The organism is Streptomyces sp. DT2A-34 (assembly GCF_030499515.1).
GTDB lineage: Bacteria > Actinomycetota > Actinomycetes > Streptomycetales > Streptomycetaceae > Streptomyces.
In genome coordinates this window covers 6695919-6752950 of sequence record NZ_JASTWJ010000001.1, presented here as the reverse complement: position 1 = coordinate 6752950, position 57032 = coordinate 6695919, and the positions used below count along the sequence as shown (strand labels likewise).

Genomic DNA, 57032 nt, shown 5'->3' with positions numbered 1-57032 from the left:
TGCCGAACTTGACCAGGTCCTCGGGCATGACGTCCTCGAACTGGTCCTTGGCCTCCAGCTCGCGCTTGGAGCGGATCGTCGCGCCGAAGCCGATGCCCTTGGCGCCGGCCCGGGACTCGATGATCTTCTCCAGACCGGCGAACGCGCCGCCCACGATGAACAGGACGTTCGTCGTGTCGATCTGGATGAACTCCTGGTGCGGGTGCTTGCGGCCGCCCTGCGGCGGGACCGAGGCCGTCGTGCCTTCCAGGATCTTCAGCAGGGCCTGCTGGACGCCCTCACCGCTGACGTCCCGGGTGATCGACGGGTTTTCACTCTTCCGCGCGACCTTGTCGATCTCGTCGATGTAGATGATCCCGGTCTCGGCTTTCTTGACGTCGTAGTCGGCCGCCTGGATCAGCTTCAGCAGGATGTTCTCGACGTCCTCGCCGACGTATCCCGCCTCCGTGAGCGCCGTCGCGTCGGCGATGGCGAACGGGACGTTCAGCATGCGGGCCAGGGTCTGCGCCAGCAGGGTCTTGCCGGAGCCCGTGGGGCCCAGCAGCAGGATGTTGGACTTCGCCAACTCGATGGCGTCCTCGCGGCTTTGACCGCCGCCGTTCTCGCCTGCCTGGACGCGCTTGTAGTGGTTGTAGACGGCGACGGAGAGGGCCTTCTTCGCCGCCTCCTGGCCGACCACGTACCCCTCGAGGAACTCGTAGATCTCGCGTGGTTTGGGCAGTTCCTCCCAGCGGACCTCACTGGTCTCCGCGAGTTCTTCCTCGATGATCTCGTTGCAGAGATCGATGCACTCGTCGCAGATGTACACACCAGGGCCTGCGATGAGCTTCTTGACCTGCTTCTGGCTCTTGCCGCAGAACGAGCACTTGAGCAGATCGCCGCCGTCACCGATGCGTGCCACGGTGTGCTTCCCCTTCGCCGTGGAGACGACTGGACGTTTTCGAATCCAGCGGCTCCTGGTGCTGCCTTATGTCCGACGGTACCTTGCCTGGCCCCCCGTTCGGGCCCCCCTTGGCGCGGTTCACTTTGACGTGCACCGTCCCAAACCGTGCCAAGGGGCAGCAGACACTACCGGTCCGCGTCAGCGAACGTCGGCGTTGTTCATCTTCCGGGTGGAGATGATCTGGTCGATCAGCCCGTACGAGAGCGCGTCCTCGGCCGTGAGGATCTTGTCGCGCTCGATGTCCTCGCGGATCTTCTCGATCGGCGTGGTGGAGTGCTTGGCCAGCATCTCCTCCAGCTGCGAGCGCATCCGCAGGATCTCGTTGGCGGCGATCTCCAGGTCGGAGACCTGACCGCGGCCCGTCTCGCTGTACGGCTGGTGGATCAGCACACGGGCGTTCGGCAGGGCCATGCGCTTGCCGGGCGTGCCGGCGGCCAGCAGGATGGCGGCGGCGGAGGCCGCCTGGCCCATGCAGACCGTCTGGATGTCCGGCTTCACGAACTGCATCGTGTCGTAGATGGCCGTGAGCGCGGTGAAGGAGCCGCCGGGGCTGTTGATGTAGACCGAGATGTCCCGGTCGGGGTCCATCGACTCCAGGCACAGCAGCTGCGCCATGACGTCGTTCGCGGAGGCGTCGTCGATCTGCACGCCGAGGAAGATCACGCGCTCCTCGAACAGCTTCGCGTACGGGTCGTACTCGCGGATGCCCTGCGAGGTGCGCTCGACGAAGCGCGGGATGACGTACCGGGACTCGGCCACGGGGCCCGCGTACTCGGCGCGCGTACGGTCGTACAGGCCGTTGGCGGGGAAGTCGTTCACTGTCTGTCTCCTAGGGGCTGAGGCGGTCGGCTGGGGGCTGTACTGGGGCCTCAGGCCCCGGTGCCGCCGCCGCCCGGCATACCGGCGGCCGTTTCCATCACGTCGTCGATGAGGCCGTACTCCTTGGCCTCGTGGGCGTCGAACCAGCGGTCGCGGTCCGAGTCCCGGGTGATCTGCTCGATCGTCTGACCGGTGTGCTGCGCCGTGAGCTCGGCCATGCGCTTCTTGGTGTGCAGCAGCCGCTCGGCGTGGATCTTGATGTCGGAGGCCGAGCCGGCCAGGCCCGCGGAGGGCTGGTGGATCAGGATCTCGGCGTTCGGCAGCGCGAAGCGCTTGCCGGGGGTGCCCGCGCTGAGCAGGAACTGGCCCATGGAGGCGGCGAGGCCCATGGCGATGGTCACCACGTCGTTCTTGATGTACTGCATGGTGTCGTAGATCGCCATACCGGCCGTGATCGAGCCGCCGGGGCTGTTGATGTAGAGGTAGATGTCCTTTTCCGGGTCAGCGGCAAGGAGCAGCAACTGCGCGGTGATCTTGTTCGCGATGTCGTCGTCGACCGGCTGGCCGAGGAAGATGATCCGCTCGTTGAGCAGCCGGTTGTAGACCTGGTCGCCGAGGCCACCACCGATGGAAGGCTCGCCGGCGGCGGAGGGCATCAGATTCGTCACGTATCCACCTGCTCGTCTTACGACGGCGCCGGGCCGTCTTACGTCTTCTGCGGGCAACGGGGGCTCCCCTGCCCTCATATTCATGGACCCTAACGCGGTGGCCCTGCGCTGCAATCCCGGTTCAGCGGGTGTTCGCTGTCAGCGCATGCGCTCCGCTGGGTGGGGCGGATTTCTCGCCGTAGCTCCGCTGGTCAGTGGGTGGCCGCGGGTTGTGTGTGGTTGCTCGCGCAGTTCCCCGCGCCCCTTAAGGGGCGCTGCACGCAGCCGTACGACAGAAGGGCCCGGGGGCGCTATGCGTCCCAGGGCCCTTCCTACGAGCTACAAAGTCCCGTGGGCTCAGCCCTCGGTCTTCTCCTCGGTGGCCTCGTCGGCGGCGCCCTCGGCGGCCTCGACCGTCTCCGTGGCCTGCTCGACCTCTTCCTCGTCGTCCAGGTCGATGACCTCGCCGTTGGTGTCCTTGACCGTGGCCTTCTCGACCACGACGGCCAGGGCCTTGCCGCGGGCGACCTCGCCGACCAGGAGCGGAACCTGGCCGCCCTCGACGACCGCCTGGGCGAACTGGTCGGGGGACATGCCGGAGGAAGCGGCGCGGCGCATGAGGTGCTCGGTGAGCTCCTCCTGGTTGACGTTCAGCTTCTCCTGCTTGACGAGCTCGTCGAGGACGAACTGCGTCTTGATGCCCTTGACCGCGGCTTCCTTGGTCTCGGCGTCGAACTCCTCCTCGGTCTTGCCCTGGATCTCCAGGTACTTCGCGAGGTCGAGGCCCATCTGGCCGAGCTGGTGGTGCTCGAGGTTGTGCTTACGGGTGTTGATCTCGTCCTCGAGCAGCTTCTCGGGGACGGGCACCTCGACGAGCTCCAGCAGCTTCTCCAGGACGCGCTCCTGGGCCTGCGTGGCCTGGTCGTACTGCTTCATGTTCTCGAGGCGCTTGCGGCTGTCCGCCTTGAGCTCGTCGAGGGTGTCGAACTCGGAGGCGAGCTGCGCGAAGTCGTCGTCCAGCTCCGGCAGTTCACGCGCGGCGACCTGGGTGACCTTGACGGTGACCTCGGCCTCCTTGCCGGCCGCCGAGCCGCCCTTGAGCTCGGAGGTGAAGGTGGCCTCAGCCCCGGCCTCCAGGCCCTTCACGGCGTCGTCGATGCCATCCAGCAGCTCGCCGGATCCGATGGTGTAGGAGACACCCTCGGCGACGCCGTCCTCCAGGACCTCGCCGTCGACCTTGGCCTGCAGGTCGATCGTGACGACGTCGCCGTCCTCGGCGGCGCGCTCGACCGGGGAGGTCGAGGCGAAGCGCTCGCGGAGCTGCTCGACCGACTTCTCGACGTCCTCGTCGGTGACCTCGACGGCGTCGACCTCGACCTCGATGCCGGAGTAGTCCGGGATCTCGATGGTCGGGCGGACGTCGACCTCGGCGGTGAAGTTCAGCGTCTCGCCGTCCTTCAGCTCGGTGATGTCGACCTCGGGCTGGCCCAGGACGTTGAGCTCGGCCTCGTTGACCGCCTCGGTGTAGAACTTCGGAAGCGCGTCGTTGACCGCCTCCTCCAGGACCGCACCGCGGCCGAACCGCTGGTCGATGACGCGGGCAGGGATCTTACCCTTGCGGAAGCCCTTCACCGTGACCTGCTGGTTGATCTTCTTGTACGCCGCGTCGAGGCTGTCCTTGAGCTCCTCGAAGGGCACCTCGACAGTGAGCCGAACCCGAGTCGGGTTCAGGGTCTCCACGGCGCTCTTCACGGTTCGGTCTCCTTGTGGCTGACTTCTTGGGTTCTGCCGGAGCCAGACTGGTCCGGCAAATTCGCCGCCCGGAGGACTTCGTGACTTCGTACGGAGAGACACACGGGCGTGCAGCTTGCATAGTAACGGCAGCGGCGACACGCCCCAAAGGCGATCAAGGGACGCGATCACCCGAGGTCGTCGCGCGAATGGCCGGTGTGGACCCGGTCGTGGTCGGGGTGGCGGGATTTGAACCCACGGCCTTCCGCTCCCAAAGCGGACGCGCTACCAAGCTGCGCCACACCCCGTGCTGGTGCGACACGTAGGGTACATGCCCGCAGGCAGTGGGTCCGCCGCATTTCGCCGACGCCGGCCGCGGGACCGGGCGTGCGGCAATGGGGTGTGCGTCGAAGGGGCGTGACCCGCTACGATGCCTGCAGTGCCGCGGTCACCTGATCTGCGGCGCGTCCTGTGCGGGCGTAGCTCAATGGTAGAGCCCTAGTCTTCCAAACTAGCTACGCGGGTTCGATTCCCGTCGCCCGCTCTGTACGGCTCAGGGCCAGGTCAGAGGGTTAGTCCCCGACCTGGCCCTGATCATTTCCCGGTGCCGGGTCTCACAGTGTGCGTACGTCCACGGTGTAGACGGAGCGGATGCCGTACGGGATGTAGAGGGCGTCGCCGACGAGGACCAGCGGGGCGGCGCCGGTGGAGCCGGTGAGATCGAGCAGGCCGCTGTCGTCTCGGCCCGGGCTGGTCGCGACGACTTTGCCGGTGCGCCGGTCGATGGTGGCGAGGCGGCCGCTGGGGGACGCCAGGTACAGGCGGGTGGCGGAAGCGGACGGGGCTCCCGACTTCTCCACCGTGGAGTCGGTCTTCCAGAGCTGGCGTCCCGTGCTCGGGTCGACCGCGCGGACACTGCCGCCCGGGAGGGTGAAGTACAGGGTGCCGCCCAAGAGGTGGACGGTCGCTTCCTCGGGCTGGGCCGGGGAGAGCCGTACGGTCGTCAGGACGTGCGACTTGGCGTTGATCAGGGTCACCGTGCGGTGGTCGCCGAGTGCGCTCGCCAGCACGAGGCGGCCGTCCGCCTGTCCGGCGAGGTCCTGATCGCCCTTTGCCTTTACGGTCCAGTTGGGCCGTCCGGTGGCCGGATCGAGTGGCGCGATGCTCGTGCCGGTGATTTCGGTGCCGGTGAAGTGCGCGCAGACCAGGTACGCGTGCCGCGCCACGCTGCGCAGCAGACAGGGCTGATTTTCCGGGTCGGACAGCGGACGCTTCCAGCGGACCTTGCCGTCGTCGGCGTCGAGGAGGGCGTAGTACTTCGACTCGTTGCCGTAGGTGGCGATGATGCCGGCGGGTATGGCGGTGGAGGCGCCGTGATCACTGCTCGGCTCTGTGGCCGCGTCGCCGTCGCCGGTGACGGTCTTCCAGATCACCTTGCCGGTCTCGGCGTCGAGGGCCTGGACCGTGTAGCGGGTCCGGGACAGCCCTTCAGTGCCGATGGGCCGGTCGTCGGCGCCGTAGACGTACACCCGGCCGCCGCGGGCGGCGATGATCGTGCCGGCGGAGCTTCCGCCGAGGTCGTCCGCCGTCTCGTCGATGGGCCGGGCCCAGGTGTTACGGCCGTCGGCGAGGGCGAAACGGGTCGCCATGACGTCGTCGCCGGCGCACACCAGGGACCTGCCGGTGGCGGCGCAGCGGTTGAACGGGTTGCTGGCGCCCACCGGCTCCTTGTCGACGCTCGGGTCCTTCGATGTCTTGCGCCAGTTCTGCCAGCCGGTCGGCAGGTTCCCGGGGTCGGCTTCGTCACCGCCCGTGACGGCGACCGTGGTCGCGGTGACGGCGGTGAGGAGGGCGGCGCCCAGTGCGGTGGCCAGCCACAGGCGCCGGCGGCGCTTCGGTCGTCGTACGGGAGGGGGCGTCTCCTGCGTCGCGGGGGTGGGATCCGGCCTCGGCTCGGGGACGTGGCCGTCGCGCAGCAGGCCCAGCAACTCGTCCGGTGTCGGGCGGGACTTGGGGTGCTTTTCCAGGCAGAGACGGACGAAGGGGAGCAAGTCGGGCGGTACGTCGTCGAGGTCCGGGGTGCCGTCGACGACGCGTACGGCGGTCTCGTAGGGGCTCGGGCTGTCGAACGGGCCGTGACCGGTGGCGGCGTACGCGACGACCGAGCCGAGGGAGAAGACGTCGGCGGCCGGACCCACGTCCTGGGGGGAGGAGAACTGTTCCGGGGACATGTAGGGCGGGGTGCCCATCACGCGGCCGGTCTGGGTGAGGACGTCCTGGGCCGCGAACTCGGCGGCGCGGGAGATGCCGAAGTCGATGACGCGGGGGCCGTCCTCGGCGAGCATCACATTGGCCGGTTTCAGGTCCCGGTGGACCATGCCGGCGCGGTGGATGTCCCGCAGGGCCTCGGCGAGGCCGGCGGCGAGTTCGCGCACCTTCGGCAGGGGCAGGGGGCCGTGGCGGCGGACGTGGGTGCCGAGGTCCTCGCCCGGGATGTAGAGCGTGGCCATCCAGGGGCGCGGCGCGTCGGCGTCCGCGTCCACGACGGGAGCGGTGAAGGCGCCACTGACCTGGCGGGCGGCGGCCACCTCGCGGCGGAAGCGGGTGCGGAACTCGTCGTCGTCGGCGTACTGCGCGTGCACGACCTTGAGGGCGAGGCGACGACCGGAGGCGGAGCGCGCCAGGTAGACCACGCCCATGCCACCGGAACCGAGACGGTCCTCGATCCGGTAGCCGCCCACCTCCGGCGGGTCCGTCTCGCGCAGCGCCATCCGTACGTTCCCCCGTTCCGGACCGTTCGACGATCACGAACGAGGGTATCCGTACCCTTCCAGGCGGCCCCACGGACCCTAGAACTGGATGGAGTTGATCGTCTCCGCTATCGAGTTGAGGAACCGCTGGATGTCGTCGGCCATGCCGGTCGAGGCCAGGAAGAAGCCGAACAGCACGGCGACGACGGCGGGGCCGGCCTTCAAGGATCCGCCACGGATCAACACCACCAAAATGATCGCCAACAGCAACACAACTGACAGCGAAATGGCCACAACAGATCACACCCTCGGTCGGTCCGCTCTCCCGGCCCGGGGATGCACCCCGCGCACCCCCGCCAGAACCATCGTGCCACCAACCGGGCTCCGCTATGCGGCACGTGACGTTTCGTTCGCCACACCTGTGCCGGATCCGTGCGGACCCTCGGCCCGCGCCGACCTCTCACGTTGTACCCGTACAGCATTTCGAGGGGACACTCGCGCAGGGAATTCGGCGGGATCGTTTCCATCAACACACAACGTGTTCGCGGGTATTTCGAATTCTCCGCACTCTGATCATTCCACCGGAGTCAGCTCCTGCCCATATGCACCCCTTAGTCCGGATGAATCCGGACAAGACGGGTGGCCAACAGGTGTCCGACAGGTGCACGTTCGTCGTACACACGCGGTCGAGCGCAATAACCAGGAATGACCTGGCGGGTTTTACGAAAACACACAGACAACGCTAGGGTGCCTCAGATGTTCCACGCTGCCTCGTCCCCCGCATGCGCAGCAAAGTCCTGGATCGCCTCCCCCGGCTTCCGGCGGGAGGGTCTGTGACGGACTCACTGCGACCGCACGGCTACAACAGAGCGCCACTCCCCCCGGCACAGTCACCGGCGGACGGAGTGCCCAGTCCGCGCTCGCCGCACAACAAGAAGGCTCAGGCGAACAACAGACCCGCGTCCAGCGGTGCCAAGCAGCGCGACGCGTTCTTCGACAACGCCAAGTACCTGGCGATCGTGCTCGTGGCCATAGGACACGCCTGGGAGCCGATCAAGGGCGACAGCCGGACCCTGGAGGCCGTGTACACCGTCGTGTACACCTTCCACATGCCGGCGTTCATCATCATCTCCGGCTTCTTCTCACGCAGCTTCGACGCCAGCCCCAGCCGGATGAAGCGGCTGATCACCGGCGTCGCCGTGCCGTACATCGTGTTCGAGACGGCGTATCCGCTCTTCAAGCGCTGGATCGACGAGGACCCGAGCCAGGAGATCAGCCTCCTGGACCCGTGGTACCTGACGTGGTTCCTGTGCGCGCTGTTCATCTGGCGGATGACCACCCCCATCTGGAAGATGGTGCGCTGGCCGCTGCCGATCGCCCTCGGCCTCGCCATGGCGGCGACGGTCACCCCGGAGATCGGCGACGACCTGGACCTGCAGCGGGTGCTGCAGTTCCTGCCGTACTTCGTGCTGGGCCTGATCATGAAGCCCGAGCACTTCCACATGGTGCGCACGCGCACGGTGCGGATCCTGTCCGTGCCGGTGGGCGCGGTGGCGCTGGCCTTCGGCTGGTGGGCGGTGCCGCGTATGAACACCGCGTGGTTCTACCACCGTGACGCGGCGCAGGAGCTGCACGCCCCGTGGTGGAGCGGGCCGGTCATGGTGCTGGCGATGTTCGGCTGCTCGCTGCTGCTGACGGCCTGCTTCTTCGCCTGGGTGCCGCGTCGGCACATGTGGTTCACGGCGCTCGGCGCGGGGACGCTGTACGGCTATCTGCTGCACGGGTTCTTCGTGAAGGCCGGGGACTACCAGGGCTGGTTCGAGGCCGCCTGGCTGCACCGGCCGCTCGGCGAGATCTTCGTTACCGTCTGCGCGGCTGTCGGTGTGACGCTGCTGTGCACCAAGCCGGTGCAGCGGGTGTTCCGGTTCGCGATGGAGCCCAAGATGGACTGGGCGTTCAAGCGGGACGCGGCGGAGGTGGCCCGGGAGCGCGAGAAGCGTGAGGGTGCGGCCAAGCGGGAGAAGGTCAACGCCTGAGCCGACGCTGAGAGTTCCCCTCGTGGGACGTCACTTGCCGATCAGACCGAGAAGTGCGCGCATCCGTGCGTACTTCTCGGTCAGTCGTTTGCGGGTGGCCTCGTCGAGGGCCGCGAGGCGGGCCGGGTTCGCGTTGTGCGCCAGGTCGGCCTCCTTCACCAGCAGGGCGCCCTCGGTGGCGAGGATGCGTGCGGCGTAGGCCTCGGGGGGTTCTCCGGTCCGCTTGGTTACCGCCAGCACGATGTCCTTCGTGCGGCGGCTCAGGGTGGCTTCTTCCAGCCACTGTTCGGTCAGCGCGTCGTCCTCCACTGCGTCGTGCAGCCAGGCCGCGGCGATCTGGTCGTTGTCGCCGCCGCGCGCGCGTACGCCTTCGGCGACGGCCTGGAGGTGTTCGGTGTACGGTCGTCCGGCCTTGTCGGTCTGGTGGGCGTGGGCGGCGCGGGCGATGGCCTCTACGGCGGTGAGGGGCAGCGGGGTTCGGTCAGGCTCGGTCACTCGTCCAGTGTCTCGCCCCCGCCGCCCCTACCCGTCCCATCCTCAAGGGGCGCTGCCCCTTCGACCCCGCCCCCTGGGGGCCTGCGGCCCCCAGACCCCCGCTTCGGCCCTGAACGGGCCTCGTCCTCAAACGCCGGACGGGCTGAGTGATGCAGGCCGACGCTGAGAAGCGACGGTCGGCGCAGCGAGGCCAAGCCCCCAGCGGGCGGGCGGGGGCTCGGGACAGCGCCGCCACATCCCCAAACGCCGGACGCGCTGAATGATGCCGACCGGCACTCAGAAGCGACAGCCGACGCCACGACGCCCAGCCCCCAGCGGGCGGATGAGGGCTCGGGACAGCGCCGCCACATCCCCAAACGCCGGACGCGCTGAATGATGCCGACCGGCACTCAGAAGCGACAGCCGACGCCACGACGCCCAGCCCCCAGCGGGCGGATGAGGGCTCGGGACAGTGCCGCCACATCCCCAAACGCCGGACGCGCTGAATGATGCCGACCGGCACTCAGAAGCGACAGCCGGCGCCGCAAGGCCGAGCCCCCAGCGGGCGGATGAGGGCTCGGGACGGGGCGGCCACATCCTCAAACGCCGGACGTGTCGGACGATGCCGGTCCGCGCCTGGAAGTGAAGCCCCCAGCCGGGTGGGGGCTCGGGGCGGTGTCGGATTGCTCGTCCTTGAACGCCGGGCAGGCTTGAGTGAGGCGGGTCAGCGTGGCGTCGTTGTCGTCGGGCCCTCGCGGCAGATCAGGAGGAGGGCCCTGTCGTCGTTGACGTCTCTCGCGACCGCCTCGATGAGGTGCCATGCGGCGCCGTGGAAGCCGCCGGCGACGTAGCGGTCGGCCTCGCCGGTGAGGCGGTCGATGCCCTCGACGATGTCGCGGTCGGACGTTTCGACCAGGCCGTCCGTGAACAGCATCAGCACGTCTCCGGAGCGGAGTGTGCCCTTCACGGGGTCGAACTGGGCGCCGTCGTACACGCCGAGGAGGGGGCCCTCGGCCGCCTTCTCCTCCCAGCGGCCGCTGCCCGCGCTCAGTTGCAGGCCCGGTGGGTGGCCCGCCGAGTAGAGCTCGTAGTCGCCCGAGTCCAGGTCCAGGACGAGGTGGATCGAGGTGGCGAAGCCCTCGTCCCAGTCCTGGCGGAGCAGGTAGCCGTTGGCCGCCGGGAGGAACGCGTGTGGGGGCAGGCTGCCCAGGAGGCCGCCGAAGGCTCCGGAGAGGAGAAGGGCGCGCGAGCCTGCGTCCATGCCCTTGCCCGACACGTCCGTCAGGACCACCTCCAGCGTGCGGCCGCCATTCGTGCGGGCCGCGACGACGAAGTCGCCCGAGAAGGACTGGCCGCCCGCCGGGCGCAGCGCCATCTCGCGGTGCCAGCCGTGCGGCAGGCTCGGGAGCTTGCTCTGGACGCGGATGCGTTCGCGCAGGTCGAAGAGCATCGTGCCGCCGCGCCGCCAGGGCACGCCCACACGGCTGCGGAACTGCGCGATGAGGAGGCCGAAGAAGCCACAGGCGGCTACGACGAGGACCACGCCCGGGGTGACGCGGGACGGGCCCTCCGTGTAGGGACCGAGCTGCACCGACTCCACGATCAGGGCGGTGGCCGCCGCGGCGTAGAGGCCCAGCAGGCTCGCCGGGCGCAGCAGCAGGCCGCCGGCGACGATGGGGAGGACCAGCGCGGCCGGGGAGAACCACACCGGGTTGGCCATCGTCACGGCGCAGATCAGCGGCACCGTGAGGAGCAGGCCGGCCAGTGCGATCCAGTCCGAGCCGTCGCCGCGGAAGTAGTCCACCGCGCTTCTGCGCACGCCGACGCGGGCCCGGTGCCACTGCATCTTCAACCGGGCCGTGAACGTCTCGGCCGCCGTGCGCCGCTCTCGTCCTGCTGCCATTAGTTCGGGACCCTATCCATCGGACCAGCTGCTTGGCACGGGAGGTCCCACTTGTCCCCCGTCCGAGGTTCAACTTCACAGTGAACTTCACAGAAAGCGGTCTCGCCGCCGTCAACGAGAAATTCCCTCGCTCGTCCCGCAATGCCCTGGTACGCATGGTTCATGGCGAAAGACAGTGCGAGCCACCCCGGGCAGTCCGGCCCTCCCGAGCTGCGGGTGTTGCGGCAGGACGAGTGGGATATCTGGTACGCCACGCTCATCCGCGCCTTCGGCGGTGTCCCGGAAGCGGCCGAGGAGCGGGAGTTGTGGAAGTCCCTCACCGAGTTCGACCGTTTCATCGGCGCCTGGGACGGGGACGCCTGCGTCGGCACGGCGGGGGCCTTCAGCTTCCGACTGACCGTGCCGGGGGGCGCGTCGGTGCCCGCGGCCGGCGTCACGATGGTGAGTGTCGCCGGCACGCACCGCCGGCGCGGTGTGCTGACCTCGATGATGCGGCGGCAGCTGGACGACGTGCGCGAGTGGGGCCGGCCGCTCGCCGTACTGACCGCCTCCGAGCCGGAGATCTACGGCCGGTTCGGGTACGGCGTCGGCACCCTGCACGTGAACGCCGAGATCGACACGACCCGCGTCCGGCTGTCCGTGCCGCCCGGCACCGATGACGTACGTCTGCGCTACGCCGTACCGGGCGACGTCCTCGACGTGTGCGAGGCGGTGTACGCGCGCAAGGTGGCCGACCGGCCGGGGATGCTCGCGCGGCTGCCCGGGTGGGAGCGGCTCGGGCTGCTCGACCCGGAGAGCGAGCGGGGCGGCGGGTCGCCGTTGCAGTGCGTGCTCGCGGAGCGGGACGGTGAGGTCGTCGGGTACGCGCGCTTCCACGTCAAGCCGGAGTGGGATGCCGGTGGGCCCAAGGGCTCCGTCCAGCTGCGGGACACGCAGGCCCTCGACCCTGCGGCGGAGGCCGCGCTGTGGCGGTTTCTGTTCGGGATCGACCTGACGTCCACGGTGAAGGCGTACGGGCGGCCGATGGACGAGGCGTGGCAGCACCAGGTGTCCGACATCCGGCGGTGTGCGCTCCGGGTGCGGGACTCGTTGCACGTACGGCTGGTGGACGTGGGGGCGGCGCTTCAGGCGCGGACGTATCAGGCGCCGGTGGACGTGGTGTTCGAGGTCGAGGACGCCTTTGTCCCTGGAACGCGGGGCGTTGGCGGCTGTCCGGGGATGCCAAGGGGGCGGCGTGCGAGCGTACGGCTGACGCGGCCGATCTCTCTTTGTCCGTACGGGAGTTGGGGGCGGCGTATCTCGGGGGCGTGAGCCTGGGCGCGTTGGGGGCCGCCGGGCGGGTGCGGGAGTTGCGGCAGGGGGCGCTGGCGGAGGCGGCGGTCGGGTTCGCGTCGGCTGTGGCGCCGTGGTTGCCGCACGGGTTCTGAGGCGGGGGTTCTGACGCGCGGGCGGCTTCCCTACGGGGTCTGGCAGGCCGGGCACCAGAAGAGGTTGCGGGCGGCGAGGTCGGCGGTGCGGACCTCGCCGCCACAGATGTGGCAGGGCAGGTTGGCCCTGCGGTAGACGTAGACCTCGCCGCCGTGGTCGTCGACGCGCGGTGGGCGGCCCATCGCCTCCGGGGTGTGCTCCGGGCGGACGGTGTCGATGCGGTTGTTGCGGACGCCCTCGTGCATGAGCTCGACGAGGTCGGTCCAGATCGCGTCCCACTGGGTGGGGGTGATGTCCTTGCCGGCGCGGTACGGGTCGATGCGGTGGCGGAAGAGGACCTCGGCGCGGTAGACGTTGCCGACGCCCCCGATGACCTTCTGGTCCATGAGGAGGGCGGCGATGGTGGTGCGGCTGCGGGAGATCCGCCGGTAGGCCAGGTGCGGGTCGGCGTCGCCTCGGAGGGGGTCGGGGCCGAGGCGGTCGTGTATCGCCTGCTTCTCGGTGGGGGTGATCAGGGCGCAGGTGGTGGGGCCGCGGAGGTCTACGTAGGCGGTGCTGTTCGCGAGGCGTAGGCGGACCGTGTCCGTGGGTGGGGGTGCGGGGGTGGCGCCGAAATTGACCTTGCCGAAGAGGCCGAGGTGGATGTGGATCCAGTCGGCGTCTCGGAAGCCGAGGAAGAGGTGTTTGCCGTGGGCCTCGGTGTGGGTGAGTTCTGAGCCGGTCAGGAGTTCTGCGGCGTCTGAGAACTTGCCCTGGGGGCTGGTGACGTGGGGGGTCGTGCCGAGGAATGCGGTCGCGTAGTCCTGGGCCAGGCGGTGGATGGTGTGGCCCTCGGGCACGGGGACTCCTTGTTCGTCTGCGGGTGGGTGGGGCTGTGGACCAAGGGTCTCGCCCCCGCCGCCCCTACCCGTCCCATCCTCCAGGGGCGCTGCCCCTTCGACCCCGCCCCCTGGGAGCCTGCGGCCCCCAGACCCCCGCTTCGGCCCTGAACGGGCCTCGTCCTCAAACGCCGGACGGGCTGAATGACGCGGGCCGGCGCTGGGCAGTGACCGTTCGCGCCTCGAGCCCCGAGGGGTGGGCCGGGCCCAAGCCTCCAGGGGGCGGGAGGGAGCTTCGGTGGTGATCGCCGCTACTGCTGGGGGTGGTGCGGGGGGATCGGGGGGAGGTCGCCAGTCGTCTCGTAGGTGGCCAACATGTTGATGCGGCGGGTATGGCGCTCGTCACCGGAGTACGGGGTGCTGAGGAACGTCTCCACGAACTTGGTCGCCTCGTCCAGCGTGTGCATGCGCGCACCCACCGCGACGACGTTCGCGTTGTTGTGCTGGCGGCCCAGCGACGCCGTCTCCTCGCTCCAGGCCAGCGCCGCGCGGACGCCCTTCACCTTGTTCGCGGCGATCTGCTCGCCGTTGCCCGAGCCGCCGATCACGATGCCGAGGGAGTCGGGGTCCGCGGCCGTCTTCTCCGCCGCGCGGAGGCAGAAGGGCGGGTAGTCGTCCTGGGCGTCGTAGATGTGGGGGCCGCAGTCGACCGGGTCGTGGCCCGCCGCCTTGAGCCAGTCGACGAGGTGGTTCTTGAGTTCGAAGCCCGCATGGTCCGAGCCGAGATACACGCGCATGGAACGAGTGTGACACGGGTGTTTCGGGGCAGCAGCGCCGGGTGTCGGGCGTGTTTATTGTGATGCACGCCATGGAAGCTCAAGAAAACCTCAAGTAACAATCACGAATCAAAGGTTCCCGAATTCGTTCTCCTCGGATTCACTGGTCCGATTCGTACGCCGCTCCACCACCGCTCGTACGAGAACCGCTCCCCACGGCTCAAAGGAAATCCGTTCCATGACTTCGCAGCCGACACAGAAGACGGCCGGACCGGCCGCCGGCGGCCACGGCCTACAGGCCGGGCTCAAGAACCGCCATCTGTCCATGATCGCCATCGGTGGCGTCATCGGCGCCGGACTCTTCGTCGGGTCCAAAACCGGTATCGCCACCGCGGGACCCGGCATCCTCCTCTCCTACGCCCTCGTCGGCACGCTCGTGGTGCTGGTGATGCGGATGCTCGGTGAGATGTCCGCGGCCAACCCGACGTCCGGGTCGTTCTCCGCGCACGCCGACCGGGCGCTCGGGCCCTGGGCCGGTTTCTCCATCGGCTGGCTGTACTGGTTCTTCTGGGTGGTCGTGCTGGCGGTCGAGGCGACCGCCGGTGCGGAGATCCTGGAGGGCTGGATACCGTCCGTTCCGCAGTGGGGCTGGGCGCTCATAGTGATGGTGGTGCTGACCGCCACCAACCTCGTCTCCGTCGGGTCGTACGGCGAGTTCGAGTTCTGGTTCGCGGGCATCAAGGTCGTCGCCATCGCCGCGTTCATCGTCGTCGGCGGACTGGCCGTCTTCGGGCTGCTGCCGGGCGTCGACAGCGACCAGGCCGGGCTGAGCAACCTCACCGACCACGGCGGCTTCCTGCCCAACGGTGCCGGCGCGATCCTCACGGGTGTGCTGCTCGTCGTCTTCTCCTTCATGGGCAGCGAGATCGCCACCCTCGCCGCCGGTGAGTCCGAGAACCCGCAGCGTGCCGTCACCAAGGCCACCAACAGCATCATCTGGCGGGTCGCCGTCTTCTACCTCGGCTCGATCCTCGTCGTGGTCGCCCTGCTGCCCTGGAACAGCAAGTCCATCGCCAAGGACGGCTCGTACGTCGCCGCGCTCGACTCCCTCGGCATCCCGCACGCCGGTCAGATCATGAACTTCATCGTGCTGACCTCGGTGCTGTCCTGTCTCAACTCCGGCCTCTACACCGCCTCCCGCATGGCCTTCTCGCTCGGCCAGCGCGGGGACGCGCCGAAGTCCTTCGCCCGCACGACCGGCAACGGCGTGCCGCGGACGGCGATCCTCGTCTCCGTCGTGTTCGGCTTCGTGGCCGTCTTCTTCAACTACAAGTTCCCGGACTCCGTCTTCCTCTTCCTGGTCAACTCCTCCGGTGCGGTCGCGCTGTTCGTCTGGCTGGTGATCTGCTTCTCGCAGCTGCGCATGCGGAAGATCATCCAGGCCGAGGCGCCGGAGAAGCTGGTCGTGAAGATGTGGCTGTACCCGTATCTGACCTGGGCCACCGCCGCGTTGATCGTGTTCGTGCTCGGCTACATGCTGACCGACACCGAGCACGACGGGCGCTCGACCGTGCTGTTGTCGCTGCTGGTGGCGGCGGTCGTGCTGGTCATCGCCTTCGTGAAGCAGCGGGTCGGCGGCGGGCACGCGGCGGTTGCCGGGGCGGCTGACGGGACGGCTGCCGGGACGACCGCCGGAGCGCCTGCCTCGGATGCGGCGCGCGATGAGGTCAAGACCAGCTGAGGCGTCGTGGCCTTTTGGGCCCTGAGGTGGGTGCGTGGGTGCGCTCGTCTCAGGGCCCGACCCATGTCCTGGCCCATGTCCCGACCCATGTCCTGGCCCATGTGCTGTCACAGCACCGTGAAACTGTCCCTCACTTTCTCGTAGGTTCTGAGGGCCTGCGACTCGATGTCCGGCTGGTACCACGTGTTGATCTGGTACGACTTGCCGTCCACGGTGAAGCCCAGCAGCAGGGCGTGCCAAGGGGCGCCCTGCAGGGTGAAGGTGTACTCCCAGACGACCGCCGGGTGTCCGCGGAACGTCGTCCGTTCCAGGCGGATCTTGCGGTACTGGCCCTGCTGTGCGTTCTCCTCCGACTTGCTCCAGGAGTCCATCAAGTCGTCGCGGGCCAGGGACGACTTGCCGGCGAGTTCCTGTTTGGCGTCGGGGGAGGTGTAGTGCACCTCCGACCCCGTCTTGACGTCCCGCCGCCAGCCCTCGGGTGTCACCCACGCGAACCCGCCCGCCTCCCGGCGCGCTCCGGGCGGCAGGCTCTGCGGCCTCGACGTGCCTTCGACCGTGGAGGACGGGGTGCCGCCCGGGGAGGATGTCGAGGGTGAGGAGGACCCCGCCTGATTGTCCTTGGGCGAACCGGAGTTGGCCGCCAGGACGATCGCCACGGCAGCGCCCGCGGCGGCGATTCCGACGGTGGCGATGAGGGCCGTGCGGCGGCGTCCGCGCCAGGATCGGGGTCGGGGTCGGGCCGGGGCTGCGGGGCCGGGTAGCTCGCCGGGTGGCATGGCCTGGGACGACCTCGCGGCGTCGGGCACGAGTTCCGGTTCCATGGCCGGCCGTCGCTCGGTCATCGCTTCGGCGCGGGACAGGGAGACGCCGGCACGGCGGGGTGCGGCGCCCGTGGGATTGACGGTCGGGGTCGGTGAGCGCACCTCCGAACGGGCCTCGGAGGCGAGTTCGGTGGAGGCGTTGGGGAAGCGGGGGGTCTGTGGGGAAGGGGGTGGGGCAGGTGGGGCTGGTGGGGCAGGTGGGGCCGGTGGGTCATCCCGTCGGGTGCCAGGGAGCCGAGTCGGGGGCTGTGGCGGTATCGCGTCGTGTACGGCTTCCGGCCGACGGGGGTCGGGTGGGGGCTCGGGTGCAGGCTGGGGGCGATTTGCGGGTTCTGGTCGACGTATGGCTTCGGACTCGGCCTCAGGCACGGGTTCAGGCTCGGGCTCGGGCCCAGGCGCGTGTTCGGCCCCTTGGGCAGCCACGAGCCCACCCACCTGCCCAACCTCCGGCACGGAAGCGGCCGTTGCCTCCGGCTCGGGCGCCGTACCACCCGCAGAACCCGCAGGCTCCGTACCCGAGCGCCCCGCAGCAGCCGCAGGCACCCCTCCCCCGACCACCGGCATCGTCGGCGTAGGCGCCGGAAACGCCACCGGCTGCAGTGCCGTCTCCAGGTCGTCCAGGCCGGGGCGGATCGACGGTTCCTTCTCCAGGAGGGCGGCGAGGATGCCCCGCAACGGGCCTGCCATCGGCGGGAGTTCGGGCTCCTCGTACAGGACCGCGTGCAGGGTTGCCAGGGTCGTTTCCCTGGAGAAGGGGGAGCGGCCGGCGAGGGCCGCGCTCAGGGTGGCGCCCAGGGACCAGACGTCGGACGGTGAGCCCTGGGGGCGGCCGGAGATGCGTTCGGGGGCCATGTAGTCGGGGGACCCGACCAGCATGCCGACCATGGTGAGGGCCTTCGCGTCCTGGATCGCGGCGATGCCGAAGTCGGTCAGGACCACCCGGCCCCGCCCGCTCACCGCTTCCGACTCCACCAGGACGTTGCCCGGCTTGATGTCCCGGTGGAGCACACCTCGGGCGTGGACCTGGCGCAGTGCCGCCACCAGACCCAGGCCGATCCGGGCCGCCGCGCACGGGCCCAGCGGGCCCTCCTCCGCCATGATGCGTTCCAGGGAGCGGCCGGCCACCAACTCCATGACGATCCACAGGCGTTCGCCCTCGTCGACCACGTCGTAGACCCGTACGACGTTGGGGTGGTCGATCCTCGCCGTCGCCCTCGCCTCGCGCAGGGTGCGTTCCCGGCGCGTGCGTGTGTCCTCCGGGTCGAGGCCGTCGATGCGCATTTCCTTCACGGCGACCAGACGATCGAGTACTTCGTCGACCGCTCGCCACACGCGCCCCATTCCTCCCTGGCCGATACTCTCGACCAGGCAATAGCGCCCCGTCACCAGTAGACCGGGAAGCCCACCGCTCCTCGTGCTTCCCGTGTTTCCCGTGTTTTCCGTGTTTTCCGCGCTTCCCGTATTTCCCGCAGCGCCCGCGTCACCCGCATTCCCCGGCAATCTGCTGCACCCCCTCTGCCGCGCCTCAGACATCCCCGACTGAAACACAATGGTCACACTTCACGCCGTACCAGCATAGTGCGGAGAAATCTTGTGGTAGCTCTTCAAGTACTGCGAATTCAGGCGCAGGCAAGGGGGACGAACATGAGTTCTCGTCGCACGACGGCCATCGCGGGATCGCTGGTCGCGACATCTTTCTCGGCAGTGATGATCCTTTCCTTCACTGCCGGCGCGGACGACCAGGGACCTGGAAGCAACAAGGGGGGAAAGGTCATCGACGAGGCGCCGGCAGGGGTCGAACTGACCACTCTGCTGCCCGAAAAAATCTCGGTGGACAACAGTTCGCAAGGCACCGACATCACCGCCACGGTGAAGAACGAAGGGACCAGGGACAGCGGAAAGATCAGGCTTTTGGTCGTCGGTTTCGACGGCCTGACGGTCAAGAATGTCGAGGGCTGTTCGGCGATCGAAAAGAGCGGTCTTCCGGAGGGCTCGAACAGCGGTTTCAATTGCGCCATCGACAATCTTCCGGCCGGTGAGTCGAAGTCGTACGCCGTCGAGGCGACGTACGACCTGAGCAAGGCCGGGAAGATCTGCCTTCCCGTCCAGACCGGTGACGGCAAGAAGACGTACTGGCAGCAGGGCCCGGTGCCGTTCGGTACGACGAACCCGTCGCCCGACGCCCCGGCCACCCCGCTGCTCCTCGGCACCGACAACAAGCCGGTCGCACCGGGCGCCGACGAGCTGCCCAAGACCGGACTCGCCCGGGACGTCCTGCCGCTCGGCGCGGCCGGCGCGACGCTGATCGCGGCGGGGGCGGCCGGGCTGTGGTGGTCTCAGCTGCGGCGGCCGAGGCGAGAGGTGAACTGAGCCGTATCCGGGCCCCGACACGCGCAAGAGGCTCGCCGGACTGAAGTCGCAGGTGCGACCCGGCGAGCCTCTTGCGCCAGAACTACGGCGTCACATGAACTACGGCGTCAGCGGTTGATCAGCTTCCAGGTGGCGGGCAGCGCGCCCATCGCCAGGGCCGCCTTGACGGCGTCGCCGATCAGGAACGGGGTGAGGCCGGCCGCGATCGCGGCGGTGGCCGACATGCCGGTGGCGAGGGCCAGGTACGGGACGCCGATGGCGTAGATGATCGCCTCGCCCAGCAGCATCGCGCCCGCGGTGCGCAGCGCGGTGCGGTCGGCGCCGCGGCGGGCCAGGGCGCCGACGACGGTGGCGGCGAGGATCATGCCGAGGATGTAGCCGAACGACGGGGCCGCGGCGCCGGAGGTGCCGCCCGCGAACCACGGCACGCCCGCGATGCCCGCCAGCGCGTACAGCGCGAGGGAGAGGAAGCCGCGGCCGGCGCCGAGGGCGGTGCCCACCAGCAGCACCGCGAGGGTCTGGCCGGTCACCGGCACCGGGGAGCCGGGCACGGGCACGGAGATCTGGGCCGCGAGGCCGGTGAACGCGGCACCGCCGAGAACGAGGGCAGCGTCCCGGACGCGGGAGGCGGGGATCAGGTCGGCGAGGACCATTCCGGGACGGGCGGTGGCGGCAGCGGTGCTCATGGGGACTCCGCGGGTGAGTGGGCAGGTTGGGACACCGTGACGCTAACCCGGGGAGCTCACACCGATCTCCGTCGGCGCTCGACAAAGGGTGGAGCGAAGGCTTGGTGGGCTCCGCACAAAGGCTGCCGGTTACACCGGGTACGGCGTGATACCGGTCACTGAGGCAGGGACGTTTCCCTCACTTCACGAGCTGCCGACCGGACTGTTGGATCTCTCCAAACGAATCCTAGTGGTCTGGTCGGATTCACCTTTCCTAGGGTGAGTCGGACTCCGGTGGTTCCGGTCGCGACTCGCCCGTTTCCGACGGCGCGGTGTCGGACCGGCTCCCGAGGAAGTTCCCCATGCCCCGTACCGCGGCGCCCACCCTTTCGCCCCCTTCATCTCCTTCATCCCCGATACCCCGTGTCGCCGACCGCGACCGGCGCCGGACCAGCGCCATCCTGCGGCCCGTGCTCGAACACGGGCCGGTCGCGCGCAGCACCATCGCCCGCCTGACCGGGCTGTCACCGGCCTCGGTGACCGACTACTGCGCCCGCTTCACCGAATTCGGACTCATCCGTGAGGCCGCCGCGCCTCGGCAGTCGGGTGGTGTGGGGTGCTCGCCGAGGTGGGCCTAGGGCCGTGAGGGGGCCTGGCCGAGTGAGCTGTCCGGCGGCGAGGCACAGCGGGCGGCGCTTGCTCGGTCGCTGGTGCGGGAGCCGGAGCTCCACCCGGTCGCCACACCCGTCGCCGCGTGACCGTCACCTCACGCACAGTGCGGCGAGTGTCCGCATAGTGGGCAGCCTCTCCTTCTGGGCGGAGAGGTTGCCCAGACTGTGGGCGTTTTTGCCCATCTCACGCATTGGACGAGCCGCGCCCATGCCCAGCACCTCCCCGGAGACGCAGACGCCCCCGAAGGCGGACGACGTCAACCCCGGATCCCCCGGACTGAACCACGGCCTCAAGCAGCGCCACCTGTCGATGATCGCCCTCGGCGGTGTCATCGGCGCCGGCCTGTTCGTGGGCTCCGGTGCCGGTATCGCCGCCGCCGGCCCTTCGATCGTCATCGCCTACGTCCTCTCCGGCCTCCTCGTGATGCTGGTGATGCGGATGCTCGGCGAAATGTCGGCCGCGTACCCGTCGTCGGGCTCCTTCTCGGCGCACGCCGAGCGGGCGATCGGCCCGTGGGCGGGCTTCACGGCCGGCTGGTCCTTCTGGGTGCTGCTGTGCACGGCCGTCGGCCTGGAGGGCATCGGCGCCGCGAAGATCGTCACGACCTGGCTGCCGCACACGCCCGAGTGGGCGTGGGTGGCGCTGTTCATGGTCGTCTTCTGCGGCGCGAACCTGGCCGCCGTGAAGAACTTCGGCGAGTTCGAGTTCTGGTTCGCCGCGCTGAAGGTCGGCGCGATCGCGCTGTTCCTGGTGCTGGGCGGGCTGGCCATCGCGGGCGTCCTGCCGGGCACGGACGCGCCGGGCACCGCGCACCTCACGGGTGAGGGCGGCTTCTTCCCGCACGGCAGCGAGGGCCTGATCATCGGCCTGCTCGCCTCGGTCTTCGCCTACGGCGGCATGGAGACGGTCACCATCGCCGCCGCCGAGTCGGAGAACCCGGTCAGCGGCGTGGCGAGCGCCGTCCGCACGGCCATGTGGCGCATCGCCCTCTTCTACATCGGCTCGATGGCGGTCGTCGTCACCCTCGTCCCCTGGAACTCCAAGGAGATCGTCGACAAGGGCCCGTACGTCGCCACCCTCGACCACCTGGACATCCCCGGCGCCGGCCAGCTGATGAACGTCGTGGTCCTGGTCGCCCTGCTGAGCGCCATGAACGCCAACATCTACGGCTCCTCGCGCATCGCGTACTCCCTCGTCCAGCGCGGGCAGGGACCCGCGGCGCTGGGCCGCGTGTCGGGCGGCGTCCCGCGGATCGCCGTCCTCGCGTCCTCGGTGTTCGGCTTCGTGTGCGTGGTGCTGAGCTACTGGCGGCCGGACGACGTCTTCCCCTGGCTGCTGAACATGATCGGCGCGGTCATCCTCGTCGTGTGGATCTTCATCGCCGTCTCCCAGCTGCGGCTGCGCAGCCGCCTTGAGCGTGAGACGCCGGAGAAGCTGGTCGTGCGGATGTGGGCGTTCCCGGTGCTGACGTGGGTCGCGCTGGCGGGGATGACGGCGATCTTCGTGCTGATGGCTCGGGAGCCGGGGACGCGGGTTCAGTTGTACTCGACCGGGGGGATGACGGCGTTCCTGGCGGTGGTCGGGTACGCGTGGCAGCGGGCGCGGGCCAAGGGCTGACAGCCCCCTCCTGCGGCGCCGAAGCCCCCGTGTGATCCACACGGGGGCTTTTTGCTGTTAGCTTGTTGTTGCAAGCTACTTGCAATAAGGATCTGAGGGGACCCTTCATGCCCGTCTACACACTCCCGGAACTGCCCTACGACTACTCCGCGCTCGCCCCCGTGATCAGCCCCGAGATCATCGAGCTGCACCACGACAAGCACCACGCGGCCTATGTGAAGGGCGCCAATGACACGTTGGAGCAGCTCGCCCAGGCGCGGGACAAGGAGCAGTGGGGGTCGGTCAACGGCCTGGAGAAGAACCTGGCCTTCCATCTGTCCGGGCACATCCTGCACAGCATCTACTGGTGCAATATGACCGGCGAGGGAGGCGGTGAGCCGCTCGCCGCCGACGGGGTGGGTGAGCTGGCGGACGCCATCGCCGAGTCCTTCGGGTCCTTCGCGGGCTTCAAGGCGCAGCTGTCCAAGGCGGCCGCGACCACGCAGGGTTCGGGCTGGGGTGTGCTGGCGTACGAGCCGCTGAGCGGGCGGCTGATCGTCGAGCAGGTCTACGACCACCAGGGGAACGTCGGCCAGGGCGCCACGCCGATTCTCGTGTTCGACGCCTGGGAGCACGCCTTCTACCTCCAGTACAAGAACCAGAAGGTCGACTTCATCGAGGCGATGTGGGCCGTCGTCAACTGGCAGGACGTGGCCCGGCGTTACGAGGCCGCCAAGTCCCGTACGGACGTCCTGCTGCTGGCGCCGTGACGGCGAGCGGCCGTATCAGTCGTCCTGCCTCGTGATCGTCTTCTCACCCTTCACGACGGCAGGCGGAAAGAAGGAAGCCCCCGCGAGGACGTGACTCGCGGGGGCTTCCCGTGTCTCCCGCCTCGGCCTCGGGTGGGTTCATCACAATTTCATGCCATCGGGCAACCGTATGTGGCATGGACAGGCCCAGTCGGGCAGGCCGCTGGCCATACTGGTGCTGTCACGTCAAGTCCGTTGCGCTGGGCGGCCGTTCGTGCCGCCTCACGGGGGAGGGCCATGACATTCGACACGAACGAACCCGGGCCGGTCACCGAACCACCGGCAGAGGCGCAAGCGGGCCCGCCCGGCGAGGCGGAACTCGGACCCCGCCCCTATGTGCGGCTGATGGCCGCGATCGGCGGGATCGGGATCGCCGCCGCCGCGGCCGCCGCGATCGTCGGCCTCACCACCGATCCGATCTTCCGGCTGCCGGAGACCATGCCGAGCATGCCGACGCCGGGGCAGACCTCCCTGCCGAGCGGGATCCTCACCGCGTTCCCCACCGAGCTTCCCTCCGACCTCCCGACCGACTACACGAGGCCGACGTCGCTGCCGAGCGACTTCCCCACCGGCTTCCCCACCGACCTGCCCACCGATTTCCCGACCGCTCTCCCCACCGACTTCTCCACCGACCGGCCGGGGCTGCCCTCGGACTTCCCCAGCCTGCCCGACCTCTCCCCGGCCGGAGGTGCCTCATGACCGCGGCAGCAGGTGCCCTTCCGCCCATGCCCGACAGGCCGCCCGCGCGCGTGCCCCGAAACGGCATGGCGAGCGCCATCGTCGTGGCGCTGGTGCTGTCCGCGGTGTACGCGGTCGGCCAGATCCTCTTCTGGACCGCGCCCGAACTCACCTCGCGCTCGCCCTGGATCAAGTTCTTCCTGCTGCCCGCGCCGAAGCCCTTCCAGGTGACACGGGTCCTGCTCCCGATCGGCTGGGGTGTCGCGGGCGTGATCGGCCTCGGCCTGCTGCTCACCCGGCGCGGCAGCGCCCCGGAGGCGGGCCCCGGGGCACGCTCCATGGCGGAACGGACCGTGCGCGTCTGCCAGTTCGGCATCCTCGGTGCCCTGCTGCTGCCGTTCACGGCGATGCCGCTCGCCACCGCGTTCGGCAACCTGCCCCAGCTGCTGCTCTGCCTGCCCACCACCCTGGCGGCGCTGCTCCTCGTCCACCGGGTGCAGCTCTACCGGCGGATGCCGGGATGGCTGCTGCTGACCGGCTTCGGGTGGGGGGCGCTCATCGGCGGCGGGTTCGGCCTCGTCATGATCACCTGGTTCCAGCGGACCATGCCCGGCTACTTCATGTCCCGCTACTGGGACCGCCCCCAGGACAGCGTCCGCGAGCTCTACACCCTGTTTCCGCTCAACACGGCCGTCGTGACGGAGCTGGGCAAGGCGGCCGGGGTCGCCGTCCTCTTCCTGCTCTTCAGGCGCCACATCGACGGCGTGGTCTCCGGAGTGGTCCTCGGCGCGGCCGTCGGACTCGGGTTCAACCTCACCGAGACGGTCCACTACCTGGGCTTCGTCAACCCCGAGCACCACTTCACCCAGTTCTGGGACCGGCAGGTGGTCGGGCTGATGGCGGCCCACGTGGCGTTCACCGCGCTCGCGGGCGCCGGGATCGGCGCGGCCCGCTGGCTGCCGGCGCGCCGGGACCGGCTGCTCGCCGTCGGAGGCGGACTCCTGGCCGCCGTGGGCGGGCACTTCGAGACGGACGTGATGCTGATGCATCTCGACAACCACAGGGCGGACTGGTACGGCGACGAGACCCTCGGTCTGCTCGTCGGGATCCCGGTGATGACGGCCATCACCTCGGGGCTGTTCGTGGCGCTGTACGTGCTGCTCCTGCGGCGCGGGCTCAAGGCCCAGGCGGCGGGGCTGGCCGACGCGCTGCGCGCCGAGGCCGCCTCCGGCCACGGCGCGGTCACCGAACCGGAGATCGACCTGCTGCTCTCGCCGCGCCGTCGCCTCCTGCTGGAACTGCGCGTATGGCGCCGGGACGGCACAGCGGGGCTGCGTCATCTCCTGCGGTTCCAACAGGCGCAGCTCGATCTCGCCGTCCAGCGCCGGCACCGCGCACGTCCCGGTGCCGACTCCTTCATCCCGCCGGAGGGGCGACTGCGGGACCGCGTACTGGAGTTGAAGGGCGCCCCCACGACCTCGCAGACACCTTCGCTGCCCGCCCGGGAGGCACTGTCATGACCGGCCCCCGCATCGCACGGCTGTCCGCCCTGGCCACCGCCACCGCGACGCTCGTCCTCGGCACCCCCGCGCCCGCCTCGGCGGAGTGCGCGGCCCCCACGTACCACGGCGGCCTGCCCCTCCACGTCGGCGAGTGCCCCGAGGCGGTCGCCGGCGGTGCGTCGGCCGGGGTGTGGGCGCTGCTGCTCCTGGCCGCCGGGGTGTGGCTCGCGTCGGCGCTGTCCCGGTCGCGGGGCGGCACGGACGCCGATCTGACGGTGATCGACGAGGTGTTCAGCCAGAACGCGCAGGACACGGCCGTCGAGCCGACGGCACCGGAAGGCGGACGGTGATGGAGTCGCGCACCCGGCACACACGGTTCGCGCACCCCTGGGCGCGAGGGCTGACGGCGCTGCTTCTGGCGCTGCTGGTGTCGCTGGGCGCGACGCCTCCCGCAACGGCCGACGGCGAGCGGCCGCCCGGGGCGGCACAGGGGCGCGACCTCTCCAAGACGTGGGAGAACCCGCTGCTGGCCCCGCCGCTCGAACCCGTCGAGCAACTGCGCTTCGAGCTCTGGCGCAGGCTGCCCAAAGCGGACAAGGACCTGGCGTTCGACCGGTACCGCAACGGCGCGGCCGTCTTCCTGGACCCGACGAAGCTGGACTACGACGACCAGATCAAGCCGCTCCTGTACGAGACGACCACCTTCAGCTCCATGGGCAGCGAAGCATGGACGGCATCGATCGTGCCGCTCGATCCGCTGCGGGACTATCTGAAGCCCGGGGCCGTGCGGCGGCTGGACCAGGCGGACGTGAGCCGCCTCCTCACGGTCAGCGCGTTGAACATCCAGAAGTCGAAGCATTCCGAGGCCGTCCTCCAACGGGTGCTGGACAAGTACCACATCGGTGGAGGGGTGGTGCTCCTCGGCAGCTCCGAACGGCAGCAGTGCTCGAGGTGCGCCCGCTTGTACGCCCCGGAGACACCGACGGCCTACGGGCGCGCGTACGACCTCAGCGTCCGGGAGTGGGCACAGCGGGCGAAGGACATCACCCAGGCACGCAAGGCCGTCGCGCAGCTGGGCCCCGAGGCGGAGCTCAAGGCGGAGAAGAAGGTGAAACGCAAGTACGAGCGGCTGCGGAAGCTACGCAACGGCACGGCCCTGGACAAACTGGTCACCGACCTCGACGAGGTGCAGAAAAAGCATCTGGTGGAGCTGGGCGACGAGCCCCCCGCCTTCTCCGTCGCCCGGACCTGCCCGCACCAGGGCAGCCAGTCCCTGCGCCTTCGGCAGACGACGGTGCTCGCGGCGGCGGCCAAGGCCGCCGGGCCTTGCGACGAGGCAGAGGACTCCGCCGCCGCCAAGGCCTCCGCCGGCTCCGCCACCGGCCTGGGCAGCGTGCTCGCCTCCCCCGGTATGGGCACCGGCGGCATCGACTTCTCCAGCATGGAGCTGCGCTACCTCTCGGACCCCGGCGACGGAAGCGGCCTGCAGTACTCGTTCAGCGCCGACTTCGAACCGCTGAAGGGAGACGCCCGCACCGCCACCGGACGCGGGGCCGTGTCCCAGAGCTCCGACGCCTTCTTCGTCTGGCTCTCCCTCACCCCCCAGGACTTCTGGGTCAACCTGAACCCCGACGAGCCGGACCGCATCGTCGACGACCGGCTGGGGCGTACGGACGCCGGACGGGTGCTGCTGGAGGCCGATCTGCGGATGAAGAAGACCGTCGGCAAGCTCATCCATCCCCACAGCGCGCTCGGCCGGAAGTTCTGGGAGGGGGTCCGGGGCGACTGCATGTCGTTCCGCAACTGGATCCTGCCGGCGCCCGCGTCGGTCCACCAGGACGGGGACAGGCTCTACATCCTCGACGCGCCACTCGACGTCCAGATGGAGACCCAGTACCTGAAGGACAACGGGGTGTCGTCCGCGCCCTCGTGCCCCGAGCAGGACCAGGCCACCGAGGACCACAACGAGGCGCACTTCCGCCGCCTGATCCTCCCCGAGCTCAAGGAGGCCATCAACACCGCCCCCGAGTACGCCGCGCTGCGCCGCGTGTATCTCGCCCGGGTCGCCGCCGAGTGGTACCGCGACCTGAGCCTGACCAAGAAGACGACGTACGGCGACCTCATCGACAGCGGCGACATCGACGCCTGGCGGACCGCCGACGGCTGGCAGCCCACGGACACCTTCGACCGGTACGTCGACTCGTACACCAAGGGCGAGTTCAAGATCACCGACAGGACCACCAGCGGTGACACCACCTATGTACGCAGCTACGTCTATGGCGGCGTCGACCTCACCGACATCCCGGTCAAGGAAGTCGCCGACGAGCGTTTCACGGCGGACTTCGCCGGGCTCTCCGAGCGCGTCGACCGTTCCCTGAACGCGCCGTCGGCCGCCGACGGGGACGAGACCGTCTGGCTCGGCTCACCGACCCCGCGCCAGGCGGCAGGGCTGGCCCCTCCCGAGGAGCCCGTGTCCCTGGGCACGTGGGCGCTGCGTCTGCTGCCCGCACTGCTCGTCCCGCTGCTCGCCCTGCTGTGGTGGCGCCGGCACCGCCTGAACACCGGCTCCCAGGCAAGTCCCCTGCGCCGGGCCGCCGTTGGCGGACGAAGGCGGTGAGGCAGGGGGCTCTCCTCGTCGGTCGGCCGGGAACTCGGTCAGGGCTTGCGGCCGAGTCCGCCATGCTGCCCGATCGGCCGGGCGGCCTCCTCGCCCGGCTCCGGGTGCCACAGCGGGACGGAGACGATGCCGGGAGCCACCAGGTCCAGGCCCTCGAAGAAGGCCGCGATCTGGTCGACGGGGCGGAGGAAGTACGGGACGGCGCCGGTCTCGTTGTAGGCGTCCTGGGCCTGTTCGTAGGCCGGGTCGGTGCCTCGGGAGCCCTCGTTGAGGGAGAGGTGGCTGCCGGAGGGGAGGCCGGCCAGGAGGCGGCGGACGAGGTCGCGGGCCTGGTCGTGGTCGGCGACGTGGCCGAGGATGCCGCTGAGGATCAGGGCCGTGGGGCGGGTGAGGTCGAGGGTCCGGGACGCCGCCTCGAGGATCTTGTCCGGCTCGTAGAGGCTCAGGTCCTCGTACGCCGTCGCGCCCTGAGGGGTCGACGTCAGCAAGGCGCGGGCGTGGGCCGAGACCAGGGGGTCGTTGTCGACGTAGACGGTCCTCGACTCGGGAGCGAGGCGCTGGGCGACCTCGTGGGTGTTGTCGGCGGTCGGGAGCCCGGCGCCGACGTCGAGGAACTGGCGTACGCCCGCCTCCGTGACCAGGTACCGGATGCTGCGGCCCAGGAAGGCGCGGCTGCTGCGGGCGATGGTGACGATGCCGGGGAAGACGGCGGTGTAGGCGTCGCCGGCCGCCTTGTCCACCGGGTAGTTGTCGCTGCCGCCCAGCCAGTGGTTCCAGATGCGGGCCGAGTGCGGTACCGAGGTGTCGATCTCCGTCATGGGCCCATGGTGCTACGGAAGGTCCGGCTCGCAGGGCACATTGAGGGAGAGAAGTGCGGCGGATCCGTCGGTTCTCACGAGGAGTTCACTGATCGCCGCGTTGCGCAGCCGCGGGAACACTCTGCGGTACTCCCCGGCCGGGATCGACAGCAGGGTGCACAGCACCAGGCGGAACAGGGTGTTGTGGGCGACGACGAGGACGCGTTCGCCGGGGTGGGCGGCGGCGATGCGGCGCAGGGCGGCGGCACCGCGGTCCGCGGCGGTGGCCGGGTTCTCCGCCTTCGGGAACGGGTGGGCCACCGGGTCGGTGCGGAAGGCCTCCGCGGCCACCGGGTCCTCGGCCGCGAACTCCGCGAGCGTACGGCCCTCCAGTACGCCGAAGTCGCATTCGCGCAGGCCGGGTTCGCGGTGCGGGGTGAGGCCGAGGGCCCGGCAGGCGGGGTCGGCGGTGGCCACGGCGCGGGAGAGGGGGGAGGTCCAGATCGCGTCGACCGGGTGGGCGGCGGCCCAGCGGCCGAGGGCCTCGGACTGGGCGCGGCCGGTGTCTGTGAGGGGGATGTCGCTGATGCCGGCGTAGCGGTTCTCGGCGTGCCAGATGGTTTGGCCGTGGCGGGTGAGGAGGAGGGTCGTGGCTGGGGTCATGGGCGGTCCAATGGCTCGGCGTGGGGGTTGAGGTCGAGGTGGGTCGCGCAGCCCGGCGCTGGCGGGGTGCCGCCTGCGCCCACCCGTGCCGCCCTAGGCGGCACGAATGCCCGCAGCTGGGCGGGACGGCTGCCGCAACTGGGCGGGACCGCTGCCCCAAGCTGGGCGGAGCGGCTGCCCGCAGCTGGGCGGGACCGCTGCCCGTAGGCTACGCGGATTCGACGTCCAGGCGGGTCCGCGCGTGCGCTGCGACCTGCGGTGGCAACCAGCCGCGTGTCGTCAATTCGTCGAGGAGTCGGGCGTACGGCTCGGCGAAGCGGGCGGTGCGGTCGGGGTGGGGTTCGACGGTCACGCCGGTGCGGACCATGGCCTCCGCGGCCTCCGGCAGACCCGGTGCCGCGCCCGCGCCGTACGCCGCCAACGCGGCCATCCCCAGGGCCGGTTCCGTCTGCTGCGGTACGCGGGCCGGGCGGCCCAGGATGTCGGCGCGCAGCTGGTTCCAGTACGGGCTGCGGGCGGCGCCGCCCGTGAAGGTGAGAGGGCCGTCGAGGGGGGCGCCCAGGTAGTGCAGGTAGTCCAGGCACAGGCGTTCCGTGAAGGCGACGCCTTGCAGGAGCGAGGCCCACAGGTCGGCGTCGGACTCCGGTTCGCCCAGGACGAGCGCGGAGGCGTCCGGGGCGAGGAACGGGAAGCGCTCGCCGGGGGACACCAGGGGGTAGGTGATCGCGCCGGACGGCTCGTGCGCGGCGGCCGACGCGTCCATGGCCGCCGGGTCGGCGCCCGGGAACGCCGCCGTGAGCACGCCCGCGCCCACGCTGGAGGCGCCGCCGGGCAGCCAACTCCCGTCCGGCGCACGGTGGTTGTAGACCACGCCGGTCGCGTCCCGGACCGGCGTCGCGGACGCGCCCTTGAGGACCAGCGTGGTGCCGAGCACCGAGTTCCAGGAGCCGGGGCGCAGGGCGGCGGAGGCGATCTGGGCCGCGCAGCCGTCGGTCATCCCGGCGATGACGGGCGTGCCGGCGGGGATGCCGGTGGCCTCGGCGGCCGTCGGGGCGACCTCGCCGAGGGGACTGCCGGGGCGTACGACGTCGGGGAACGCCCGGTCGGGGAGCCCGAGTCGGGGCAGCGCGGCCGGCCAGGCGTCGCGCTCCAGGTCGTAGCCGGTCTTGAGGGCGTGGCTGGAGTCGGCCGGGGGGAGTTCGCCGGTGAGGAGGGAGACGATCAGGTCCGGCTGGTGGGTGATCCGGCCCTGGCCGTAGGTCTCGGTCAGCCACAGCGCCTTCGGCAGCGCCCAGGTGTCCTGCACCGCGAGCCCCGCCGCCCGCGCCCGCGCCGCCTCCTCGGCGGCGCGCCGGTCGTCGTACATCAGGGCGGGGCTCATCGGCCGCCCCGCCCCGTCCGTCAGCAGCACGGTCCCGGACGTCCCGCACACCGCGAGCGCCCCGACCCGTACCCGGGCGTGTCCCAGGAGTGCGGCCCGGGACGCCGCGCACAGCCCCTCCCACCACTCCCCCGGATCCTGCTCGTGCCGCACCCCGTCCCGCCGCCCGGCGAGCGGGGCCGAGCCGCTGCCGAGGACGGTGCCGTCCCCGGTGACCAGCAGGACCCGGACACTCTGGGTCCCCAGGTCGATCCCGAGCCACGCCTCCCGCTCGTCCGCCATCCGGACCTCCTGCCTTTTTTGGTCGTTCGCCTCCGGTGTGCCCCTCCGGCTCACTCCCGAACATCTCGATCCGTGAACTTCTCACTCTGCACTGAGATTTTCCCTTGCGCGAGGGATTGACGCCCAACTTCCGCCGTTCCACCCTCTGTTAACGAGTCGACTCGCCGTGTCAACCCCGAGCACCCGGATGGCCGAACCCCACGTGGAGGTCACGGATGGACATGCACGCGCACGATCGCCGCCGCTTCCTCGCCCTGACCGCCGCGGCCGCCGCGACCCCGCTGCTCGCGGCCTGCGGGGCCGGATTCGGGGGTGACGACGACAAGAGCGACGGCTCGGCCGCCGACGACGTCACCGGCTCCTTCGACTGGAAGCGGGAGAAGGGCACGACCGTCAAGGCGCTGCTCAACAAGCATCCGTACACGGACGCGCTGATCGCCGACCTGAAGTCCTTCACCGAGAAGACCGGCATCAAGGTCGAGTACGACGTCTTCCCCGAGGACAACTACTTCGACAAGCTCACCGTCGACCTGTCCAGCGGGCGTGCCTCGTACGACGTCTTCATGCTGGGCGCCTACATGGTCTGGCAGTACGGCCCGCCCGGCTGGCTGGAGGACCTCGGTCCCTGGATGCGCAACTCCTCGGCGACCGGCGCCGACTGGGACCAGGCCGACTTCTTCCCGAACCTCCTCCAGGCCGACCAGTGGTCCCTGAAGGCGGGCGCGCCGCTCGGGCAGGGCGGGCAGTACGCGCTGCCGTGGGGCTGGGAGACCAACGTCGTCGCCTACAACACGGACGTCTTCAAGAAGCTCGGCCTCAAGCCCGCCGAGACCTTCGACGAGCTGCGCGACATCGCCCGGACGATCAAACAGAAGGCCCCCGGCGCCGGTTTCGACGGCATGTACGGGATCGCCGTACGGGGATCGAGGAGCTGGGCCACCATCCACCCCGGCTTCATGACCATGTACGCCCGCAACGGGCTCAAGGACTTCACAGTCGAGGGCGGGAAGCTCACACCCGCCATGAACACCCCGAAGGCCGTCGCGTTCACCGAGGACTGGGCCGGCATGGTCAAGCAGGGCGGGCCGCCGTCCTGGACGTCGTACACCTGGTACCAGTGCTCCAGCGACCTCGGCGCGAAGAAGGCCGGGATGCTGTTCGACGCGGACACGGCGGCCTACTTCCAGGCGGTCGAGGGCGCGAGCCCCGCCTCCGGGAAGATCGCCTTCCACCCCGGTCCGAAGGGCCCGGACGGGTCCCTCGCGACCAACATGTGGATCTGGTCGCTCGGCATGAACGCCAAGAGCAAGAAGAAGAGCGCCAGTTGGCTGTTCCTCCAGTGGGCGACCGGCAAGGAGCACCTGCTCAAGAGCGCGATCACGCACAACCACATCGACCCGGTACGGAAATCGATCGCCGACGACGCCGCCTACAAGAACAAGATGAACAACCTCCCCGGCTTCATCGAGACCTTCGAGGCCGTCGTCGACCAGACGAAGATCCAGTTCACCCCGCAGGCGCAGTTCTTCGACGCGACCACCAGCTGGGCCTCCGCCCTTCAGGAGATCTACGGCGGCCAGGGCGCGGGGTCGGTGCTCGACGGGCTGGCGGGCGACCTCGCCGACAAGGTGGGCTAGCGCGATGGGATGGCGGCTCAACCTGCGCCCGTACCTCCTGATCGTCCCCGCCCTGCTGCTGACCTGCGGGATTCTCTACCCTTTCGGACTCGGCCTCTACTACACGCTGTTCGACTTCTCGGCGAGCAAACCCCAGCCGGACATGGTGCGGTTCGAGAACTACGAGACCGTCTTCACGCAGGAGGCCTTCTGGAACTCGGCGTGGGTGACGGTGCTGTACGCCGTCGGGGCCGCCGCCGTCGAGACGGTGCTGGGCGTGGCCGTCGCCCTGCTGCTGCACCGGTCGACGATCGTCGGCCGGGTGCTGGAGAAGATCCTCATCCTGCCGTTGATGATCGCCCCGGTGATCGCGGCGATCATCTGGAAGCTGATGCTCCAGCCGTCGGTCGGGGTGATCAACTACCTGCTGAGACCCTTCGGCCTGGGCGGAGTCCAGTGGACGGACACCCCGACCGGCGCGCTGCTGTCGTCGATCGCGGTGGACGTCTGGGTCTACACCCCGTTCGTGGCGATCCTCGCCCTCGCCGGCCTGCGCTCGCTGCCCACCTCCCCCTTCGAGGCGGCGGCCGTTGACGGGGCGGGCTGGTGGTACACCTTCCGGCGGCTGACGCTGCCGATGCTGTGGCCGTATGTCCTGGTCGCGGTGATCTTCCGCTTCATGGACTCGCTGAAGGTGTTCGACATCATCTACGCCCTGACCGAGGGCGGCCCGGGTGACTCCACCGTCGTCCTGCAGATCCGGGCGTACCTGGAGGCGATCCGCTTCCAGCGGTACTCGTTCGGGATCAGCTACACGATCGTGCTGTGGGCCGTGGTGTATCTCGCCGCGATGGTGCTGGTGAAGCACCTGGGGAAGATCCAGCGGAAGGCGGCGGAGGTGCCTGCCAAGTGAGCCGAACGACCTCGAAGAAGCGCCTGTTGGGGTGGCTCGCGGACGCCGCCCTCATCCTCTACTTCATCTTCGCGCTGTTCCCGATCGCCTGGATGGTGATCCTCTCCCTGAAGCCGACGAACGAGCTCTTCTCGACGTACTTCTCCTTCTCCCCCACCCTCGACGGCTACCGCACGGTCCTCGGCGACAGCGAGGGCATCCCGTTCGTCCGCTTCTTCGTCAACAGCCTGGTCGTGTCGCTGGGCGCGGTGGCCCTGTCGCTCCTTGTCGGCCTTCCGGCGGCGTACGCCTCGGCGCGCTGGCGGTTCAAGGGCTCGGAGAACCTGATGTTCACGCTGCTGTCGTTCCGGTTCGCACCCGAACTGACCGTGATCATCCCGCTGTTCGTGCTGTACCAGAAGCTCGGCCTGTTCGACACGTACGTCGGCATGATCTGGGTCCTCCAGCTGGTCACCCTCCCCCTCATCGTGTGGATCATGCGCTCGTACTTCGCCGACCTCACGCCCGAGCTGGAGCAGGCGGCGCTGCTGGACGGCTACAGCCGCAAGCAGGCGTTCTTCAAGGTGGCGATCCCGCTGGTCAAGCCGGGCATCGCGGCCGTGTCGCTGCTGGCCTTCATCTTCGCCTGGAACAACTTCGTCTTCCCCCTCATCCTCACCTCCAACGAGGCCCAGACCGTGACCGTGGGCGCCCTGTCCTTCCTGGGCGGCGACCGGCCCAAGTACAACCTCACGGCCGCCGCCGCCCTCGTCTCCGTCGTACCGCCGCTGCTGCTCGCGCTGACGATCCAGCGGTATCTGGTGCGGGGGCTGTCGTTCGGGGCGGTGAAGTCATGAGCCCGGCCATCGCGCTGCGGGAGATCCACAAGACGTACGGGAAGACCACGGCCCTGGACGGGCTCGACCTGGAGGTCCGGGAAGGCGAGTTCTTCTGCCTGCTCGGCCCGTCGGGAGCCGGGAAGACGACGACGCTGAAGACCGTCGCCGGACTCGAACTCCCCGACTCCGGCACCGTCGAACTCGACGGCAAGGACATGCGGGGTGTCGAGCCGTACGACCGTGGCGTCGCGATGTGCTTCGAGAGCTACGCCCTGTACCCGCACAAGTCGGCCTACGACAACCTGGCCTCGCCGCTCCGCTCCCCGCGCCACCGCCTCCCCGCCGCGCAGGCACGGGAGCGGATCGGCGAGATCGCCGAACTCCTCGGCATCTCCGCCCTGTTGGACCGCCCCGTCGGCCGGCTCTCCAACGGTCAGCGGCAGCGCGTCGCCCTCGGCCGGGTCCTGGTCCGCCCCGCCCGCGCCTTCCTCCTCGACGAGCCCCTCTCCCACCTGGACGCCAAGCTGCGCCAGCAGATGCGGGCCGAGCTGAAGGCGATCGGGGCGGTGCAGCGCACGACCACCCTCTACGTCACCCATGACTCCGTCGAGGCGCTGGCGCTCGGCGACCGGATCGGGGTGATCCGGGGCGGGCGGATCGTGCAGACGGGGACGCGGGAGGAGATCTGGTACCGGCCCTGCGACACGGAGGTGGCGCGGGCCTTCGGACGGCCGCGGATCAATCTGCTGCCGGGGACGGTGACGCAGGACGGCGGGTTCCGTTCGGCGGACGGGGAGATCGAGCTGCCGGTCGGTGCGCAGGCGGCTCCCGGCACCGACGTGCTGATCGGGCTGCGGCCCCGCGACATCACCCTGCGCGGCCCCGGTCACCGGCTCACCGGCACCGTCTATGTCACCGAGGTGCTCGGGCGGTCGGTCGAGGTCACCGTCCGGCTGGGCAGGCAGCAGGTGTCGCTGGTCGCCGCGCGCTCCGACACGACCGGGCTGCGGCCCGACGATCCGGTCCGGCTGTCGGTCCGGCCTGAGAACCTGCTGCTGTTCGAGGCCGACCGGCCGGAGCGCCCAGGACGACGGATCGAGAAACGATGAACAACAACAGCGCACAGCAGGGTCCTGCCGCCCGCCAGGCCGCCATGGCCGAGCGGGTGCTGGCCGACGGTTCGGCGACGGCCGCCGAGCTGGCCGAGCGCTTCGGGGTGAGCCTGATGACCATCCACCGGGACCTCGACGAGCTCGAACGGCAAGGCATCGTCAGGAAGTTCCGGGGCGGAGTGACGGCCCAGCCCTCCGGTGTCTTCGAGTCGAATGTGCAGTACCGCCTGAAGACCATGCGCGCCGAGAAGGCCGCCGTCGCCGACCGCGCCCTGAAGCTGATCGAGCCCGGCATGGCGATCATGCTGGACGACTCCACGTCCACCCTGGAGATAGCCCGCAGGCTGCGCCTCGGCGAGGTCACCCCGCTCACGGTCGTCACCAACTTCCTGGAGGCGATCAACCTCCTCTCCGACCAGCGCGGCATCCACCTCATGGCGCTCGGCGGCGACTACGACCCGCTGCACTCCTCCTTCCTCGGCGTGTCCTGCGTCGAGGCGATAGAGCAGCTGCGCGTGGACGTCTGCTTCGCGTCGACGTCGGCCGTGCGCGGGGGCTACGCCTACCACCAGGAGCAGCACATCGTGTCGGTGAAGCGGGCCATGCTCGACGCGGCCGCCCGCAACGTCCTGCTGATAGACCACACCAAGCTCGCCAGGGTCGCCCTGCACCGGGTGGCCCCCCTCTCCCGCTTCGACCTGCTCCTCGTCGACGACGGGGCGTCGGCGGAGGCGCTGCGGGACCTGGACGAGCACAAGGTCACCTACGAAGTCTGCGCGAAGGCAGCGACCGTGACGAAGGGCAGCGATGACCGAGCTGGAGCTACGTGACCTGCGCAAGACCTATTCGGCCCGGGGCCGCCCGGCCGTGGACGCCGTACGCGGCATCGACCTGGCCCTGCGCTCCGGCGAGCTGCTCGGCCTCCTGGGCCCGTCGGGCTGCGGCAAGTCCACCACCCTCCGCATGATCGCCGGCCTGGAGACGGTGACCGGCGGGGACATCCTGGTCGGCGGGGCGTCGGTGACCGCCCGCCCGGCACAGCAGCGCAACATGGGGGTCGCCTTCGAGAACTACGCCCTCTACCCGCCCCTCACGGTGGCGGAGAACCTGGCCTTCGGCCTGAAGGCACGGCGCCGAGCCGACCGGGGCGACGTCGACCGCAAGGTCAAGGACATCGCCGAACGCGTGGACCTCACCGCCATCCTCGACGCCCGCCCCGCCGGCCTCTCCAGCGGCCAGAAGCAACGGGTCTCCCTGGCCCGCGCCCTGATCCGCGAACCGGACGTCCTCCTCCTCGACGAGCCCCTCTCGCACCTGGACGCGGCCCAGCGCGACACGACCCGCCGCGAACTCAAGCGCATCCAGCGCGACCTGGGCCACACCACCATCCTGGTCACCCACGACCAGGAGGAGGCCCTCTCCCTCGCCGACCGGATCGCCGTGATGAAGGACGGCGTGATCCAGCAGCTCGGCACGCCGTACGAGATCTACGACAGCCCGGCCAACGTCTTCGTCGCGGACTTCGTCGGCGAGCCCGCGATCAACCTCCTGCCCGGCATCGCGGACGGCGACGGCCACGCCCGCCTCTCCGACACCCTGCGGATCGCCGTGCCGGTGCCGGTGGCGGCAGGCCGGGAGGTGGTGGTCGGCATCCGCCCCGAGGACCTGAGCCTGACCGGCGCCGACGGCCTGCCCGCCCGCGTCGTCGCCCACGAACCCCTCCTGGAGTCGGGCATCGCGACCCTCACCCTCGACGGCGTCGAACGCCCCCTCGTCGTCCTCACCGACCCCGAGGTACGCCTCGCCCACGACGACCGCGTCCATGTCACCGCCGACCCTCACCTCACCCATGTCTTCGACGCCGAGACGGGAGACTCCCTGCGTTGACTTGCTCCCCCTCCTGAAGAAGGGGGGTCCCTACGGCTTACGCCACAGGGCTTCCTGCTTCGTCGCCGACTGCCCGCCCGGAGTGCTCCGTTGAGGTCTTACACCGGCTCCACAGGCCGACACCGCCAGCCCGGCGGCCAGAAGGTTCTTCGCCGCGTTCTCGTCGCGGTCGTGGGTCGTGCCGCAGTCGCACGTCCAAGTGCGAACGTGCGGCGGCATCGTGTCCTGGAGCCGTCCGCAATTCGAGCACAGCTTGGAGGAGGGGAACCAGCGGTCGACAGCGATTACTTCGCGGCCGTACCACTGAGCCTTGTACTCGAGCATGCTGCGGAAATCGCTCCATGCCGCGTCACTGATAGCGCGGGCAAGCTTGCCGTTCTTCAGCAGGTTCCGAACGGTGAGGTCCTCGATCACGATCGTTTGGTTTTCACGAACGAGCCGAGTAGTGAGCTTGTGCAGCGTGTCGCGGCGGCGGTCGGCGATACGTGCATGGATACGGGCAACCTTCCGCCGTGCCTTGGCCCGATTGGCGCCGTCGCCCTCGGCTTTGCGGGACAACTCTCGCTGCGCCTTGGACAGGCGGCCACGATCCTTGCGCTCATGCCGGGGGTTGGTGATCTTCTCCCCAGTCGACAGCGTCAGCAGGTGGACCGATCCGGCGTCCACACCGACCGCCGTTTCCGTGAAGGGAAGCGGCTGGACGGCCGGGTCCTCGACCAAGAGGGACACGAACCAACGTTCGGCCGCGTCCTGGGACACGGTCACCGTCGAGGGCTGCGCCCCCTCGGGCAAAGTGCGGGACCACACGATGTCGAGCGGCTCCGCCATCTTCGCCAGCGTCAGCTCGCCATCACGGAAACGGAACGCACTGGTGGTGTACTCGGCGGACTTGCGGGACTTTTTCCGCGACTTGAACCGCGGGTACTTGGTGCGCTTGGCGAAGAAGTGAGTGAACGCCGTCTGCAAGTGCCGCAGGGCCTGCTGGAGTGGGACGGACGAGACGTCGTTGAGGTAGGCCAGTTCCTCGGTCTTCTTCCACGCCGTCAGCATCGCCGACGTCGCGTTGTAGTTGATCCGCTCCTGCCGCAGGGCCCACGCTTCCGTGCGGGCCGCGAGCGCCAGGTTATAGACCTTTCGCACGCACCCGAACGTGCGCGACAGCTCTGCTGCCTGCGCGCCAGTCGGATAGAAGCGGTACTTGAACGCCCGCTTCGCATTCATGGCCTTCACAACTCACAGATAGCGGCGCAACTTGTAATGGGCTGCCAGGCTTTGGAAAGGACAGCGAATGACCGAACCGGTACGAATTGTGGCCGCCGGTGACCACTTCGTCCTGCCGTCGCTGATCACGCGGGCGGTGGAGCATGAGGCGGAGCGGGCGACCGTGAAGGAGCTGAAGCTCGGCTGGCCGCTGGAGCCGTTCGGGCCGGTGGCCGAGGTTCAGGAGGCCAGTGACGCCGAGGACGAGATGATCGAGGCTCTGGCCGGGGCGGAGGTCCTGATCACGCAGATGGGGCCGGTTACCGAGAAGGTCCTCGCCGCCTGCCCGGATCTGAAGCTGGTCGTGGTGTGCCGGGGCGGCCCGGTGAACGTCAACCTGGACGCGGCCAAACGGCGCGACGTCCGCGTCTGCTACGCCCCCGGCCGCAACGCCGCCGCCACCGCCGAGTTCACCGTCGGCCTCATGCTGGCGGCCCTGCGCCGCATCCCCCAGGCCCACGACCTGCTGGCCCGGCAGGGGAGCTGGGAGGGGGCGACCTACTACACGTACGAGCACAGCGGCCTGGAGCTGGAGGACCTGCCGGTCGGGCTGGTCGGCTACGGGGCGGTGGGCAGCAGGGTGGCGCGCGTGCTGTGCGCGTTCGGGGCGCGGGTGATGGTCTACGACCCGTACGTCCACCATCACGAGATCCACGGCCTGCGGATCGGCTCCCTCGACGAACTCCTGCGCCGCTCCCTGGTGATCACCCTGCATGCCCGCCTCACCGCCGAGACCCGAGGCCTGATCGGCGCCCGGGAACTCGCCCTGCTGCCGCAGGGCTCGGTGGTCGTGAACGCGGCACGGGGGCCGTTGCTGGACGAGGAGGCGCTGTGCGCGGCCCTGGAGAACGGCCACGTGTCGGCGGCGGCCCTGGACACCTACGTACAGGAACCGCTCCCGCCGCACTCACGCCTGCACGCCCTGGCCGACCGCGTCGTCCTGACCCCGCACCTGGGCGGGGCGTCCCGTGCGGTGGCGGAGAAGGCGGCGGCGATCGCGGCGGCGGAGGTGGGCCGCTGGGTACGGGGGAGCCACTCGCTCACTGCCTCACCTGAGGACCTGTCGGGCCGGGTGAGAGCAACATCAACGCCGGTGGGACCCCGGCCAACGCCGGTGCGTGCCCACCAACATGACTGGGCCGACGACACCGGCCGCGAGGGAGCCGTAGGGGCGCGCGCCGGAGGCGACCGAGCCAAACATTCGGCACGCCGGCTGCAAAAAGCACGGCACAGCCGACCGAGCAAAGAAGTGGGTGGGAATGTACGTCGGTATCGATGTAGGCACGTCCACGGTGAAGGCCGCCGCGTTCGACCCCGAGGGCCGTGAACTGGCCGTCGCCGCCCGCCCGGTGGCCCTCGCCCTGCACGGCGGCGTCGTCGAGCAGGACATGGACGAGCTGTACGGCGCGGTCGTGGCCGTACTCCGCGAGGTCACGGAGCGCGCCCCGGGGCCGGTCGAGCTGGCCGGTTTGACGGGCCAGGGCGACGGCGTGTGGCTGGTCGACGCGGAGGGACGTCCGGTGCGCCCCGCCGCCTCCTGGATGGACGGCCGCGCGCACGAACTCGTCGACCGCTGGCTGGCGGACGGCACCTTCGAGACGGTCTTCCGGCGCACCGGCAGCGCCATGTTCCCGGGCTGCCCGGGCCCGCTCCTCGCCTGGCTGGACAGTCACGAGCCGAAGGCACTGGATGCCGCGAAGGCGGCCCTGTACTGCAAGGACATGGTGTTCCAGCGGCTGACGGGGGCAGGTCCGACAACGGACGTCTCGGACGCGTCGATGCCGTTCCTGGACCCCCGTACCCGGACGTACGACAACCGGGTCGTGGAACTGCTGGGCCTGACCCACCGCCGAGGCCTCCTCGCCCCCGTCAGCGACCCGATCGCGACGGCGCGGACCCACGCCGCGGGCGAGGGCCTCCCGCCCGGCACGCGCCTCGCGAACGGCCCGTACGACCTGCCGGCCTGCGCACTGGGCGCGGGGGTCACGCGACCCGGCGACGGTCTCCTCATCGTCGGCACCTGTCTGGCCAGCCTCGTCGCGACGACCGACCTCGACCTGACCGGCGAACCGGCCGGCCTGTACATCAACACGGACCGCCCGGGCCACTGGCTGCGCGCGATGCCCGCGATGGTCGGTACGGCGGCGCTGGACTGGGTGCTGTCGACGACGGGCGTCCGGCACGAGGAGGTCGACGGCCTGCTGGCCGAGACGCCCCCCGGGGCGAACGGCGTACGCGTCCTCCCGTACTTCGCGCCCTCCGGCGAACGGGCCCCCTTCGTCGAGCCCCGCCTGCGCGCCGAACTGACCGGCGTCTCCCTGGAGTCGACCCGCGCCGATCTGGTCCGGGCGACCTGTGAGGGCATCGGCTACGCGGCCCGGCACTGTCTTCAGGCGGCGGGGCTCACCGGGACGCTGGCGGTGTGCGGTGGCGGTACCCGCAGTCCTGCCTGGATGCGGCTGCTCGCCGACGTGCTCGGGCGGCCGCTCAGGGTCGTCGAGGGCGAGGTGGGCGCGCGGGGGGCGGTGCTGGCGGCGGCCGAGCGGTACGGGGTGGCGCTGGACGTGGCGGCGTGGACGCAGCCGACGGCGGTCGTCGAGCCGGACGGGGGGCGGGCGGCGTACTACACGAAGGGCTACGAGGAACACCTGACCCGGCTGGCGGAGGCGCGCGGCCGGGCACGCGCGTGAACGTCCGGACGAAGAAAGGAAGTTGCATGCACCCGAGACGTAGATCCCTGCTGCTCGCGGCCGTCGGCACCACGGCGGCCGCCACCGTGCCCACGACGGCGACCGCGGCCGGCGATTCCCGCCCTCCAGGGCGGCCGGTCGTCATCGGCCACCGCGGCGCCGCGGGCTGGCGCCCCGAACACACGGCGGCTTCCTACACATACGCCGTGCAGAGCGGCGCCGACTGGATAGAACCGGACCTCGTCCCGACGAAGGACCACGTCCTGGTCGTCCGGCACGAGAACGAGATCTCGCAGACGACGGACGTGGCGTCGCACCCGGAGTTCGCGGACCGCCGTACGACGAAGACGGTGGACGGGCGGTCGGTGACCGGCTGGTTCACGGAGGACTTCACGCTGGCGGAGCTGAAGTCGCTGCGGGCGGTGGAGCGGCTGCCGCTGGTCCGCAACCGCAACACCGTGTTCGACGGCCGCGAGGAGGTGCTCACCTTCCAGGAGGTGGTCGACCTCGCGCGCCGGCTGTCGAAGGCATACGGCCGTACGGTCGCCGTCTTCCCGGAGACGAAGCACCCGACGTACTTCCGCGGGCTGGGCCTGCCCCTGGAGCCGAGGCTGGCGGAGGTGATCCGCCGCAGCCGCCTGGGCCGGCGCGAGTGTGTCGTGCAGTCCTTCGAGCCGACGAGCCTGCAGCGGATCGCGGCCGAGCGGCTGGGGGTGCCGCTGTGGCAGGCGCTGGGGACGACGGGTGGGCCGTACGACCTTGTCTCGGCCGGTGATCCGACGACGTACCGGGACATGATGACGCCGGCGGGGCTGGCGCGGATCGCCGAGTACGCGGAGTGGATCGGGCCGGACAAGTCGTCGCTCGTCGGCACACCGGTCCTCGCGGACGCCCATGCGGCGGGGCTGCGGGTGGGGCCGTACACCTTCCGGGCGGAGAACCAGTTCCTGCCTGCGGACTTCCGGCGCGGTACCGGAGCGAACGATTTCGGGGACGCCTTCGGGGAGTACGCGGTGTACTACGGGATGGGAGTCGACGCGGTGGTGACCGACTTCCCCGATCTGGCGGTGATGGCTAGGAGGGGCTGATGTTTTTCCGGGACAAGCACTGCCGGACGTGTGGTGGCAGCCGCACGCAGGTGTTCAGGCCGCTCACCCGCGACGAGCTGGAAGCGATCAAGGCGGACCGTGGAGACCTGTGGCGCTGTACCGCCGAGGGCTGCCGGTGGTACCAGCCCTGGTACAACCGGAGCGGCGGCGGCCTGCTCCCGGAGGAGTTGAAGATCCAGCCCGCCGCCACAGAACCGGTGTGAGCCCTAAAGGTTGCTGAAGTCCGGCCCCTTGGTACGGGTGCGCTTGATCTCGTAGAACCCCGGTACGGAGGCCACGGCGAGGGTGCCGTCCCACAGCTTCGCGGCGTCCTCGCCCTTGGGGGCGGGGGTGACGACCGGGCCGAAGAACGCGATCTGCTCGCCGTCGGCGCCGGGGACGGCGATGACGGGGGTGCCGACCTCCTGGCCGACCTTCTCGATGCCCTCCTTGTGGGAGGCGCGCAACTGCGGCTCGTAGGGCGTGCTGTCCCAGTGCTCCATGAGGGAGTCCGGCAGGCCGACGTCCTTCAGGGCGGCGGCGACGGTCTCCTTGCCCGGGCCCTCCTCCTTGTTGTGGATGCGGGTGCCGAGCGCGGTGTAGAGGTCGCCGAGCACCTTGGCGCCGTGCTCCTCCTGTGCCGCGATGACGACCCGGACGGGACCCCATGCCTTGGTCTCGAGCAGTTCGCGGTACTGCTCGGGCAGTTCGTCGAGCTTGTCCTCGTTGAGGACGGCCAGGCTCATGAGATGCCAGCGGACCTCTATCTCGCGGAGCTTCTCCACCTCCAGCACCCAGCGCGAGGTCATCCAGGCCCAGGGGCACAGGGGGTCGAACCAGAAGTCGACGGGGGTCTTGTCCGACATGTCTCTCCTCAAGGGGAAGCGTTTCCCGGGGAAACGTTCCTGGCCGGTCCGGCCATTCCCGGCTGCTCCGGGTCGGGGGCTCATGGCAGGATCAGGGCTGTCCGCATACTGAACACAACCCGAGGGAGTCGCCCCCGTGCCCGGTGAGAATCTGTCCCGTGACGAGGCCCGGGAGCGGGCCGCCCTGCTGTCCGTCGACGGGTACGAGGTGTCCCTCGACGTCCGTTCCGCCGTGGGCGACGGGGAGTTCGCAAGTCAGGCGCCGCGCACCTTCCGCTCGGTCACCACGATCCGCTTCCGCTGCGCCGAGCCCGGTGCCACCAGCTTCGCGGACCTGATCGCGCCGAGTGTGACGGCCGTCTCCCTCAACGGCAGGGACCTGGACCCGAGCGAGGTCTTCGACGGCTCGCGGATCACCCTGGAGGACCTGGCCGCCGACAACGAACTCGTCGTCGACGCCCAGTGCGCCTATTCCCGCACCGGCGAGGGCCTGCACCGCTTCGTCGACCCCGAGGACGGCGAGGTCTACCTCTACACGCAGTACGAGCCGGCCGACTCCCGCCGGGTCTTCGCGAACTTCGAGCAGCCGGATCTCAAGGCCCCGTTCCGCTTCGAGGTGCGGGCGCCCGAGGGGTGGACGGTGTGGAGCAACGGGGCGGGTGAACTCGCCGACGGTGTCTGGCGGTTCGCGGAGACCAAGCCGATCTCGACGTACATCACGTGCATCGTGGCCGGTCCGTACCACTACGTGACGGACTCGTACTCCCGCACGTTCGCCGACGGCACGACGCTTCAGATCCCGCTCGGCGCCATGTGCCGCAAGGGCCTGGCCCCCTACTTCGACGCCGACGACGTCTTCCTGGTCACCAAGCAGGGCCTGGACTTCTTCCACGACCACTTCGACTACCCGTACCCCTTCGGGAAGTACGACCAGGCGTTCGTGCCCGAGTACAACCTCGGCGCGATGGAGAACCCGGGGATGGTGACCTTCCGGGAGGAGTTCATCTTCCGCGGCAAGGTGACGCGGGCGGCGTACGAGGGCCGGGCCAACGTCATCCTGCACGAGATGGCGCACATGTGGTTCGGCGACCTGGTCACCATGGTGTGGTGGGACGACCTGTGGCTGAAGGAGTCCTTCGCGGACTTCATGGGCACCTTCGCGAACGTGGGCGCGACCCGCTTCAAGGACGCCTGGATCACCTTCGCCAACCGTCGCAAGGCCTGGGCGTACCGCGCCGACCAGCTGCCCTCCACCCACCCGATCACCGCCGACATCCGCGACCTGCAGGACGCCAAGCTCAACTTCGACGGCATCACGTACGCCAAGGGCGCCTCCGTCCTGAAGCAGCTGGTGGCCTACGTCGGCCAGGACGCGTTCCTGGAGGGCGCGCGGCGCTACTTCAAGCGGCACGCCTACGGCAACACGCGCCTGGGTGATCTGCTGTCGGTGCTGGAGGAGACCAGCGGGCGGGACATGGGCGCGTGGGCGCGGGCATGGCTGCAGACGGCGGGCGTGAACTCGCTGACCCCGCAGGTGCTGCTGGACACCGAGGGCCGCGTCGACGAGCTGGCGGTGGTGCAGGAGGCGGCGGAGTCACACCCCGAGCTGCGCCCGCACCGGGTCGCCGTGGGCCTGTACCGGCGGGGCGCGGAGGGGGCGCTGGAGCGGTACGCGCAGGCCGAGGTGGACGTCGACGGTCCGCGCACGGTCGTGGCGGAGCTGGCGGGCGCCGAGGCCCCGGAGCTCGTGCTCGTGAACGACGACGACCTGACGTACTGCAAGACCCGTTTCGACGAGACGTCCCTGGCGACGCTGCGGGAGCACCTGGGCTCGGTGACCGACCCGCTCGCCCGTGCCCTGTGCTGGTCGGCGCTGTGGAACATGACGCGGGACGCGCTGCTGCCGGCGCGGGACTTCGTGGACCTGGTGCTGCGGTTCGCGGGGCGCGAGTCGGACATCGGCGTGCTGCAGATGCTGCACGCGTGGGCGAACTCGTCGCTGGTCCACTATGTGGCGCCCGGGTGGCGTCCGACCGGCGAACAGCTGCTCGCCGAGGGCGCGCTGCGGGAGCTGCGGGCCGCCGCGCCGGGCAGCGAGCAGCAGCTGGCGTGGGCGCGGTTCTTCGCGTCGGTGGCGTCGGGGCCGCAGGACCTGGGGCTGCTGCGGGGTCTGCTGGAGGGCACGGAGAAGATCGAGGGCCTGGACGTCGACCAGGAGCTGCGCTGGGCGTTCCTGGAGCCGCTGGCCGCGCACGGGGTGATCGACGGGTCGGTGCTGGTCGCCGAACTCGCCCGCGACGACACGGCGTCCGGCAAGCGCCACCAGGTCCGCTGCCTCGCCGCGCGGCCGTCGGAGGCGGTGAAGGCTCAGGCATGGGTGCAGGTCGTCGAGTCGGACGTGCTGTCCAACGCACTGGTCGAGGCGACCATCTCCGGCTTCACCCAGCCCTCGCAGCGGGAACTGCTCGCGCCGTACGCCGACAAGTACTTCGCGGCGATCGAGCGGGTGTGGGCCGAGCGGTCGATCCAGATCGGCATGGACGTGGTCCGGGGCCTGTTCCCGGGGCTCCAGCAGTCGCAGGCCACGCTGGACGCGACGGACGCGTGGCTCGCGGCCCACGAGGACGCGGCGCCGGCGCTGCGGCGGCTGGTGCTGGAGGCGCGGGACGACCTGGCGCGAGGGCTGCGGGGGCAGGCGTGTGACGCGGCGGCGTCAACCGCATAAGACCTTTGGCCAACGGTCACGGCCCTCCGTGACCGTTACGGAATTCAGGCAATAGCAGCCGTAACCCCTGGTCCAACCCGAACGGACCAGGGGTTTTCCGTGCCTACTCGGCATCCGAACACGCGTCCTTTAGTGCCAGGTTGTCCGTTTTTGTCGACGGGCGTGTAACAGCGGTTAAAGGACGGTCGGGACGCGGGAACCTCCGGGTCATGAACCACAACGCCCCGCTCCCCCCGCTCTCCCCCCGCCCCCTGCGCCACCTCTCCGAGGTGCACCGCCGTGTCATGACGACCGCACAGCTGAAGTCGCACGGCATCTCGCCCGCCGAGATGAACGAGCAGTGCCGCCCCGGCGGCCCCTGGCAGCAGTTCCTCCCCGGCGTCTTCCTGCTCCACCCCGGCCCGCCGACCAGCGAGGAGCGCCTGCACGCGGTGCTGATGTACGCGGCGCGGGAACGGTCGCCGGGGGTGCCGTCCCAGCCGAACGCCGGCGAGGGACACGCCCCCGCCTACCCCGACGCGGTGATCACGGGCCTCGCGGCGCTGACCCTGCACGGCTTCTCCGCCACGCCGCCGCTCACCGCGCTGGACCGGATCGACGTCCTGGTCCCCCGGATGCGCCGGCTGCGCTCCACGGGCTGCGCCCGCATCCTGCGCACCGCCGCCCTCCCCGCCCCCCAGCAGGTGACGGGCCTTCCGGTGGCCCCGGTCCCGCGCGCCCTGGCCGACGCGGTGGCCGAACTGACGGACGCGAGCGCCGTACGCCGCCTGCTGACGGAGGCCGTCCGCGGCGGCCACTGCGAACCGGCGTCGGTGGTACGGGAGTTGAACCAGGCGAAGCTGCTGTCCCGCCCGCACGTGGTGGACGCGGTGGACTCCCTGCTCGCCGAGGGCCGCGCGATCGCGGAGGACCGGCTGTACGAGATGGTCCACGTCCACGGCCTGCCCGACCCCGTCTGGAACGTCGACCTGCGCCTGCCCGGCGGCCCCCACCTCGGCGGCCTGGACGCGTACTGGCCGGAGCAGGCGGTGGCGGTGGAGCTGGACACCCGGGCGCCCCGCCAAGGCCATCGGCAGGACGACGACGCGCTCTGGTCGGAGTACGCCCGCAAGCGCGAGCACCTGGAGCGCCTCGGCATCACGGTCGTCCACATCACCCCGAAGAAGCTGAGGGACTCGATGGAGCAGCAGGCGGCGGTGGTCCGTACGGCGTTGATGGCGGCGGCGGACCGCGATCCGGCCGCGTATGTCGTGGTGCTGCCCCGGTAGTGACGGACCGGGAAGGCAGCACCAGGAGGGGAGAGGAGGGGCCGCCGGATCACCGGCGGCCCCTCCTCATGTCGTCGACGGCACCGCCTCAGGCGGCCGGCCAATCGATGGCAACGGCTCGGCGGACACCCGCGGTCCGTGCGAAGTGCGTGCGCAGCCGACGCCATGCGGTCCGCCCCTGCCGGGCGTCGTCCGGCACGACCGGCGCGTCCGGCAGAGCCGACAGGGCACCGGCCCTGGCCTGCCAGTCCTCGAACACGCCGCGGAACATCTGGTGTTGGTCCTGGATCGGCACCGAGCGCCTCACTGTCGCCACGACGGCCTCCTTCATGTACACGCACTGGTCTGTGCATCGAAGGTAGCGAGCAATGGCTCGCTGATACCGTCCAATGCCATGCGGGAATCACAGACCAATCTGGCGGGGGATCTTCTGCTTCAGCTGGGGCAGCCCGGTGACGGTCCGCTGCACGAGCGGGTGAAGCGGGCGCTGCGTACGGCGATCAGGGACGGGCGCATCGAGGTAGGCACCGCTCTGCCGCCCAGCCGGCAGCTCGCCACCGATCTCGGCTGTTCGCGCTGGGCGGTCACGGAGGCGTACAGCCAGCTGATCGCCGAGGGATATCTGGAGGCGCAGACCGGCTCCGCCACCCGGGTGCGCTGGACGAACGACGCGGACGCCGACTCCGGGCGCCGCGCACCGCGCCGGGATCCCGAGGCGCGCTTCGACCTCGGGCCGGGTCTGCCGGACCTGCGCGCGTTTCCGCGCCGCCGGTGGGCCGAGGCGGTACGGGCACAGGTGACCACCACGGCGTTCGCGGAGTTCGGATACCCGCCGGCCGGCGGTCACCCCCGGCTCAGGCGGCTGCTCGTCGCCTACCTGGGCCGCTCTCGCGGCGTCCTGGCGACCCCGGACGACGTGACGGTGTGCACGAGCGTGACCGACGGGGTACGGCGCGTCTGCCAGGCCCTGCGCGCCGATGGCATCACCGCGGTCGGTTGTGAGGAACCGGGCTGGACCCGGCTGCGCGAGGTGATCCGCGCCGCCGGCCTGGACCCGGTACCGGTGCGCACGGACGGCGGGGGTCTGCGCGTCGACGACCTCGCCGGACACACCGGCCTTCGGGCCGTACTGACGAGCCCGGCGCACCAGTTCCCGCTGGGCAGCGTGCTCGCCCCCGAGCGGCGCGCCGCCCTGCTGCAGTGGGCCCGCCAGGTGGACGGCGTCGTACTGGAGGACGACTACGACGCGGAGTTCCGCTACGACCGTCGGCCGGTCGCGGCGCTGCAGGGAATGGATCCGTCTCGCGTCGTCCTGTTGAAGTCGCTCAGCAAGATACTGTCCCCGGCGCTGGGCATCGGGTGGATCGTGGCACCGCCCCGCTGGACCCAGTACCTGCACCGGTCCGACCAGACGGCGACTCAGCCGCCGACGCTCGACCAGCTCGCCTTCGCCGGACTGCTGGAGTCAGGCGCCTACGACCGCCACCTCCGGGCCTGCCGCAAGCGCTACCGCGACCGCCGCGACGCACTCGTCCAGGCCCTCGCCCGTGAACTGCCCGGCGCCCCGGTCTCCGGCATCGCGGCCGGCCTCCACCTCATCCTCCGGATGCCCGCCGACGTGGACACCGCCGCCGTGGTCAGGGCAGCGGGCGCCCGGTCGTTGCGCATCGCCGACCTCACCGCCTACCACGCCACCGAGGACCACGCCGATCACGGCCTGGTCCTCGGGTACGGGAATCTCGCGGACGGGGCGGTGAACGAAGCGGTCCACCGCCTCCGGGCGGCGATCGAGGAGTGCGGGCAGCCCGCCGGGTTCAGCCTGCCGTGAGCAATGCGTCGATCTCCCTCATCTCGTCCGCCGTGAGCGGGCCGTGTTCCATTGCCGCCGCGTTCTCCCTGACCTGAGCCACCGTCCGGGCTCCGGGGATCGGGATCAGCGAGGGCGAACGGGCCCACAGCCAGGCAAGAGCGCCCTGCGCGAGCGTGCGGCCGCCGGAGGTCAGGATCTGGCGGACGGACTCCAGTGCCCGGGCGAGTTCCGGGACGGGGTAGCCGTCCCGGAAGTAGTTGAGCCAGTCCGGGGAGCGACGGCGGAAGTCCTGCTCGTCGGTGATGCGGGAGCCCTCCGGGTGGGCGCCGGTGAGCAGGCCGGTGCCCAGGGGGCCTCGGGCCAGGCCGGGCAGGCCGTGCTGCTCGCAGAGCGCGACGATGGCAGGTGAGTCGTGGACCACGTTGATCTCGAACTCCACGCCTCCGAAGCCGGGTTGGCCCACCCAGGCGGCGGCGAGTTCCGGTTCGTCCGTGGACCAGCCGTAGGCGCGGATGCTTCCTTCCGTCACCAAGTCCTGCAAGGTTCCCAGGAGTTCCTCCGCCTCGGCCACGGGGAGGCCGGAGAGGTGGAGCAGGTACAGGTCGAGGTAGTCGGTGCGCAGGCGGCGCAGGGAGGCCGTCAGGGCCTCGCGGAGGTAGCCGGGGGTGGCGTTCTGGCCGGTGAGCTGCCGGGCCTCCTCGTCGATGGTGTTGCCCCACTTGGAGACGATGGTGATCTGGTCGCGCTTGCCGGAGAGGGTCTCGCCGATGAGCCGCTCCGCCGTACCGGTGCCGTAGGCGTCGGCCGTGTCGTAGAGCGTGATTCCGCTGTCGAACGCGGCCCGGAACACCTCCGCGGCCTCGGCGCGGTCGAACCGGGCGCCCCAGCCGAGGGGTTGGTCTCCCGCGGCCGAGGGACCGCCGAGCGCCCAGGTGCCCAGGCCGAGGGCCGACACCTCCGGTCCGCCGGTGACCAGGGTCCTTCGCTGGTTGGTCATGTCACTCCTTCTCGCTCACGGTGTCGCGACAGGGCGAACACCGGCTTCTTCTCGACTCCACGATGGTTCGTCAGCAGCACAACGCCGCCCGCGCCCAGCAGTTCGGCCAAGGTGCAGCACACCCTGCTGGCCAGTGCCGCCGCCCCCGCCTCGGCCCACGGCAGCACGGTGGACAGCGCGCCCAGCAGCACCAGTTCACGCGTCCCGGCCCCGTCGGGAACGACCAGGGTCAGCGCCCCCGCGACCGTGGCCAGGGCGAACGCCCCCACGCAGAGGGGCAGTGCACGCCCGGCCGGTGCGCCGAGCAGGACGGCGATCAGCCACAGGTGCAGCCCGGAGACCGCCCAGCAGAGCGTCTCCAGCCCGATCGCACGGCGTACGTCACGGTCGGAGAACTCCCCGGCGGGCGGCTCCCGCCGCAGCAGCCGGGCCGCCCGGGCCGTCAGACGGAACAGCAGGCGCGGGCGCCACAGCACGGCGAGGGCGAGCGGTACCACGGCCGCGAGCCACAGGCCCCCGACCCCCAGCCCCTGGACGCAGAGCAGCCCCATGACGGCGGCGGTGAGCAGCACCACCACCGTGTTGAGCAGATAGGCGCTCACCATCCGGCCCGCCGCGATGCCGGCCGCGCCGCCGAGGCGTACGTAGGCCAGGACGCCCCAGACCGGGCCGGGGATGTACTTGCCGAGCAGGGCCAGGAAGTAGATGCGGGCGCTCTGCCGGGCGGGCAGCGGTGAGCCGAGTCCGGTGAGCCCGGCCTGCCAGGAGGCCCAGCCCGCCAGCTGGCCCGTCATCTTCATGAGGAGCGCGGCAGCGAGCAGTGCCGCGGCCCGGGGCCCGGTGAACATCGCCAGGACGTCACCGCCGTGCCCCCACAGCACGCTTCCCATTCCGACGGCGGCGGCGGCGAGGAACACCGCCGCCACGGCCGCCCTGGCCAGGCGCCGGATCATCGGGACGCCTCTACCGATACGACGGTCTCCTGGAGGCGGTGGTCGGAGACCTCCGGGAGCGCGGTGAGCGCGTGCCGGGCCACGTCCAGGCCCGCGGAGGTGAACGTCCAGTCGAGCCGCCAGAGTCTGAGCCGCCCCTGCTCGTTCCAGGAGGTGGGCCAGAGCGAGCCGCCGTGGTCGGCCGCGTCGTCGAGGGCCGAGCGCAGGGGCCGCAGATCGCCCATCGCGGCGGTGGTGTTGAAGTCCCCGGCGACCAGGAGGGGGTTGCGGTTGGCGCGGACGTCGTCGAGCAGGCCCTTGTACTGGGCGCGGCGGGCCGCCTCACGGTCGTGGATCGTCCGGTAGAAGGCCGGGGACAGGAAGCTTTCGCGCATGTCGACCTGGACGGGGATGTGCACGTTGTAGAGGGATACGACCTGCCCGCGCACCCCGATGTCGGTCCGCAACACCTTGCCCGTCCGGTAGACCGTGTACCAGTCGGGGGAGGCGGCGCGGGCGGTGGCCCGGTACGGGCCGATCGCGGGGCGGGAGACGATCGGGTACCGGGACAGGGTGACGAGCTCACCCTGCACGGCCACCTGATAGTCGGGGAACTCCTTCCGGATGCGGGCCATGTCGTCGATCTGCCGCTCGTTGGCGTCGTCCTGGTCGCTCCAGACGTACTCCTGGAGCAGGTAGACGTCGGCGTTCCGCGCCTTCAACGCCTGGTAGAAGCGCTCCGGTGTGGTGCTCTTGCCCCAGGCCAGGGTGTTGAAGGAGACGACCTTCAGCGCGCCGGGCGGTACCGTCCCGCCGCCCTGCCACAGGGCGGCGGGGTTCAGTCCGGACCACGGGTGGCCGAGGAGCAGCCCGGTCAGGGCCAGCGCTCCGACGATCAGTGCGGGCCGCCGGGGCACCCGGCGCCGGGCGAGCCGTGCGGCCGGTATGCCGGCGAGGAGCAGCAGGGGTACGGCGGCGAAGGCGACCGGGGGCTCCAGGTTGAGCACCATCATGGCCCACCAGCGGCCGCTGAGCGGGTACTGCAGGAGGACGAGGACCAGCCAGCCGGTGCCGGCGGCGAGCAGCAGCCGGGTGTAGCGGCACCAACGGGGCTGGGTGACGGGGGCGGGTTCCGGAGCCGCCTCACCGGTCGGCGAGGCGGGCTGCCGGGTCAGTTCCATGGCCATGGCGCGGCGCCTCAGCCCGCGGGCAGCACGGCGGCCGGCGCGCCGTCGCGGTCGTAGAGCGCCCGGAACCGGTCGGAGACGAGCCAGTGCAGGGCTCCCGTCACCACGCCGGAGGCGACCGCCAGGTTGAAGACGAACTGGACGGCGACGAAGAACAGCAGGAAGGGGACGCCTCGTGTCCTGCGCACATAGCGGTACATGCCGAGGTCGCAGCCGAGGGAGAGGGCCAGCAGGGCGGCCGGTACCAGCCAGCCGACCGGGCCGACGAGCAGCGGCAGCAGCAACGCCGGTACGGCGAGCAGTGCGGCCAGGCTCCCCCAGGCCCGGGAGGCGGTCTCGAACCCCTTGGCGAACTTGCGGCGCCGGGCGTACAGCGGCACACGCAGCCGGCCCCGGGTGAAGATCTTGCGGGCCAGGGGCCACAGTTCGTGGTCGTCGTCGTGGGTGCCGCGGACGGTGGAGGTGAGGATGAGGTCGTAGCGCTGGGAGAGGCGCAGACCGTAGTCCACTTCCTCCGTCTGCCGCAGGCGGGCGTCGAACGGCCCGACGTCGTCGTAGACCCGGCGCCACATCGCGCAGATGGAGGGGAACAGGAAGGTGACCGTGCCCTCCGCCGTCTCCCGCCAGTAGTAGGCCTGCAGCGAGCGGCACTCCTCGACCATGCTGTCCCGGATCAGCGGCACCGGCTCGTAGATCCCGCACACCGCACCGGCGTTGGGCTCGGCGCGCAGCCGGGTCACGGCCTTGAGCACCGCGTCCGGGGCCAGGGCCACGTCCGAGTCCAGGAACAACAGCACCTCGCCGCTCGCGTGTTGGACGCCGACGTTGCGGGTGGCCGCCACGCCGCTGTTGGTGCCGGTGCTGAGCACCGTGACGCCGGCCTCCCGGGCGATGCGGGCGGAGTCGTCGGTGGAGCAGTCGTCCACCACGATGACTTCGAGGCGCGGGTAGGTCTGGCGGCTCACGGATTCCAGGCACATGCCGATCGTGCGGCCGTAGTTGTAGTTGGGGATGATGACGGAGACGAGGGGGAGCTCGGCCGTGTTGTCCATGACGTGACACGTTCCTTTCAGTGCAGGGCCGCGAGGCACACCGCGGTCAGGGCGCCCCACAGCAGGCCGCTGCCGAGCAGCAGGCGGTCGCCGGAGAGGGTGCGGACCGGGTCGCCGCCGCCGTGGCCGACGACCAGCAGCTGGAGGTAGCGGAAGACCGCGAAGAAGGCGCAGGGCGCGGTGAGCAGGACCAGGGTGGCCGTGCCGTGGTGGAGGGCCATGTCGGTGCGGATGCAGAGCAGATAGCCGACCGTGGCCAGGGTGGCGCTGATCACGCTCAGGTGGTCCAGGTACGGGACGGAGTAGCCGCGCAGGGCGGGGCGGTGGGCGGCGTTGCCCCGGGCCAGTTCGTGGCGCCGTTTGCCGAAGACGAACAGCAGGCAGACCGCGAAGACGCTGAGCAGCAGCCATCCGGAGGCCGGCTGTCCGGTGGCGGTGTATCCCTGGAGCGTGCGCAGGACGAAACCGAGGGCCACGCAGAAGGCGTCGACGAGCGGAATGTGCTTGAGCCGCAGGCTGTAGGCGAGGTTCAGGCCGAGGTAGACGAGGACGGGCCAGCAGCGGGCCGGTGAGGCGAGCGCGACGCCCGTGGCGAACAGCGCGCAGACCGTCGCCAGGAACACCAGGGCCGTACCGACGCTCAACCGGCCGGAGGCCAGCGGGCGGTGGCGCTTGACGGGATGCAGGCCGTCGCGGTGCCGGTCGAGGAGGTCGTTGAGGACGTAGACGGCCACGGAGGCGAGGACGAACAGCCCGGTCGACCAGGCGATGCCCGCCAGCGTGCCGGCGCCCCAGACCGGGATCGTGAGCAGGGCGAGCGCCACGGCCAGGGGGTTCTTGGCCCATTGGTAGGGGCGGGACAGGGCGAGCAGGTCGCGCGGCGCGCCTCGGCGGGGAGCGGGGGGCGGGGTGGCGGCGGGCGGGGTGGCGGCGGGTTCGGGTGCGCTGTGGGACAGGCGCGCAGGGGGAGTTTCGACGACGGACATGGTGGTCTCCTCGTGCGAAAAGTCGAGGGAGAGCGGGGAGGAAGTGTGAGCGGGAGGCTGAGCGGGAGGAAGGGTGAGCGGCGGGCTCAGAAGAGGACCTTGGCGAGGCCGAGCGCGCCCTGGCGCCACGGGTCCCGGCTGGTCCGGCCGGACTTGGCGGCCTGCGTGGCGCGGGGCTGTTCGCGCCACCAGCGGTAGGTGGCGAGGATGGCGTCCCGGTTGGAGCTGCGGGGGACGAAGCCCAGCGTCTCGCGGATGTGGTCGGTGCTGACGTACGAGTCGGCGCGCAGCTTGTGCAGCAGCCGGCCGTAGACCGGGGACAGCTTGGCCTTCTCCAGGAGCTTCAGCGCGGCGAGCGCGGGGCCTGCCGGGACGGAGACGATGCGTTTGCCGTGTCCGGCCTCGTCGAGGACGGCTTGGAAGTCCTCGCGGAGGGTGCCGAATTCGGCGGCGGCGACGTTGAAGGTGTCGTTCGCCGCCGCGGCGGGCGCGGTGGCGGCCAGCACGACGGCGTCGACCAGGTCGTCGATGGCGAGCATCTGGATGCGTACGTCACCGCGGCCGAGCACGGGGAAGTTGCGCCCTTCCTCGGCCCATTCGAAGAGCATCGAGAACAGTCCCATGCGGCCCGGCCCGACAAAAGTCTTGGGGCGCAGCACCGGGAGCAGCATGCCCTCCTGCCGGAAGCGCAGTGCCAGAGCCTCGGCCTCGGCCTTGGCGCGGCTGTAGGGGTCGACGGGGGCGTAGGGATACGTCTCGGGGGTGGGGACGACATCCGGGAGGCCGTAGACGGCGGTGGAGGAGATGTAGACGGTGCGGGGTATCTCCAGGCGGCGGGCCGCGGTCAGGAGGGTGCGGGTGCCGCCCACGACGATGGAGCGGATCTCCTCGGCCGGATAGCTCGGCAGGGCCGCCGCGCAGTGCACGACCAGGTCGGCGCCTCGCATGGCGCGGTCCACCGCCTCGGCGTCGCGGATGTCGGCGGTGATCTCCCGTACCCCGGAGGGCGGTTGGCCGGGGGCGATGTCCAGACCGGTCACGGACCAGCCGTCGGCGGCGAAGCGCGCGACGAGGTTGCGGCCCAGCATGCCGCTGCTGCCCGTGATCAGGACGCCGCGGCTCACCATCGGGCCAGCACCCGGTCGCGGACGAACTTGGTGAGCAGGCCCGGCAGCCCCTTGGCGAGAGTCGCGTCCAGGCTCTGCAGGAAGTAGTCCACCTCGGCCGGTTCCATGACCAGGGAGGGGGCCACCACCAGCGGGTTGTCGCCGTTGGGGCTGAAGTAGGTGAGGATGCCGTGCTCGCGGTAGAGCTCGGCGATCACCGCGCTGGTGATCAGCTTGGTGCGGAACTTCGGGTCGGACGACAGTCCGGAGGGGGCCAGCTTGCCCGCGAGGTCGAGCAGTTTCGCACCGCCCCCGAGGAAGACGCCGTGGATGGCGCCGACGCCGGCGGTGTGCCGCACGGTCTCGGGGTGCTTGGCCTGGATCTCCTGCAGCCCGTGCGTGAGCATCTCCTCGATCTTGCGGGCCCGGGCCGGGTAGTCCTCCTCCACGATGATGTTGACGGCCTCCATCGCGGTGGCGGTCTCCTCGCCGAAGCCGTAGTACGTGGTGGAGTGCAGGATCACCTCGCTGAGCCGGTCGTACGCCTTGCGGAAGACCGGTTCGCGGGTGGTGTAGCCGGCGATGGACGCCTTGCCGCCGCCGAACGACTTGGAGTAGGTGAGGATGTCCGGTATGAGGCCGTCGTAGCGCATGAAGTAGAACAGGCTGCCGGACTTCCCCCACCCGGTGTAGACCTCGTCGAAGATGAGGACGATGTCCTCCCGGGTGCACAGCTCCCGTAGTTCCCGCAGAGCGGTCTCGGTCCAGCTGTTCATGGTGGAGGCGCTGAACGGCTCCACCATGATGGCGTAGACGTCGCAGGACCCGTCGGCGGTGCGGTGCTGCGCCACCAGGTCGCGGATGGCATCGATGTCGCCGTACGGATACGTGACATTGGGGATGCCGGGGAAGCGGAAGCTGTTCTCCAGGGAGCCGGTGAGGCTGCCCGTGGCCAGGAGCTTTCCGTGGAAGCTGATGTCGGAGCGCAGGATCGTCTGCCGTCTGCCCTCGTGGTACTTGTACGCCAGCTTGATGGCGCCCTCGTTCGCCTCGGCGCCCGAGTTGGGGAAGTACGAGATGTCGAGGTCGCCGGGCAGGAGGCGGCCCACGTTGTGGCTGAGCGCGGCGACATAGGGCGACAGGAACGCCTTGTGGACCTCCATCCGGTGGCGTTCGGCGAAGCGCTTGCGGGCCTGAAGGATGCGCGGGTGGTTGTGCCCGTGGTTCAGCACCCCGACGGCGCCGGTGAAGTCGAGGATCTTCCCGCCGTCCCGGGTGTACAGCCAGACCCCCTCGGCCTTCTCGATCATCTGCTTGCCGAAGCCGAACGTGGTGGTGAGGGAGACGTGGCTGCGGCTCACGTACTCCCGGTAGAGGGCCTGCACCTGCTTGGCGCTGAGCTGTTCGCACTGCTCGATTCCGATGAGCTCGGGCATGGTCGTTTCCCTTCTCGCTGCTGGTTCTCGCTGCTGGTTCTCGCTGCTGCGTGACGTGCGGTCAGGAGGCGGCCCGGCAGGGCCAGTCGATCTGTGCGGTGGTGCCGACGTACTGGAGGCTCTGGAGCTCTTCCATTGCTGACGACCGCCTGAAGGGTGCGCTGGGATGGGGGGAATGCGCTTTCCGTGTTGCCAGATGAACGTAACAGCGGTTGCCAGATCTTGGCAATGGGTTGCCAAGAGCTGGCAACACGCACGGTCAGGCGAGTTGACGTCAGGTGTCGGACTCGTCACGGGTACGCCCGACCGCCTTTGCCAGCCGTTTGCCCGACCGTGGGGCAGAGGTCGATCGCATGCTTGTGGC

At 70.3% G+C, this 57032-nt stretch carries 47 protein-coding genes, 2 tRNA genes and 2 pseudogenes (1 of these 51 only partly in view); 25 read left to right on the top strand and 26 right to left on the bottom strand.

Annotation, left to right across the window (positions count from 1 at the left end):
- From clpX to QQM39_RS30360, 5 genes are all read right to left on the bottom strand, one after another.
- Positions 1-901 carry the 5' portion of an ATP-dependent Clp protease ATP-binding subunit ClpX gene (gene clpX, locus QQM39_RS30380; RefSeq protein WP_302000733.1) on the bottom strand. Its footprint begins 386 nt before the window's first position, so 901 of the gene's 1287 nt are visible here — the first part of the coding sequence; the start codon lies at positions 899-901; its stop codon lies beyond the left edge, outside the window.
- 180 nt (positions 902-1081) lie between these two features.
- Positions 1082-1762, bottom strand: a complete 681-nt coding sequence (locus QQM39_RS30375) for an ATP-dependent Clp protease proteolytic subunit (RefSeq protein WP_302000732.1) — start codon at positions 1760-1762, stop codon at positions 1082-1084.
- Between the two features lie 50 nt (positions 1763-1812).
- The gene (locus QQM39_RS30370) at positions 1813-2418 is read right to left on the bottom strand and encodes an ATP-dependent Clp protease proteolytic subunit (RefSeq protein ID WP_128428974.1); all 606 of its coding nucleotides are present in this window, start codon (positions 2416-2418) and stop codon (positions 1813-1815) included.
- 348 nt (positions 2419-2766) lie between these two features.
- Positions 2767-4161: a trigger factor gene (tig, locus tag QQM39_RS30365; RefSeq protein WP_302000731.1), complete on the bottom strand. Its 1395-nt coding sequence runs from the start codon at positions 4159-4161 to the stop codon at positions 2767-2769.
- A gap of 210 nt (positions 4162-4371) precedes the next feature.
- Positions 4372-4448, bottom strand: a tRNA-Pro gene (locus tag QQM39_RS30360).
- Between the two features lie 165 nt (positions 4449-4613).
- Here QQM39_RS30360 and QQM39_RS30355 point away from each other — a divergent pair.
- A tRNA-Gly gene (locus QQM39_RS30355) sits at positions 4614-4684 on the top strand.
- A gap of 70 nt (positions 4685-4754) precedes the next feature.
- Here QQM39_RS30355 and QQM39_RS30350 read toward each other — a convergent pair.
- A complete protein-coding gene (locus QQM39_RS30350; RefSeq protein ID WP_302000730.1) occupies positions 4755-6911 on the bottom strand; it encodes a PQQ-binding-like beta-propeller repeat protein in 2157 nt (718 codons plus the stop codon).
- A 78-nt stretch (positions 6912-6989) separates the two neighbouring features.
- Positions 6990-7184, bottom strand: coding sequence for a hypothetical protein (locus tag QQM39_RS30345; RefSeq protein WP_030044846.1), 195 nt, complete (start codon positions 7182-7184; stop codon positions 6990-6992).
- 539 nt (positions 7185-7723) lie between these two features.
- Between QQM39_RS30345 and QQM39_RS30340 the strand changes: the two genes are divergently transcribed.
- Complete coding sequence (locus QQM39_RS30340) at positions 7724-8926, top strand: acyltransferase family protein (protein WP_302000729.1); 1203 nt, start codon at positions 7724-7726, stop codon at positions 8924-8926.
- Positions 8927-8956: 30 nt separating this feature from the next.
- Here QQM39_RS30340 and QQM39_RS30335 read toward each other — a convergent pair whose 3' ends face one another.
- Together QQM39_RS30335 and QQM39_RS30330 are read right to left on the bottom strand one after the other, a co-directional pair.
- A complete protein-coding gene (locus QQM39_RS30335) occupies positions 8957-9421 on the bottom strand; it encodes an HD domain-containing protein (RefSeq protein ID WP_302000728.1) in 465 nt (154 codons plus the stop codon).
- 703 nt (positions 9422-10124) lie between these two features.
- Entirely contained in the window at positions 10125-11303 is a 1179-nt protein-coding gene (locus QQM39_RS30330; RefSeq protein ID WP_302000727.1) for a PP2C family protein-serine/threonine phosphatase, read from the bottom strand.
- A 162-nt stretch (positions 11304-11465) separates the two neighbouring features.
- Here QQM39_RS30330 and QQM39_RS30325 point away from each other — a divergent pair.
- A pseudogene (locus tag QQM39_RS30325) lies at positions 11466-12730 on the top strand (GNAT family N-acetyltransferase).
- A gap of 30 nt (positions 12731-12760) precedes the next feature.
- Here the strand turns inward: QQM39_RS30325 and QQM39_RS30320 are convergent.
- A complete protein-coding gene (locus QQM39_RS30320; protein ID WP_302000726.1) occupies positions 12761-13570 on the bottom strand; it encodes an Fpg/Nei family DNA glycosylase in 810 nt (269 codons plus the stop codon).
- A 290-nt stretch (positions 13571-13860) separates the two neighbouring features.
- A complete protein-coding gene (locus QQM39_RS30315) occupies positions 13861-14346 on the bottom strand; it encodes a ribose-5-phosphate isomerase (protein WP_302000725.1) in 486 nt (161 codons plus the stop codon).
- A gap of 217 nt (positions 14347-14563) precedes the next feature.
- Between QQM39_RS30315 and QQM39_RS30310 the strand changes: the two genes are divergently transcribed.
- Positions 14564-16066 (top strand): amino acid permease, encoded by a 1503-nt coding sequence (locus QQM39_RS30310; protein ID WP_302000724.1) that lies wholly within the window; start codon positions 14564-14566, stop codon positions 16064-16066.
- A gap of 107 nt (positions 16067-16173) precedes the next feature.
- On the opposite strand, the gene QQM39_RS30305 is transcribed toward QQM39_RS30310, so the two are convergent.
- Entirely contained in the window at positions 16174-18276 is a 2103-nt protein-coding gene (locus tag QQM39_RS30305) for a serine/threonine-protein kinase (protein ID WP_302003778.1), read from the bottom strand.
- Between the two features lie 255 nt (positions 18277-18531).
- Between QQM39_RS30305 and QQM39_RS30300 the strand changes: the two genes are divergently transcribed.
- Positions 18532-19257, top strand: a complete 726-nt coding sequence (locus QQM39_RS30300; RefSeq protein WP_302000723.1) for a hypothetical protein — start codon at positions 18532-18534, stop codon at positions 19255-19257.
- A 107-nt stretch (positions 19258-19364) separates the two neighbouring features.
- On the opposite strand, the gene QQM39_RS30295 is transcribed toward QQM39_RS30300, so the two are convergent.
- Positions 19365-19943 carry a biotin transporter BioY gene (locus QQM39_RS30295; RefSeq protein ID WP_302000722.1) on the bottom strand — a complete coding sequence of 193 codons (579 nt, stop codon included), beginning with the start codon at positions 19941-19943 and terminating at the stop codon, positions 19365-19367.
- Between the two features lie 341 nt (positions 19944-20284).
- Between QQM39_RS30295 and QQM39_RS30290 the strand changes: the two are divergent.
- The 7 genes and pseudogenes from QQM39_RS30290 to QQM39_RS30260 all read left to right on the top strand — a co-directional run.
- Positions 20285-20539: pseudogene (locus QQM39_RS30290) on the top strand (sugar kinase); the annotation flags it as partial.
- A gap of 262 nt (positions 20540-20801) precedes the next feature.
- The gene (locus tag QQM39_RS30285; protein WP_302000721.1) at positions 20802-22211 is read left to right on the top strand and encodes an amino acid permease; all 1410 of its coding nucleotides are present in this window, start codon (positions 20802-20804) and stop codon (positions 22209-22211) included.
- A gap of 107 nt (positions 22212-22318) precedes the next feature.
- Positions 22319-22960, top strand: a complete 642-nt coding sequence (locus QQM39_RS30280) for a superoxide dismutase (protein ID WP_302000720.1) — start codon at positions 22319-22321, stop codon at positions 22958-22960.
- 276 nt (positions 22961-23236) lie between these two features.
- Positions 23237-23698: a hypothetical protein gene (locus QQM39_RS30275; RefSeq protein WP_302000719.1), complete on the top strand. Its 462-nt coding sequence runs from the start codon at positions 23237-23239 to the stop codon at positions 23696-23698.
- A 26-nt stretch (positions 23699-23724) separates the two neighbouring features.
- Entirely contained in the window at positions 23725-25197 is a 1473-nt protein-coding gene (locus QQM39_RS30270) for a PrsW family glutamic-type intramembrane protease (RefSeq protein ID WP_302000718.1), read from the top strand.
- Complete coding sequence (locus QQM39_RS30265; protein ID WP_302000717.1) at positions 25194-25529, top strand: hypothetical protein; 336 nt, start codon at positions 25194-25196, stop codon at positions 25527-25529. The genes QQM39_RS30270 and QQM39_RS30265 overlap by 4 nt, the downstream gene beginning before the upstream one ends.
- Entirely contained in the window at positions 25529-27796 is a 2268-nt protein-coding gene (locus tag QQM39_RS30260; protein ID WP_302000716.1) for a hypothetical protein, read from the top strand. The genes QQM39_RS30265 and QQM39_RS30260 overlap by 1 nt, the downstream gene beginning before the upstream one ends.
- A 38-nt stretch (positions 27797-27834) precedes the next feature.
- Here the strand turns inward: QQM39_RS30260 and QQM39_RS30255 are convergent, their stop codons facing one another.
- The 3 genes from QQM39_RS30255 to QQM39_RS30245 form a co-directional block, all read right to left on the bottom strand.
- Complete coding sequence (locus QQM39_RS30255) at positions 27835-28614, bottom strand: SAM-dependent methyltransferase (protein WP_302000715.1); 780 nt, start codon at positions 28612-28614, stop codon at positions 27835-27837.
- 12 nt (positions 28615-28626) lie between these two features.
- A complete protein-coding gene (locus tag QQM39_RS30250) occupies positions 28627-29256 on the bottom strand; it encodes a histidine phosphatase family protein (protein WP_302000714.1) in 630 nt (209 codons plus the stop codon).
- A gap of 208 nt (positions 29257-29464) precedes the next feature.
- The gene (locus QQM39_RS30245) at positions 29465-30919 is read right to left on the bottom strand and encodes an FGGY-family carbohydrate kinase (protein WP_302000713.1); all 1455 of its coding nucleotides are present in this window, start codon (positions 30917-30919) and stop codon (positions 29465-29467) included.
- A gap of 215 nt (positions 30920-31134) precedes the next feature.
- Here QQM39_RS30245 and QQM39_RS30240 point away from each other — a divergent pair, with 215 nt between their 5' ends.
- Genes QQM39_RS30240 through QQM39_RS30215 form a run of 6 tightly spaced genes read left to right on the top strand, consistent with a single transcriptional unit; the run spans position 31135 to position 37265 of the window.
- Complete coding sequence (locus QQM39_RS30240) at positions 31135-32556, top strand: sugar ABC transporter substrate-binding protein (protein WP_302000712.1); 1422 nt, start codon at positions 31135-31137, stop codon at positions 32554-32556.
- A 4-nt stretch (positions 32557-32560) separates the two neighbouring features.
- Positions 32561-33448 (top strand): carbohydrate ABC transporter permease, encoded by an 888-nt coding sequence (locus QQM39_RS30235; protein WP_302000711.1) that lies wholly within the window; start codon positions 32561-32563, stop codon positions 33446-33448.
- Positions 33445-34284, top strand: a complete 840-nt coding sequence (locus QQM39_RS30230) for a carbohydrate ABC transporter permease (protein ID WP_302000710.1) — start codon at positions 33445-33447, stop codon at positions 34282-34284. Before QQM39_RS30235 ends, QQM39_RS30230 begins: the two co-directional genes overlap by 4 nt.
- Positions 34281-35375, top strand: coding sequence for an ABC transporter ATP-binding protein (locus QQM39_RS30225; protein WP_302000709.1), 1095 nt, complete (start codon positions 34281-34283; stop codon positions 35373-35375). Before QQM39_RS30230 ends, QQM39_RS30225 begins: the two co-directional genes overlap by 4 nt.
- Positions 35372-36208, top strand: a complete 837-nt coding sequence (locus QQM39_RS30220) for a DeoR/GlpR family DNA-binding transcription regulator (protein ID WP_302000708.1) — start codon at positions 35372-35374, stop codon at positions 36206-36208. The genes QQM39_RS30225 and QQM39_RS30220 overlap by 4 nt, the downstream gene beginning before the upstream one ends.
- Positions 36186-37265 (top strand): ABC transporter ATP-binding protein, encoded by a 1080-nt coding sequence (locus tag QQM39_RS30215; protein WP_302000707.1) that lies wholly within the window; start codon positions 36186-36188, stop codon positions 37263-37265. Before QQM39_RS30220 ends, QQM39_RS30215 begins: the two co-directional genes overlap by 23 nt.
- Before the next feature lie 30 nt (positions 37266-37295).
- Here QQM39_RS30215 and QQM39_RS30210 read toward each other — a convergent pair whose 3' ends face one another.
- A complete protein-coding gene (locus QQM39_RS30210; RefSeq protein ID WP_302003777.1) occupies positions 37296-38486 on the bottom strand; it encodes an RNA-guided endonuclease TnpB family protein in 1191 nt (396 codons plus the stop codon).
- Between the two features lie 67 nt (positions 38487-38553).
- On the opposite strand from QQM39_RS30210, the gene QQM39_RS30205 reads away from it, so the two are divergent.
- From QQM39_RS30205 to QQM39_RS30190, 4 genes are read left to right on the top strand one after another with little or no spacing between them, the layout of a single operon-like run.
- The gene (locus QQM39_RS30205) at positions 38554-39852 is read left to right on the top strand and encodes a 2-hydroxyacid dehydrogenase (RefSeq protein WP_302000706.1); all 1299 of its coding nucleotides are present in this window, start codon (positions 38554-38556) and stop codon (positions 39850-39852) included.
- The gene (locus tag QQM39_RS30200) at positions 39785-41215 is read left to right on the top strand and encodes an FGGY-family carbohydrate kinase (protein ID WP_302000705.1); all 1431 of its coding nucleotides are present in this window, start codon (positions 39785-39787) and stop codon (positions 41213-41215) included. The genes QQM39_RS30205 and QQM39_RS30200 overlap by 68 nt, the downstream gene beginning before the upstream one ends.
- A gap of 26 nt (positions 41216-41241) precedes the next feature.
- Positions 41242-42303, top strand: coding sequence for a glycerophosphodiester phosphodiesterase family protein (locus QQM39_RS30195; protein ID WP_302000704.1), 1062 nt, complete (start codon positions 41242-41244; stop codon positions 42301-42303).
- Positions 42303-42527 (top strand): hypothetical protein, encoded by a 225-nt coding sequence (locus tag QQM39_RS30190; RefSeq protein ID WP_302000703.1) that lies wholly within the window; start codon positions 42303-42305, stop codon positions 42525-42527. Before QQM39_RS30195 ends, QQM39_RS30190 begins: the two co-directional genes overlap by 1 nt.
- Before the next feature lie 3 nt (positions 42528-42530).
- Here QQM39_RS30190 and QQM39_RS30185 read toward each other — a convergent pair whose 3' ends face one another.
- Entirely contained in the window at positions 42531-43169 is a 639-nt protein-coding gene (locus QQM39_RS30185) for a DsbA family protein (protein ID WP_302000702.1), read from the bottom strand.
- Positions 43170-43305: 136 nt separating this feature from the next.
- Here QQM39_RS30185 and pepN point away from each other — a divergent pair, with 136 nt between their 5' ends.
- Together pepN and QQM39_RS30175 are read left to right on the top strand one after the other, a co-directional pair.
- Positions 43306-45894 (top strand): aminopeptidase N, encoded by a 2589-nt coding sequence (gene pepN, locus QQM39_RS30180; protein ID WP_302000701.1) that lies wholly within the window; start codon positions 43306-43308, stop codon positions 45892-45894.
- Positions 45895-46103: 209 nt separating this feature from the next.
- Positions 46104-47162, top strand: coding sequence for a hypothetical protein (locus tag QQM39_RS30175; protein WP_302000700.1), 1059 nt, complete (start codon positions 46104-46106; stop codon positions 47160-47162).
- Positions 47163-47250: 88 nt separating this feature from the next.
- On the opposite strand, the gene QQM39_RS30170 is transcribed toward QQM39_RS30175, so the two are convergent.
- A complete protein-coding gene (locus QQM39_RS30170) occupies positions 47251-47478 on the bottom strand; it encodes a hypothetical protein (protein WP_302000699.1) in 228 nt (75 codons plus the stop codon).
- A 78-nt stretch (positions 47479-47556) separates the two neighbouring features.
- Here QQM39_RS30170 and QQM39_RS30165 point away from each other — a divergent pair, with 78 nt between their 5' ends.
- The gene (locus QQM39_RS30165; protein ID WP_302000698.1) at positions 47557-48990 is read left to right on the top strand and encodes a PLP-dependent aminotransferase family protein; all 1434 of its coding nucleotides are present in this window, start codon (positions 47557-47559) and stop codon (positions 48988-48990) included.
- On the opposite strand, the gene QQM39_RS30160 is transcribed toward QQM39_RS30165, so the two are convergent.
- The 7 genes from QQM39_RS30160 to QQM39_RS30130 form a co-directional block, all read right to left on the bottom strand.
- Entirely contained in the window at positions 48977-49969 is a 993-nt protein-coding gene (locus QQM39_RS30160) for an aldo/keto reductase (protein WP_302000697.1), read from the bottom strand. The genes QQM39_RS30165 and QQM39_RS30160 overlap by 14 nt on opposite strands.
- On the bottom strand, positions 49966-50922 hold the full coding sequence (locus tag QQM39_RS30155; protein ID WP_302000696.1) for a lysylphosphatidylglycerol synthase domain-containing protein: 957 nt from the start codon (positions 50920-50922) through the stop codon (positions 49966-49968). Before QQM39_RS30155 ends, QQM39_RS30160 begins: the two co-directional genes overlap by 4 nt.
- A complete protein-coding gene (locus tag QQM39_RS30150; protein WP_302000695.1) occupies positions 50919-52088 on the bottom strand; it encodes an endonuclease/exonuclease/phosphatase family protein in 1170 nt (389 codons plus the stop codon). The genes QQM39_RS30155 and QQM39_RS30150 overlap by 4 nt, the downstream gene beginning before the upstream one ends.
- An 11-nt stretch (positions 52089-52099) precedes the next feature.
- Entirely contained in the window at positions 52100-53140 is a 1041-nt protein-coding gene (locus tag QQM39_RS30145) for a glycosyltransferase family 2 protein (protein WP_302000694.1), read from the bottom strand.
- Positions 53141-53157: 17 nt separating this feature from the next.
- Positions 53158-54126, bottom strand: a complete 969-nt coding sequence (locus QQM39_RS30140; RefSeq protein WP_302000693.1) for a UbiA prenyltransferase family protein — start codon at positions 54124-54126, stop codon at positions 53158-53160.
- Positions 54127-54212: 86 nt separating this feature from the next.
- Positions 54213-55253: an NAD(P)-dependent oxidoreductase gene (locus tag QQM39_RS30135; protein WP_302000692.1), complete on the bottom strand. Its 1041-nt coding sequence runs from the start codon at positions 55251-55253 to the stop codon at positions 54213-54215.
- Positions 55247-56668: an aspartate aminotransferase family protein gene (locus QQM39_RS30130; protein ID WP_302000691.1), complete on the bottom strand. Its 1422-nt coding sequence runs from the start codon at positions 56666-56668 to the stop codon at positions 55247-55249. Before QQM39_RS30130 ends, QQM39_RS30135 begins: the two co-directional genes overlap by 7 nt.
- Positions 56669-57032 lie beyond the last annotated feature (364 nt).

Coding starts and splice junctions, on each gene's coding strand:
- QQM39_RS30370 (WP_128428974.1), bottom strand. CDS start 2,418: ATGCCCTCCGCCGCCGGCGAGCCTTCCATCGGTGGTGGCCTCGGCGAC.
- QQM39_RS30350 (WP_302000730.1), bottom strand. CDS start 6,911: ATGGCGCTGCGCGAGACGGACCCGCCGGAGGTGGGCGGCTACCGGATC.
- QQM39_RS30330 (WP_302000727.1), bottom strand. CDS start 11,303: ATGGCAGCAGGACGAGAGCGGCGCACGGCGGCCGAGACGTTCACGGCC.
- QQM39_RS30315 (WP_302000725.1), bottom strand. CDS start 14,346: ATGCGCGTGTATCTCGGCTCGGACCATGCGGGCTTCGAACTCAAGAAC.
- QQM39_RS30310 (WP_302000724.1), top strand. CDS start 14,564: ATGACTTCGCAGCCGACACAGAAGACGGCCGGACCGGCCGCCGGCGGC.
- QQM39_RS30300 (WP_302000723.1), top strand. CDS start 18,532: ATGAGTTCTCGTCGCACGACGGCCATCGCGGGATCGCTGGTCGCGACA.
- QQM39_RS30295 (WP_302000722.1), bottom strand. CDS start 19,943: ATGAGCACCGCTGCCGCCACCGCCCGTCCCGGAATGGTCCTCGCCGAC.
- QQM39_RS30285 (WP_302000721.1), top strand. CDS start 20,802: ATGCCCAGCACCTCCCCGGAGACGCAGACGCCCCCGAAGGCGGACGAC.
- QQM39_RS30280 (WP_302000720.1), top strand. CDS start 22,319: ATGCCCGTCTACACACTCCCGGAACTGCCCTACGACTACTCCGCGCTC.
- QQM39_RS30275 (WP_302000719.1), top strand. CDS start 23,237: ATGACATTCGACACGAACGAACCCGGGCCGGTCACCGAACCACCGGCA.
- QQM39_RS30270 (WP_302000718.1), top strand. CDS start 23,725: ATGCCCGACAGGCCGCCCGCGCGCGTGCCCCGAAACGGCATGGCGAGC.
- QQM39_RS30265 (WP_302000717.1), top strand. CDS start 25,194: ATGACCGGCCCCCGCATCGCACGGCTGTCCGCCCTGGCCACCGCCACC.
- QQM39_RS30260 (WP_302000716.1), top strand. CDS start 25,529: ATGGAGTCGCGCACCCGGCACACACGGTTCGCGCACCCCTGGGCGCGA.
- QQM39_RS30255 (WP_302000715.1), bottom strand. CDS start 28,614: ATGACGGAGATCGACACCTCGGTACCGCACTCGGCCCGCATCTGGAAC.
- QQM39_RS30250 (WP_302000714.1), bottom strand. CDS start 29,256: ATGACCCCAGCCACGACCCTCCTCCTCACCCGCCACGGCCAAACCATC.
- QQM39_RS30245 (WP_302000713.1), bottom strand. CDS start 30,919: ATGGCGGACGAGCGGGAGGCGTGGCTCGGGATCGACCTGGGGACCCAG.
- QQM39_RS30240 (WP_302000712.1), top strand. CDS start 31,135: ATGGACATGCACGCGCACGATCGCCGCCGCTTCCTCGCCCTGACCGCC.
- QQM39_RS30235 (WP_302000711.1), top strand. CDS start 32,561: ATGGGATGGCGGCTCAACCTGCGCCCGTACCTCCTGATCGTCCCCGCC.
- QQM39_RS30225 (WP_302000709.1), top strand. CDS start 34,281: ATGAGCCCGGCCATCGCGCTGCGGGAGATCCACAAGACGTACGGGAAG.
- QQM39_RS30220 (WP_302000708.1), top strand. CDS start 35,372: ATGAACAACAACAGCGCACAGCAGGGTCCTGCCGCCCGCCAGGCCGCC.
- QQM39_RS30215 (WP_302000707.1), top strand. CDS start 36,186: ATGACCGAGCTGGAGCTACGTGACCTGCGCAAGACCTATTCGGCCCGG.
- QQM39_RS30210 (WP_302003777.1), bottom strand. CDS start 38,486: ATGAATGCGAAGCGGGCGTTCAAGTACCGCTTCTATCCGACTGGCGCG.
- QQM39_RS30205 (WP_302000706.1), top strand. CDS start 38,554: ATGACCGAACCGGTACGAATTGTGGCCGCCGGTGACCACTTCGTCCTG.
- QQM39_RS30200 (WP_302000705.1), top strand. CDS start 39,785: ATGTACGTCGGTATCGATGTAGGCACGTCCACGGTGAAGGCCGCCGCG.
- QQM39_RS30195 (WP_302000704.1), top strand. CDS start 41,242: ATGCACCCGAGACGTAGATCCCTGCTGCTCGCGGCCGTCGGCACCACG.
- QQM39_RS30190 (WP_302000703.1), top strand. CDS start 42,303: ATGTTTTTCCGGGACAAGCACTGCCGGACGTGTGGTGGCAGCCGCACG.
- QQM39_RS30185 (WP_302000702.1), bottom strand. CDS start 43,169: ATGTCGGACAAGACCCCCGTCGACTTCTGGTTCGACCCCCTGTGCCCC.
- QQM39_RS30175 (WP_302000700.1), top strand. CDS start 46,104: ATGAACCACAACGCCCCGCTCCCCCCGCTCTCCCCCCGCCCCCTGCGC.
- QQM39_RS30165 (WP_302000698.1), top strand. CDS start 47,557: ATGCGGGAATCACAGACCAATCTGGCGGGGGATCTTCTGCTTCAGCTG.
- QQM39_RS30160 (WP_302000697.1), bottom strand. CDS start 49,969: ATGACCAACCAGCGAAGGACCCTGGTCACCGGCGGACCGGAGGTGTCG.
- QQM39_RS30155 (WP_302000696.1), bottom strand. CDS start 50,922: ATGATCCGGCGCCTGGCCAGGGCGGCCGTGGCGGCGGTGTTCCTCGCC.
- QQM39_RS30150 (WP_302000695.1), bottom strand. CDS start 52,088: ATGGCCATGGAACTGACCCGGCAGCCCGCCTCGCCGACCGGTGAGGCG.
- QQM39_RS30145 (WP_302000694.1), bottom strand. CDS start 53,140: ATGGACAACACGGCCGAGCTCCCCCTCGTCTCCGTCATCATCCCCAAC.
- QQM39_RS30140 (WP_302000693.1), bottom strand. CDS start 54,126: ATGTCCGTCGTCGAAACTCCCCCTGCGCGCCTGTCCCACAGCGCACCC.
- QQM39_RS30135 (WP_302000692.1), bottom strand. CDS start 55,253: ATGGTGAGCCGCGGCGTCCTGATCACGGGCAGCAGCGGCATGCTGGGC.
- QQM39_RS30130 (WP_302000691.1), bottom strand. CDS start 56,668: ATGCCCGAGCTCATCGGAATCGAGCAGTGCGAACAGCTCAGCGCCAAG.